Origin of the sequence: Acidovorax sp. NB1, from assembly GCF_005405905.1 — a bacterium.
In the GTDB taxonomy this organism is placed as follows: domain Bacteria; phylum Pseudomonadota; class Gammaproteobacteria; order Burkholderiales; family Burkholderiaceae_C; genus Acidovorax.
Window position 1 is genome coordinate 391,765 of record NZ_BJHU01000035.1, and the last position, 55,460, is coordinate 447,224.

Annotated in this window: 56 protein-coding genes (2 of these 56 only partly in view); 11 read left to right on the plus strand and 45 right to left on the minus strand. The window is 66.7% G+C overall.

The window, feature by feature from the left end:
- Positions 1–219 carry the beginning of a hypothetical protein gene (locus AvAM_RS19360; protein ID WP_137748561.1) on the minus strand. It extends 219 nt beyond the left edge of the window, so the window shows 219 of its 438 coding nt (coding positions 1–219); its start codon is at positions 217–219; its stop codon lies beyond the left edge, outside the window.
- Positions 220–309: 90 nt separating this feature from the next.
- Between AvAM_RS19360 and AvAM_RS19365 the strand changes: the two genes are divergently transcribed.
- From AvAM_RS19365 to AvAM_RS19375, 3 genes are read left to right on the plus strand one after another with little or no spacing between them, the layout of a single operon-like run.
- A complete protein-coding gene (locus tag AvAM_RS19365) occupies positions 310–978 on the plus strand; it encodes a response regulator (protein WP_121419592.1) in 669 nt (222 codons plus the stop codon).
- A 3-nt stretch (positions 979–981) separates the two neighbouring features.
- Positions 982–2,379 carry a sensor histidine kinase gene (locus AvAM_RS19370; RefSeq protein ID WP_137748562.1) on the plus strand — a complete coding sequence of 466 codons (1,398 nt, stop codon included), beginning with the start codon at positions 982–984 and terminating at the stop codon, positions 2,377–2,379.
- Between the two features lie 48 nt (positions 2,380–2,427).
- Positions 2,428–3,465, plus strand: coding sequence for a tripartite tricarboxylate transporter substrate-binding protein (locus AvAM_RS19375; RefSeq protein WP_137748563.1), 1,038 nt, complete (start codon positions 2,428–2,430; stop codon positions 3,463–3,465).
- 32 nt (positions 3,466–3,497) lie between these two features.
- Here AvAM_RS19375 and AvAM_RS19380 read toward each other — a convergent pair whose 3' ends face one another.
- The 12 genes from AvAM_RS19380 to AvAM_RS19440 all read right to left on the minus strand — a co-directional run bounded on the left by AvAM_RS19380 (position 3,498) and on the right by AvAM_RS19440 (position 13,139).
- Positions 3,498–4,016 (minus strand): nucleotidyltransferase family protein, encoded by a 519-nt coding sequence (locus AvAM_RS19380; protein WP_171012343.1) that lies wholly within the window; start codon positions 4,014–4,016, stop codon positions 3,498–3,500.
- Positions 4,017–4,146: 130 nt separating this feature from the next.
- On the minus strand, positions 4,147–4,359 hold the full coding sequence (locus tag AvAM_RS19385; protein WP_137748564.1) for a DUF2788 domain-containing protein: 213 nt from the start codon (positions 4,357–4,359) through the stop codon (positions 4,147–4,149).
- On the minus strand, positions 4,356–5,210 hold the full coding sequence (locus AvAM_RS19390; protein ID WP_137748565.1) for a DUF2189 domain-containing protein: 855 nt from the start codon (positions 5,208–5,210) through the stop codon (positions 4,356–4,358). The genes AvAM_RS19385 and AvAM_RS19390 overlap by 4 nt, the downstream gene beginning before the upstream one ends.
- 256 nt (positions 5,211–5,466) lie before the next feature.
- Complete coding sequence (locus tag AvAM_RS19400; RefSeq protein WP_137748567.1) at positions 5,467–6,174, minus strand: HAD-IA family hydrolase; 708 nt, start codon at positions 6,172–6,174, stop codon at positions 5,467–5,469.
- A gap of 100 nt (positions 6,175–6,274) precedes the next feature.
- Positions 6,275–7,351: a LacI family DNA-binding transcriptional regulator gene (locus tag AvAM_RS19405; protein ID WP_137748568.1), complete on the minus strand. Its 1,077-nt coding sequence runs from the start codon at positions 7,349–7,351 to the stop codon at positions 6,275–6,277.
- On the minus strand, positions 7,348–8,373 hold the full coding sequence (locus AvAM_RS19410) for a D-glycerate dehydrogenase (RefSeq protein WP_137748569.1): 1,026 nt from the start codon (positions 8,371–8,373) through the stop codon (positions 7,348–7,350). Before AvAM_RS19410 ends, AvAM_RS19405 begins: the two co-directional genes overlap by 4 nt.
- On the minus strand, positions 8,370–9,320 hold the full coding sequence (locus AvAM_RS19415) for a sugar kinase (protein ID WP_137748570.1): 951 nt from the start codon (positions 9,318–9,320) through the stop codon (positions 8,370–8,372). Before AvAM_RS19415 ends, AvAM_RS19410 begins: the two co-directional genes overlap by 4 nt.
- The gene (locus tag AvAM_RS19420; RefSeq protein WP_137748571.1) at positions 9,317–10,063 is read right to left on the minus strand and encodes a sugar phosphate isomerase/epimerase; all 747 of its coding nucleotides are present in this window, start codon (positions 10,061–10,063) and stop codon (positions 9,317–9,319) included. The genes AvAM_RS19415 and AvAM_RS19420 overlap by 4 nt, the downstream gene beginning before the upstream one ends.
- A gap of 62 nt (positions 10,064–10,125) precedes the next feature.
- A complete protein-coding gene (locus AvAM_RS19425) occupies positions 10,126–10,905 on the minus strand; it encodes an amino acid ABC transporter ATP-binding protein (RefSeq protein WP_060984970.1) in 780 nt (259 codons plus the stop codon).
- Positions 10,906–10,932: 27 nt separating this feature from the next.
- Positions 10,933–11,739 (minus strand): transporter substrate-binding domain-containing protein, encoded by an 807-nt coding sequence (locus AvAM_RS19430; RefSeq protein WP_015014908.1) that lies wholly within the window; start codon positions 11,737–11,739, stop codon positions 10,933–10,935.
- A gap of 63 nt (positions 11,740–11,802) precedes the next feature.
- Positions 11,803–12,456, minus strand: a complete 654-nt coding sequence (locus AvAM_RS19435; protein ID WP_015014909.1) for an amino acid ABC transporter permease — start codon at positions 12,454–12,456, stop codon at positions 11,803–11,805.
- Positions 12,457–12,467: 11 nt separating this feature from the next.
- The gene (locus AvAM_RS19440) at positions 12,468–13,139 is read right to left on the minus strand and encodes an amino acid ABC transporter permease (RefSeq protein WP_015014910.1); all 672 of its coding nucleotides are present in this window, start codon (positions 13,137–13,139) and stop codon (positions 12,468–12,470) included.
- Between the two features lie 202 nt (positions 13,140–13,341).
- On the opposite strand from AvAM_RS19440, the gene hemH reads away from it, so the two are divergent.
- Both hemH and AvAM_RS19450 read left to right on the plus strand, forming a co-directional pair.
- Positions 13,342–14,454 carry a ferrochelatase gene (hemH, locus tag AvAM_RS19445; RefSeq protein ID WP_137748572.1) on the plus strand — a complete coding sequence of 371 codons (1,113 nt, stop codon included), beginning with the start codon at positions 13,342–13,344 and terminating at the stop codon, positions 14,452–14,454.
- A gap of 134 nt (positions 14,455–14,588) precedes the next feature.
- Complete coding sequence (locus tag AvAM_RS19450; RefSeq protein ID WP_137748573.1) at positions 14,589–17,081, plus strand: Lon protease family protein; 2,493 nt, start codon at positions 14,589–14,591, stop codon at positions 17,079–17,081.
- Between the two features lie 85 nt (positions 17,082–17,166).
- On the opposite strand, the gene AvAM_RS19455 is transcribed toward AvAM_RS19450, so the two are convergent.
- The 8 genes from AvAM_RS19455 to AvAM_RS19490 all read right to left on the minus strand — a co-directional run bounded on the left by AvAM_RS19455 (position 17,167) and on the right by AvAM_RS19490 (position 24,553).
- A complete protein-coding gene (locus tag AvAM_RS19455) occupies positions 17,167–18,384 on the minus strand; it encodes a PIN domain-containing protein (protein WP_137748574.1) in 1,218 nt (405 codons plus the stop codon).
- A gap of 113 nt (positions 18,385–18,497) precedes the next feature.
- Entirely contained in the window at positions 18,498–19,385 is an 888-nt protein-coding gene (locus AvAM_RS19460; RefSeq protein WP_137748575.1) for an alpha/beta fold hydrolase, read from the minus strand.
- 248 nt (positions 19,386–19,633) lie between these two features.
- Positions 19,634–20,509: an alpha/beta fold hydrolase gene (locus tag AvAM_RS19465; RefSeq protein WP_137748576.1), complete on the minus strand. Its 876-nt coding sequence runs from the start codon at positions 20,507–20,509 to the stop codon at positions 19,634–19,636.
- 94 nt (positions 20,510–20,603) lie between these two features.
- Positions 20,604–22,148 (minus strand): carotenoid oxygenase family protein, encoded by a 1,545-nt coding sequence (locus AvAM_RS19470; protein WP_137748577.1) that lies wholly within the window; start codon positions 22,146–22,148, stop codon positions 20,604–20,606.
- Positions 22,149–22,167: 19 nt separating this feature from the next.
- Entirely contained in the window at positions 22,168–22,587 is a 420-nt protein-coding gene (locus AvAM_RS19475; protein ID WP_137748578.1) for a DUF2141 domain-containing protein, read from the minus strand.
- 52 nt (positions 22,588–22,639) lie between these two features.
- Positions 22,640–23,077 carry a hypothetical protein gene (locus tag AvAM_RS19480; RefSeq protein WP_137748579.1) on the minus strand — a complete coding sequence of 146 codons (438 nt, stop codon included), beginning with the start codon at positions 23,075–23,077 and terminating at the stop codon, positions 22,640–22,642.
- Positions 23,078–23,100: 23 nt separating this feature from the next.
- Complete coding sequence (locus AvAM_RS19485) at positions 23,101–23,688, minus strand: hypothetical protein (protein WP_137748580.1); 588 nt, start codon at positions 23,686–23,688, stop codon at positions 23,101–23,103.
- Positions 23,689–23,851: 163 nt separating this feature from the next.
- Positions 23,852–24,553: a class I SAM-dependent methyltransferase gene (locus AvAM_RS19490; protein WP_137748581.1), complete on the minus strand. Its 702-nt coding sequence runs from the start codon at positions 24,551–24,553 to the stop codon at positions 23,852–23,854.
- A 99-nt stretch (positions 24,554–24,652) separates the two neighbouring features.
- On the opposite strand from AvAM_RS19490, the gene AvAM_RS19495 reads away from it, so the two are divergent.
- Complete coding sequence (locus AvAM_RS19495; protein WP_137748582.1) at positions 24,653–25,534, plus strand: LysR family transcriptional regulator; 882 nt, start codon at positions 24,653–24,655, stop codon at positions 25,532–25,534.
- 34 nt (positions 25,535–25,568) lie between these two features.
- Here the strand turns inward: AvAM_RS19495 and AvAM_RS19500 are convergent, their stop codons facing one another.
- The 3 genes from AvAM_RS19500 to AvAM_RS19510 all read right to left on the minus strand — a co-directional run bounded on the left by AvAM_RS19500 (position 25,569) and on the right by AvAM_RS19510 (position 28,820).
- Positions 25,569–26,486 (minus strand): alpha/beta hydrolase, encoded by a 918-nt coding sequence (locus AvAM_RS19500; RefSeq protein ID WP_137748583.1) that lies wholly within the window; start codon positions 26,484–26,486, stop codon positions 25,569–25,571.
- A gap of 14 nt (positions 26,487–26,500) precedes the next feature.
- Positions 26,501–27,268, minus strand: a complete 768-nt coding sequence (locus AvAM_RS19505) for a coniferyl-alcohol dehydrogenase (protein WP_137748584.1) — start codon at positions 27,266–27,268, stop codon at positions 26,501–26,503.
- A gap of 76 nt (positions 27,269–27,344) precedes the next feature.
- Positions 27,345–28,820 (minus strand): benzaldehyde dehydrogenase, encoded by a 1,476-nt coding sequence (locus tag AvAM_RS19510; protein WP_137748585.1) that lies wholly within the window; start codon positions 28,818–28,820, stop codon positions 27,345–27,347.
- Between the two features lie 317 nt (positions 28,821–29,137).
- Here AvAM_RS19510 and AvAM_RS19515 point away from each other — a divergent pair, with 317 nt between their 5' ends.
- The 3 genes from AvAM_RS19515 to map all read left to right on the plus strand — a co-directional run bounded on the left by AvAM_RS19515 (position 29,138) and on the right by map (position 32,273).
- Positions 29,138–31,069: a sigma-54-dependent Fis family transcriptional regulator gene (locus AvAM_RS19515; RefSeq protein ID WP_137748586.1), complete on the plus strand. Its 1,932-nt coding sequence runs from the start codon at positions 29,138–29,140 to the stop codon at positions 31,067–31,069.
- A 125-nt stretch (positions 31,070–31,194) separates the two neighbouring features.
- Positions 31,195–31,473 (plus strand): ParD-like family protein, encoded by a 279-nt coding sequence (locus AvAM_RS19520; RefSeq protein WP_137748587.1) that lies wholly within the window; start codon positions 31,195–31,197, stop codon positions 31,471–31,473.
- On the plus strand, positions 31,473–32,273 hold the full coding sequence (gene map / locus AvAM_RS19525; protein WP_137748588.1) for a type I methionyl aminopeptidase: 801 nt from the start codon (positions 31,473–31,475) through the stop codon (positions 32,271–32,273). Before AvAM_RS19520 ends, map begins: the two co-directional genes overlap by 1 nt.
- Positions 32,274–32,306: 33 nt before the next feature.
- On the opposite strand, the gene AvAM_RS19530 is transcribed toward map, so the two are convergent.
- The 7 genes from AvAM_RS19530 to AvAM_RS19560 all read right to left on the minus strand — a co-directional run bounded on the left by AvAM_RS19530 (position 32,307) and on the right by AvAM_RS19560 (position 39,073).
- Positions 32,307–33,335 (minus strand): phosphotransferase enzyme family protein, encoded by a 1,029-nt coding sequence (locus AvAM_RS19530; protein ID WP_137748589.1) that lies wholly within the window; start codon positions 33,333–33,335, stop codon positions 32,307–32,309.
- Between the two features lie 197 nt (positions 33,336–33,532).
- The gene (locus AvAM_RS19535; RefSeq protein WP_137748590.1) at positions 33,533–34,246 is read right to left on the minus strand and encodes an SDR family NAD(P)-dependent oxidoreductase; all 714 of its coding nucleotides are present in this window, start codon (positions 34,244–34,246) and stop codon (positions 33,533–33,535) included.
- Between the two features lie 177 nt (positions 34,247–34,423).
- Entirely contained in the window at positions 34,424–35,986 is a 1,563-nt protein-coding gene (locus tag AvAM_RS19540; RefSeq protein WP_137748591.1) for a cryptochrome/photolyase family protein, read from the minus strand.
- Positions 35,983–37,299 (minus strand): DASH family cryptochrome, encoded by a 1,317-nt coding sequence (locus tag AvAM_RS19545; protein ID WP_137748592.1) that lies wholly within the window; start codon positions 37,297–37,299, stop codon positions 35,983–35,985. Before AvAM_RS19545 ends, AvAM_RS19540 begins: the two co-directional genes overlap by 4 nt.
- Positions 37,296–37,469 (minus strand): DUF2256 domain-containing protein, encoded by a 174-nt coding sequence (locus AvAM_RS26175; RefSeq protein WP_137748593.1) that lies wholly within the window; start codon positions 37,467–37,469, stop codon positions 37,296–37,298. Before AvAM_RS26175 ends, AvAM_RS19545 begins: the two co-directional genes overlap by 4 nt.
- Positions 37,470–37,487: 18 nt before the next feature.
- A complete protein-coding gene (locus AvAM_RS19555) occupies positions 37,488–38,504 on the minus strand; it encodes an NAD(P)/FAD-dependent oxidoreductase (RefSeq protein WP_137748594.1) in 1,017 nt (338 codons plus the stop codon).
- Positions 38,501–39,073, minus strand: a complete 573-nt coding sequence (locus AvAM_RS19560; RefSeq protein ID WP_137748595.1) for a lipocalin family protein — start codon at positions 39,071–39,073, stop codon at positions 38,501–38,503. Before AvAM_RS19560 ends, AvAM_RS19555 begins: the two co-directional genes overlap by 4 nt.
- Positions 39,074–39,184: 111 nt before the next feature.
- Between AvAM_RS19560 and AvAM_RS19565 the strand changes: the two genes are divergently transcribed.
- Entirely contained in the window at positions 39,185–39,427 is a 243-nt protein-coding gene (locus tag AvAM_RS19565) for a glutaredoxin domain-containing protein (protein ID WP_137748596.1), read from the plus strand.
- Positions 39,428–39,451: 24 nt separating this feature from the next.
- On the opposite strand, the gene AvAM_RS19570 is transcribed toward AvAM_RS19565, so the two are convergent.
- From AvAM_RS19570 to AvAM_RS19615, 10 genes are all read right to left on the minus strand, one after another.
- Complete coding sequence (locus tag AvAM_RS19570; RefSeq protein WP_137748597.1) at positions 39,452–39,919, minus strand: DM13 domain-containing protein; 468 nt, start codon at positions 39,917–39,919, stop codon at positions 39,452–39,454.
- Between the two features lie 80 nt (positions 39,920–39,999).
- Positions 40,000–40,866 carry an alpha/beta fold hydrolase gene (locus AvAM_RS19575; protein WP_137748598.1) on the minus strand — a complete coding sequence of 289 codons (867 nt, stop codon included), beginning with the start codon at positions 40,864–40,866 and terminating at the stop codon, positions 40,000–40,002.
- A 175-nt stretch (positions 40,867–41,041) separates the two neighbouring features.
- Complete coding sequence (locus tag AvAM_RS19580) at positions 41,042–42,190, minus strand: ABC transporter substrate-binding protein (protein ID WP_137748599.1); 1,149 nt, start codon at positions 42,188–42,190, stop codon at positions 41,042–41,044.
- Between the two features lie 123 nt (positions 42,191–42,313).
- Complete coding sequence (locus tag AvAM_RS19585; protein ID WP_137748600.1) at positions 42,314–44,470, minus strand: D-(-)-3-hydroxybutyrate oligomer hydrolase; 2,157 nt, start codon at positions 44,468–44,470, stop codon at positions 42,314–42,316.
- Between the two features lie 93 nt (positions 44,471–44,563).
- On the minus strand, positions 44,564–45,637 hold the full coding sequence (locus AvAM_RS19590; protein ID WP_137748601.1) for a branched-chain amino acid ABC transporter permease: 1,074 nt from the start codon (positions 45,635–45,637) through the stop codon (positions 44,564–44,566).
- Positions 45,638–45,653: 16 nt separating this feature from the next.
- The gene (locus tag AvAM_RS19595; protein WP_108618353.1) at positions 45,654–46,640 is read right to left on the minus strand and encodes a branched-chain amino acid ABC transporter permease; all 987 of its coding nucleotides are present in this window, start codon (positions 46,638–46,640) and stop codon (positions 45,654–45,656) included.
- A 115-nt stretch (positions 46,641–46,755) separates the two neighbouring features.
- Complete coding sequence (locus tag AvAM_RS19600) at positions 46,756–47,499, minus strand: ABC transporter ATP-binding protein (RefSeq protein ID WP_137748602.1); 744 nt, start codon at positions 47,497–47,499, stop codon at positions 46,756–46,758.
- Positions 47,496–48,266 (minus strand): ABC transporter ATP-binding protein, encoded by a 771-nt coding sequence (locus tag AvAM_RS19605; RefSeq protein ID WP_137748603.1) that lies wholly within the window; start codon positions 48,264–48,266, stop codon positions 47,496–47,498. The genes AvAM_RS19600 and AvAM_RS19605 overlap by 4 nt, the downstream gene beginning before the upstream one ends.
- 83 nt (positions 48,267–48,349) lie before the next feature.
- Positions 48,350–49,831: a PHB depolymerase family esterase gene (locus AvAM_RS19610; RefSeq protein WP_137748604.1), complete on the minus strand. Its 1,482-nt coding sequence runs from the start codon at positions 49,829–49,831 to the stop codon at positions 48,350–48,352.
- A 162-nt stretch (positions 49,832–49,993) separates the two neighbouring features.
- Positions 49,994–51,187 (minus strand): substrate-binding domain-containing protein, encoded by a 1,194-nt coding sequence (locus AvAM_RS19615; RefSeq protein WP_137748605.1) that lies wholly within the window; start codon positions 51,185–51,187, stop codon positions 49,994–49,996.
- Between AvAM_RS19615 and AvAM_RS25750 the strand changes: the two genes are divergently transcribed.
- Positions 51,186–51,335: a hypothetical protein gene (locus AvAM_RS25750; RefSeq protein ID WP_171012336.1), complete on the plus strand. Its 150-nt coding sequence runs from the start codon at positions 51,186–51,188 to the stop codon at positions 51,333–51,335. The genes AvAM_RS19615 and AvAM_RS25750 overlap by 2 nt on opposite strands.
- Positions 51,336–51,338: 3 nt before the next feature.
- On the opposite strand, the gene AvAM_RS19620 is transcribed toward AvAM_RS25750, so the two are convergent.
- From AvAM_RS19620 to AvAM_RS19635, 4 genes are all read right to left on the minus strand, one after another.
- Positions 51,339–52,853 carry a sigma-54-dependent Fis family transcriptional regulator gene (locus AvAM_RS19620; protein WP_137748606.1) on the minus strand — a complete coding sequence of 505 codons (1,515 nt, stop codon included), beginning with the start codon at positions 52,851–52,853 and terminating at the stop codon, positions 51,339–51,341.
- Between the two features lie 134 nt (positions 52,854–52,987).
- Positions 52,988–53,719, minus strand: a complete 732-nt coding sequence (locus AvAM_RS19625) for a DUF2325 domain-containing protein (protein ID WP_137748607.1) — start codon at positions 53,717–53,719, stop codon at positions 52,988–52,990.
- Between the two features lie 215 nt (positions 53,720–53,934).
- Positions 53,935–55,440, minus strand: coding sequence for a tripartite tricarboxylate transporter permease (locus tag AvAM_RS19630; RefSeq protein ID WP_137748608.1), 1,506 nt, complete (start codon positions 55,438–55,440; stop codon positions 53,935–53,937).
- A 12-nt stretch (positions 55,441–55,452) separates the two neighbouring features.
- On the minus strand, positions 55,453–55,460 hold the final stretch of the coding sequence (locus AvAM_RS19635; RefSeq protein ID WP_137748609.1) for a tripartite tricarboxylate transporter TctB family protein. The gene runs 511 nt beyond the window's last position; 8 of the gene's 519 nt are visible here — the last part of the coding sequence; the start codon falls outside the window, past its right edge; the stop codon is at positions 55,453–55,455.

The following is a 55,460-nucleotide window of genomic DNA, read 5'->3' on the forward strand; positions in this document are numbered from 1 at the left end:
AGCCAGCAAGGTCCCCATCGCGTCAGAGGATCCACCCAACGCAGCCCCCGCCAAGCCCAGCAACAGCGCCAGCAGGCTCCCTGCGGCTACGCCCAGCAACGCACAGGCGATCCTGAAAACCAGGCTGGACGACCACCAGCTGTCTGCGTCTTGCTCCCTCACTTCAACACGCCATCTGTGGGATAGGCCTCGCCAAGGCCGCTTGTCACGATTGTTCATGCCTCCCCCTCTTTTGTTCTGCGCATCGTAGTCGCACGCCACAAGCGAGCGCAGCAAAAACCGAAACAAGTACCGCAGTAGCATCCCACCATGCGCATCCTCCTGGCCGAAGACGACCACAACCTGGGCACCTGGCTCAGCCGTGCGCTGGAGCACGCGGGCATCCAGGTGGAATGGGTGAACGATGGCCGCCTGGCTGACCGCGCCTTGCAGCAACATGACAACTACGACGCGCTGGTGCTGGACCTGGGGCTGCCCGGGCTGGACGGCCAGGCTGTGCTGCAGCGCCTGCGCGACCGCGACCAGCGCCTGCCTGCGCTAATCCTGACGGCCCGCGATTCGCTGGACGAGCGCGTGCGCTCGCTCAACGCCGGGGCCGACGACTTTCTGGCCAAGCCGTTCGAGCTGGCCGAGCTGGAGGCCCGCCTGCATGCCCTGGTGCGCCGTGCGCGTGGCAACGAACACCCGCGCCTGGCCTGCGGCGCGCTGGTGTACGACAACCCGCGCAAGCAGTTCACGCTGCACGGCGAGCCCCTGGCCCTGTCGCCGCGCGAGCACGCCGTACTGCGTGTGCTGGTGCAGCGCAGCGGCGAGCCGTTTTCCAAGCAGCAGATTCTGGACCGCGTGTTCTCTGACGACGAGGACGTGCATCCCGAAGCCGTGGAGGTATTTGTGCACCGCCTGCGCAAGCGGCTGGATGGCAGCGGTGTGCGCATCACCACGCTGCGTGGCCTGGGCTATGCGCTGGAAGCTGACTGAACCATGGGCCTGACCGCACGCCTGCGCCGTGCCAGCCTGTGGCGGCTGCTGGCTTTGTTGCTGCTGCCGCTGCTCGCCGTGGTGACCGGCGTGGAGCTGTGGATGACACGGCACGACGCGCTGGAGGCCGCCAACGCGGCCTACGACCGCTCGCTGCTCGGGGCGCTCAAATCCATCGACGCCAACATCTCCACCGCCTCGGGCGGCCTGTCGGCCGAGCTGCCCTACAGCATGCTCGAATTTTTTGAACTCACGGCCAGCGGCAATGTGTACTTCCGCGTCGCATCGTCCGATGGGCTGGTGGAGCTGGGCAACGCCGACCTGCCCCTGCCACCCGGCACGCTCACGCCCGGCGTGCCCCGCTTCTACGATGCCACCTACTTCGGTGAATCCGTGCGGCTGGCAGCCTACCGCCGCACGGTAGAGGGCGCCGCACCCGGGGCCGATGCCAGCAGCGTGCTGGTGCAGGTGGCCGAAAGCACCCGCTCGCGGCAGGAGTTCACCAGCCGCTTTGTGCGCCGGGCCGCGCTGCGCGACACGCTGGTGCTGGCGCTCATGGTGCTGGGCACCGCCGCCACGCTGGCCGTGGCGCTGCGCCCGCTGGCGCGCCTGGCGCGCGAGGTGCAGGCGCGCAGCCCCGATGACATGACCCCCATGGCCGACACCGACCTGCCCGCCGACATCCGCCCCCTGGTGGCTGCCGCCAACCAGCAGATGGCCCGCACGCAGGACCTGGTGGCGCAGCAGCGGCAGTTTCTGGACGATGCCTCGCACCAGCTGCGCACCCACCTCACCACGCTGCAGATGCAGATCGACTACGCCCGGCGCGAGGCCGACGCCACCCAGGTGCAGCACACGCTCGACGCGATTGGCGGCGAGATTGCGCGCGCCACGCGCAGCACCCAGCAGCTGCTGGCCCTGGGCCGCAGCGACACGGCGGCGGTGGAGCTGGCCCCGTTCGACCTGGCCGCGCTGCTGCGCGCCGTGGCGCTGGAACTGCTGCCCCGCGCCCGCACTCGACAGATCGACTTTGGCATCCACACGCCCACGCCCGAGTTCATGGCCGTGGGCGACAGCGGCCTGCTGCGCGAGGCACTCACCAACCTCGCCGCCAACGCCATTGCCTACACACCCGAGCACGGCACCGTGACTGTGTCGGCGGCGGGGGACGGCCTGGGCTGGAGCCTCAGCGTGGAAGACAACGGCCCTGGCCTGCCCGCCAACGAACGCGATGCACTGGGCCAGCGCTACCGGCGTGGCTCGCAGGCCGCAGCGGGTGGCTCGGGCCTGGGGCTGGCGATTGCGCGCTCCATCGCTGAGCGGCACCGGGGCGGCCTGCGGCTGGAGGAAGGCTCCGGCGGCCGGGGCCTGCTGGCCATCCTGTGGTGGCCCCGGGGCTGAAAACCCCCATCCCGCAGCGCCCCAGATTCCGCCAGAATTCGCCCCGCTATGCCGTCCGCACCGACCTCAATCCCCACCCTGCCCCGCCGCCGCACCCTGCAGTGGCTGGCAGCACTGGCGGGCGCATCGGCCGCTGCGCGCGGGCCTGCGGCCTGGGCGGCCGACGCAACGCAGGAACCCGCCGAATGCATCGCCCCCTCCCGCCCCGGCGGCGGGTTCGACCTGACCTGCGGCCTGGCCACACAGGCCGTGCAGGCCGTGCGCCCCGCACGCCCACCGCTGCACACACGCTACCTGCCCGGCGGCATTGGCGCCATGGCGTTTGACCAGATCGCCACCGGACGGCTGGGCGGGCCAGGCACGCTGGTGGCGTTCTCCAGCGGCTCGCTGCTCAACATCGCGCAAGGTCGCTTTGGCCCCCACCCGGTGAGCGCCGTGCGCTGGATCGCCACCCTGGGCACCGACTACGGCGTGGTGGCCGTGCACCGTGATTCACCCCACCAACGCCTGCAAGACGTCGTTGACGCGCTGCGCAAAGACCCGGCCCGCGTGGTCTTTGGCGCGGGCGGCACCCTGGGCAGCCAGGACTGGATGAAAGCCGCGCTGCTCACCCGCGCCGCCGGGCAGGACCCCAAGCGCATGCGGTTTGTCTCATTTGAAGGCGGCGGCGAGGCGCTCAAAGCGCTGCGCGGCGGCCATATCGGCGTCTTCACCGGCGACGCGGCCGAGGCCCGGCAGGCCCTGGACAAAGGCGCGCCCCTGCGCTTTCTGGCCGTGCTGGCCCAGGCCCGCCTGCCCGGCGCCCTGGCCGACCTGCCCACGGCGCGCGAGCAAGGCGTGGACCTGGTCTGGCCCACGGTGCGCGGCCTGTACATGGCAGCCAGCGCCCCCGACGCCGCCGTGCGCGCCTGGGTGGCAGCGTTTGCCGAAGCACTGGCCGCGCCCGGCTATGCCGCGCTGTGCAGCCAGTACGGCCTGTACCCGTTTGCACGCACCGGGGCGGCGCTGGAGGAGTTTGTGCAACGCAGCCTGGCCGACTACCGCCAGCTGGCGCAGGAGCTGGGCCTGCGGTCCTGGCCGCGCTGAGGCGGCAATCGGCTGCGGCCCGTAAACCGGCCTCAGGCGGGGCAGATGGACAGCAGCGGCCAGCGCTCGGCAAATCGTTTGGACGCCACGCGCTCGCGGTAGGAGCGGGCATCGGCGCGCACCGGGTTGTGGCGAACGATCAGGTGGAACAAGTCATCCAGCCCGTGGGGAGCCACAACGCCGATGGAGTCGTCAGCGCGCAGGAAAACACCCACACAGGTGGCAATCTCCGGCCAGGTGCTCACGCCATCCTCCAGCGACACCAAGGGCGCTACCTGCTGCCCCAGATGGCGCGCAAACCAGTGGTGCACAGTGGCCTGGTTGGTGACTTCCCATGCGACAGACGGCATCTCGCAGCGCAACCGATGTTCCAGCGCCGCGTCGTGTTCTGCACTTTCCACTGTGGGGTCAAAGTAGACAACATCCACGTCATCCAGCGGTGTGGGTTCTGCAAACCCGTGCAAGGCATCCCACACCAGCGAGCGCACCGCGCCAGCCCCTATGCACCACGAGTTCAGTTCCAGCTTTCGCACGGCGCGCAGCGCGCCCATCAGCACAGGCGAAGCACGCACCAGCGTGACAAGCTGATGGTGGTGACTCACAGGGCGGGCCGCGCGACCCGTTGGTCGGGCGCCGAGGGAGAGATCAGGGCGACCCCGCCCGCCTCACAAGCCAGCCGCTTCACTTCTCCAGCCACCACTGAATCACCACCTTGGCCAGGAACCCCAGAAACCCCACGCCCAGGCCCAGGAAGAGCACAAAGGTGCCAAAGCGCCCCGCCTTGGACTCCCACGCCAGCTGCCCGATGATGAACAGCATGTAGACGATGAACGCCCCCACGCCGTAGGTGAGGAAGAAACCCGAGATCTGCGCCTCGGTAAAGCCAAAAATCACGATGCCCCTCCAGGCGTGCGCACCGGTGCAGCGGATGCGGCCAGGTCGCGCTCGGGCAGGCTGGAGGCGTCCACCAGGTCGCGGTAGGCGTGCCAGCTCGCGTGGCCCAGCATGGGCATCACGGCGATCAGGCCCAGCAGCAGCGAGCCCAGGCCCAGCAAGGTAAAGCCCAGGATGATCGCCGCCCAGAACGCCATGGGCAGCGGGTTGACCACCACGGCCTGCCAGCTGGTCAGCACCGCTTGCAGCAGCGTGGCGCGGCGGTCCAGCAGCAGGGGCATGGCCACCACGCTGGACGCAAAAATCGGCGCGGCCATCAGGCTGCCCAGCGCCAGCCAGATTTCAAACAGCCAGCCCTCGCGCGCCATGACCACATGGCGCAGAAAGTCGAGCGGCGTCTCGATGGGCACGGGCGCCAGCAGGGTGATGAGCGCCGCCGATGTCATGACCCAGCCCGAGGCCGCCAGCGCCAGCAAGGCACCAAACTGCACCATGCACCAGTAGTCGTTGCCCCATTTGTTCACATGGCTGTTCTGCCAGTTGAACCAGGTCTTGAGCACCACGCCCAGGTTGGCGCTTTCGCGGCGCTCCAGCGCGCGGCTCAGCGCATACAGGCTGGTGGCCAGCACGGGCGCCACCACCAGAAAACCCGACAACGCCCCCGCCAGCAGCCAAAACCGGTGGTGCGCCACCGCAAAGATGGCGGCCCCGAACAGCGTGAGTGCCAGGCCATGGGCAAAACTGATCCAGCCCGCCCGCGCCATGTCGCGCCAGGCCAGCACCAGCCAGGTCATGGGCTGCATCAGGCCGATGGTGCGGATGGCGGGCAACGGGGGGGGATTACGGGGCATGGTGGGAGGGGTCGCTGAGCGACGCTGGAGTGTGACGTTATCGGGCCGCAGCATCAACCGCCGCGCGCCCAAACCTTGACCTGGGGCAAGAAGCAATTCGGGAGCCCGTCATTGCGCCACCCAGTGGTTTATGGCTGCACAAGCCCGTGCAACTGGCGCTGCCCAAGCCAGGGACGCCGAGCAAGGGCCGCCCCGCAGCAAGGGCGTCGTCCCCTCGGGGGGAAGGCGCCGAAGGCGACACAGGGGGGCGCCCATTTCAAGCCAACAGTCGGCACAGCGCAGTGAGGCTGTCCACCGTGGCATGCGGCTGCACGTCGTCGTGCGGCCAGGGGTGGTTGGCGCTGTTGATCCACACCGCCTGCATGCCTGCATTGAGCGCGCCCTGCGCATCCAGCGTGGCGTCGTCGCCCACGTGCAGCACCTCGTGGGGCAGCACATCGACGGCCGTGGCGGCGGCGTGGAAGATGCGCGCATCGGGCTTGGCCACGCCAAACTCCGACGCGCTGATGCTGTGGCGGAAATAGTGGCCGATGCCGATGCGGTGCACATCGGCATTGCCGTTGGACACCGCCACCACCGGGTAACGCGCCGACAAAAAAGCCAGCGTGTCGTGTGCATCGTCAAACAGCTCCACGCGCATGCGCTCGGCAAAGAACAGGTCAAACGCCGGTTCGGCCAGCGCGGGCTCGTCACCGGCCTGCGTCAGCGCCAGGCGGATGGACTCGCGCCGCAGCCCGCTCAGGTCGTGCAGCAGGTCGGGCCGCAGCGCCACCATCTGGTTGCGGATGGCGCGCAGCGATTCGGTACTGGAGAACAGGGCCGCCGTGGCCGGGGCATGGTGCGTGAGCCAGTCCAGCAGCACGTTTTCAGCCCGCGTGATGGTGGGCCAGATGGGCCAGAGCGTGTCGTCCAGGTCGATGGAGATGGCGCGGATGCGGGAGGTGTCCAGAGAAGGATTTGGCACAGGGCACACCTGAAGGATGAAGGCAAAAAAAGAGGCCCCGGCGACACGCCGAGGCGAGGGCCGCAAAGCATACCGCAGGCCTTTGCGGAATGCAGTGCGTTCAACCCGGGTCCGGCGCGCCCGCAGGCCCCAACGAAGATCCGCGCACCACCAGCAGGCCGGGCAGCAGGCTCTCGCGCGCGGGGCCTTCCAAGCCATTGATGCGCTCCAGCAGGCACTGCGCCGCACGTTGCCCGATGGCATCGGTGGGCTGGGCCACGGCGCTCAGGCCAGGCCGGATCAACGAAGCCCATTCAGGGTCGTCAAAGCCCACAAAGCCCAGCTGTTGCCCAAACGTCCACCCCATGCGCGAGACGGCCGCAGCGACCCGCAGCGTGACCACCGAATTGCCCGCCACCACCGCGCAGCGCTCACCGGGCCGGGCCTGCCGCAGCAGATCGGTGAGTGCCTGATCCAGCACCTCATCGCCCTGCTCCGCCGCCAGCTCCAGCACTGTGCCGCGCACTGCCGATCCCTTGGACGACACCAGCGCACGGAAGGCCTCCGTGCGCTCGATGCGGGAACTCACGCCCAGCAAGGGTTGGGTGATGTAGAGCAGGCGCTGCCAGCCTTGCTGCTGCAGGTGGGCACAGGCTTCACGCATGGCGCCCAGGTTGTCCAGCGAGACGAAGTCTGCCGCGAGCCCGGCGTGGCGCCGGTCCACCAGCACGGCGGGTTTGCCGTGCAGGGTGTTCACATCCGCCTGTCCTTCACCTTGCCCCAGCGTGTTGAGGATGAAACCATCCACCTGGTAGCTGGCCAACGCGTCTATGGCCGCGCGCTCGCGTTCGCGGTCGTTGCCCAGGTTGAACAGCATGACCAGGTAGCCCGCGTCCTGACAGGCCTTCTCGGCGCCGCGCAACACGGCCACCGAATAGGGGTTGGTGATGTCGGCCACCACCAGGCCAATGAGCCGCGAGCGGCCGTGGCTCAGCGCCTGGGCCATGGGGCTGGGCACATAGGCCAGCTTGGCGATGGCCGCCTCGACCCGCGCGGCAATGTCGGGGCTGAGCAGGCGTTCGCGGTGGTTGAAGTAACGCGACACCGTGGCCTTGGACACACCGGCCTCGGCCGCCACATCGGCGATGGTGGGACGGACGCGCGGCGCGGTGGAGGGCGCGGGTGTCGGCGGGCTCATGCGGGCACGGCGTTGTACACAGCAGCGGGCCGTTCGCCCGCCAGGGCCTGCAGCAGGTTGGTGGTGGCCAACGCGGCCATGGCATGGCGCGTGTCGTGCGTGGCCGATCCAATGTGCGGCAGCGGGGTCACGCGCGGGTGGGTGCGCAGGGGCGACGCCAGCGGCAGCGGCTCGGTGGCAAATACATCGAGCCCCGCTGCGCGCAGCGGGCCATGGTCCAGCGCGTGCAGCAGGTGTTGCTCCACCACGGTGGCGCCCCGGCCGCCATTGATGAAGATGGCGCCGGGCTTCATGGCCGCAAACAGTTCGGCGTTGACCATGCCCCGTGTGCTGTCCGACAAGGGCAGCATGGCCACCACAAAGTCCGACTGCGCCAGCAGCGCAGGCAGCGGCGTGTGGATGGCCTTGCCCTGTAACTCAGGGGCCTGGGTCGCCAGGTCCACCGGGCGGCGGGCGTGGTACATCACCGGCATGCCGAACCCCAGTGCGGCGCGGCGCGCCACGGCCTGGCCAATGCGGCCAAATCCGAGCAGGCCCAGCGTCTTGCCATGCACATCGCTGCCAAACAGGTCTTCTCCAATATTCTTGGTCCACCGGCCCTCGCGCACCAGCTGCGACAGCTCCACCAGCCTGCGGCTGGTGGCCATGAGGAGGGCAAACACCGAGTCTGCCACCGTTTCGTCGAGCACTCCGGGGGTGTGGCACAGCATGATGCCGCGCGCCTGCAGCACGTCCAGCGCGTAGTTGTCCACGCCCACCGAAATGCTGGACACCGCCTGCAGCCGGGGCGCACGTGCCAGCACGGCGGCATCGATGGGAAAGCTGGAGCCGATGAGCCCATGCGCCTGCGCCAGCGCTGCGTCAAACCGCGCGCGCTCGTCGGGCTTGCGCGGGTCGGCCACTGTCACGTCGTGCACGGCAGTCAACCGCGCGAGCTGGTCGGGCGGCAGCTCGCGAAACACCAGCACTTGCTTGCGCGCTGGGCTTGTGCTGCCGTCTGTTGAAGGTAGCGGCAGGCTCACAGGCCCGCCTCCTGCAGCTGGGCGCGGGTGGGCAGCCCCTCGGTGTCGCCCAGCACCTGCACGGCGCGGGCACCAATCCAGGCGCCACGGCGCACGGCGGCGGGCACAGTCAGGCCTTCCAGCAAAGCGCTGATCACGCCCACCGCAAAGCCATCACCCGCGCCCACGGTGTCCACCACCTGGGCCACGGGCACGCCGGGCACGCGGCCGGTGCCGGCCACGTCGCTGTCGTAGTACGCGCCCTCGGGCCCGAGCTTGACCACCACCAGCTTGGCGCCGCGCTCACGGTAAAAGCGTGCCACGCCCTCTGGAGTGGTTTCGCCGGTCAAAAACACGCCCTCTTCCATGCCCGGCAGCACCCAGTCGGCATAGGTGGCCAGGGTGTTGATCCAGTGGCGCATGGTCTCGGGCGACGACCACAAAGTGGGGCGCAGGTTGGGGTCGAAGGAGATGGTGCGGCCTGCAGCACGCATCACCTCCAGCGTGCGGATGGCGGCCTGCAGGCTGGTGTCGGAGATGGCGGCAAACACGCCTGTGGCATGCAGGTGGCGTGCAGACCGAAGCCAGGGCTCGTCCACATCGGCGGGCCCCATCTGGCTGGCGGCGGAGCCCTTGCGGTGGTATTCCACCTGCGGGTCGCGGCCATCCATCACGCGCTCTTTGAACTGGAAGCCCGTGCGCTGCGTGGCATCGCACACCACGTGCGAGCAATCTATGCCTTCGCCCTGCATGGCGGCCAGCAGCGCGCGGCCCATGGAGTCGGTGCCCAGGCGGCTAGCCCAGCCTACCTTCAGGCCCAGGCGCGCCAGGCCAATGGCCACATTGGTCTCGGCCCCGGCCGTGCGCTTGTGAAAGCCGGTGGCGTTCTCCAGCGGGCCCGGCTCGTTGGCTACCAGCAGCAGCATGGCCTCGCCAAACAGTGCAACGTCAGAAGCCGGGGCGGTCATGCAGCCTCCCGTGCCGCGCGGATGAAGGCCACCTGCTCGCGCGTGATGGCCACCAGGTCATCCCCCACCAGCGGGTATTCAATGGCATGCGGCACATTGGCAGGCAAGGCACGCAACACGGCGCGCCAGGGCGCCAGCGAATCGGCCAGCGGCACCGCCACCCACTTGGCGGGCAGGCGCTGCACGCCCTTGCAATGCACATAGCGCACATAGGGCGCCAGGGCCTGCGCGGCCTGCAGCGGGCATTCGCCCTGCCAGTGCCAGTTGCCCATGTCAAAGGTCATACCCAAATCAAGCCCGGCCTGCGCCTGGGCCGCAAAAAACGCCTGCATGGCGGCGAGCGTGCCTGCGGTGGCGGTCTGGTCGTTCTCGATCACCAGCTCCACCTGCGGGGCGGCCTGCAGCAGGGCCTTGAGGCGTTGCAGCGAGGCATGCGACGAAGGGCTAAAGCCACCAACCGACATCTTCAGGCGCGGCGCGCGCAACACCTGCGCAGCCTGCGCGCCGCGCGCCAGGGCTGCTTCGTCCAATTCGCCCTGCTGGGTCCACAAGCCTTCGGGGCTGGAGTACACCGCTGCCCGGCCCGCCAGCGCGGGCAGCTCAGCAGCCGCGTCACGCAGCAGTTCGCCACGCACCTCCACACCGTCCGCGCCCGCTTGCTGGGCCAGGTCGGTGCACCACAGCTGGCCGTGGCGACCGGTTTCGGCCGCGCCGAAGGAGGACAGGGAAATCAATACCTTCATGTGTTTCTTTCAGGCTCCGCCCCACCGGGGCAGAGGCCATCAACCGCACGACCTGCCAGGTCTCAATGTGCGTGGTGGGAAGTCAGGATCTGGCCCAGGAACTGCCGCGTCTTGTCGTGCTGCGGCTGGCCAAAGAACTGCTGCGGCGGCGCCTGCTCCAGGATCTTGCCGTCGGCCATGAAGATCACCCGGTCGGCCACGCTGCGGGCAAAGCCCATTTCGTGCGTCACGCACAGCATGGTCATGCCGTCTTCGGCCAGGCTAATCATGGTGTCCAGCACTTCCTTGACCATCTCGGGGTCGAGCGCCGAGGTGGGTTCGTCAAACAGCATCACCTTGGGCGCCATGCACAGCGCACGCGCAATGGCCACGCGCTGCTGCTGCCCGCCCGACAGCTGGCTGGGGTGCTTGTGCGCCTGCTCGGGGATGCGCACGCGGGTCAGGTACTTCATGGCCACTTCTTCGGCCTGGGCCTTGCTCATGCCCCGTGACCGCATGGGGGCCAGCGTGCAATTTTCCAGAATGGTCAGGTGCGGGAACAGGTTGAACTGCTGAAACACCATGCCCACTTCAGCGCGCACAGCGTCCACGTTCTTGCCGCCGGCGGTCAGGTCAATGCCATCGACCTCAATGCGGCCCTTTTGCACCGTCTCCAGCCGGTTGATGCAGCGGATCAGCGTGGACTTGCCCGAGCCCGATGGCCCGCAGATCACGATGCGCTCGCCGGGCCGCACCGACAGGTTGATGTCGGTGAGCACCTGGAAGCTGTCGTACCACTTGTTGACCCCTTCCATGCGGATGATCGGCGGCGTGCCGGGGGCGGTCGTGACTGCGTCGCTCATCAATGGCTCCTTATCGTTCAGGCAGGCTTACTGCAGCTTGGGCAAGTCAGCGCCCAGCCACTTTTGGTACAGCTTGTTCAGCTCGCCATTGGCGGTGTTGCGGGCCACAAAGTCGTTCACGGCCTTGGTCAGCTCGTCCTGGCCGGGGCGCAGGGCAATGCCCATGGCTTGCTGCAGCAGGTTGAACTTGTTCTCGAAGGTGTTGGCGGGCACGCGCTTGGCGATCTGCGCTGCCACGGTGACCGAGCAGCCAATCGCATCGACCTGGCCCGAGATCAGCGCCTGCATGGCCGATGCGTCGTCGTCAAAGCGGCGGATCTCGGTGCCCTCAGGGGCGGCCTTGGTCACGGCCACGTCTTGGGTGCTGGCACGGGCCACGCCCACGCGCACGGTCTTCAGGTCGGCAGCGCTCTTGATGTTGGCGCCGGTCTTGCCGTACAGCACGATGGTCGCGGCCGCATAGGGCTGCGAGAACTGCACCTGCTTGGCACGCTCAGGCGTGATAGCGAGCGAGGCCACCAGCACATCAACCTTGTTGGTCAGCAAAAACGGGATGCGATTGGGGCCGGTGACGGGCACGATGTTGGCCTTCACGCCCAGGTCCTTGGCCAGCAGCTTGGCCACGTCGGCGTCGTAGCCGTCGGGCTGGTTTTGTGCGTTGGTGGTGCCGTAGGGCGGAAAGTCCACCAGCATGCCGATGGTGATCTCACCCTTCTTCTTGATGTCCGCCACGGACTGTGCCGAGGCCAGCGGCGCAAACGCCGTGAGGGCGGCGCCCAGGCCCAAGGCTGCCAAAGCGGCGGTAGCGGTGCGGCGTTGCAAAGAAAAAGTCATCGCATGTCTCCTGGTGGTTGGTGTGAACGAGAACAGAAAGAAAAGAAGGTTGCGGCGCGTGGGTCAGCGCGCCAGAGCACGGGCGCGCTTGCGCTCCATGCGTGCAGCCAGCAGCGACAGCGGCCAGCAGATCACGAAGTACAGCGCGGCCACGGTGGTGAACACATGCAGCGGCTGAAAGGTAGCGTTGTTGATGATCTGCCCGGCCCGCGTGATCTCAGTAAAGCCGATGATGGCGGCCAGCGACGTGCCCTTGATGATCTGCACCATGTAGCCCACCGTGGGCGGCAGCGCAATCTTGAAAGCCTGGGGCAGCACCACAAACCGCATGCGGGCCACGTACTTGAGGTTTAGGGCCTGCGCGGCCTCCCACTGGCCACGTGGCACTGCCTCGATACAGCCGCGCCAGATCTCGGCCAGAAAGGCCGCGCTGTTGAGCACCAGCGCCACGCCCGCCGCCACCCAGGGGTTGATGTCAAACCCCAACACGGGTGCGCCAAAGAAGATGAGGAACAGCTGCAGCAGCAGCGGCGTGCCCTGAAACACCTGGATGAACACGCGCGCCGCATTGCGTGCCGCAGCGTTCTCTGAGGTGCGCGACAGCGCCACCACCAGCCCCAGCAGCGCACCGCCCACAAAGGCAATGGCCGACAGCGCCAGCGTCCACTGCGCGGCCTGCACGATGAAAAGAAACTCGGAGAGTCCGAAGGTACGCATGGTCGGTCTCCTTATCGGCGGTCGGGGTAGTTAAGGACGCGCTGATAAATCAGCTTGAACAGCGCCGAGAAACTCAGCGCCAGCGCCAGGTAGATGGCCGTCACCACGATGTAGATCTCGAAGCTGCGGAAGGTCTGCGACTGCAGGTTGGCCGCCACCGAGGTCAGGTCGTCCGCCGAGATCACCGACACCACGGCCGAACTGAGCATCAGCAGGATGAACTGGCTGGTGAGCGCCGGGTAGATGGCCTTGAGCGCGGGCTTGAGGATCACAAACCGAAAGATCTCCCACGGCTTGAGGTTGAGCGCCTTGCCCGCCTCGATCTGCCCCTTGGGGATGGACTCGATGCCCGCCCGCACGATCTCGGCCGCATACGCACCCAGGTTCACCACCATGGCGGTGAGCGCTGCGGTGTAAGGCGACCAGCGCAGGCCGATGGACGGCAGCGCAAAGAAGAAGAAAAACAGCTGCACCAGAAACGGCGTGTTGCGGATGACCTCGATGTACGCGTTGATCAAAAACCGCAGCCAGCCCGGCCCGCCGGTCTTGCCCCAGGCGCAAAAGATGGCCACCACCAGCCCCAGCAAAGTGGCGGTGAGCGACAGCTGCACGGTGATCCAGGTGCCCTTGAGCAGCAAGGGCCACGCGGCAAACACGGCATCGAACTGGAACTGGTAATTCACGGTGGACAGTCGTTATTCCGAAGTGGCGCCAGTTTATGAAACCGGTTTCATAACCACATCAGGGAATACCCGATGCGCCCAAAAACGGGGCTGCAAACACCTCAAGTCGCCATGCTTTTCCCTGCTCTCGGAGGCGGTGGTGCGCCAGGCCGCAAATAGGCGCCCGGCCCGCACTGGCCTGGCGCGTGGGTGAAAATGCCGCATGCCTTCCTTCCACCCCGAACCCCCTTACACCCACGGCCAGGCCGACCGCACCGCCGTGCTGCTGTGCAACCTGGGCACCCCCGACGAAGCCACGGCCCCGGCGGTGCGCCGGTATCTGGCGCAATTCCTGGGCGACCACCGCGTGGTGGAGATCCCCAAGCTGCTGTGGTGGCCCATCCTGCACGGCATCATCCTGCGCACCCGCCCGGCCAAGTCGGCCGCCAAATACGCCAGCATCTGGAGGCCCGAGGGCTCGCCCCTGGCGCACTGGACGGCCAAGCAGGCCACGCTGCTGCGCGGCTGGCTGGGCGAGGCGGGCCACAACGTGCTGGTGCGGCATGCCATGCGCTACGGCAACCCGTCCATCGCCAGCCAGCTCGACGCCCTCAAGGCCGAAGGCGCCACGCGCATCCTCATCCTGCCCCTGTACCCGCAGTACTCCGCCACCACCACGGCCAGCGTGTTCGATGCCGTGTATGCCTGGGCCGCGCGCACCCGCAATGTGCCCGAGCTGCGCTTCGTCAACCGCTACCACGATGCCCCCGGCTACATCGACGCCCTCGCCCGCACCATCGAAACGCACTGGAAGCACCACGGCCAGCCCGACCAGCTGGTGATGAGCTTTCATGGTGTGCCCGAACGCACCTTGCACCTGGGCGACCCCTACCACTGCGAGGCCCGCAAAACCGGCCGCCTGCTGGCCGAACGCCTGGGCCTGCGCGAGGATCGCTATCGCATCACCTTCCAGTCGCGTTTTGGCAAGGCCAAGTGGCTGGAGCCCTACACCCAGCCCACCATCGAGGCGCTGGGCAAGGCGGGCACGCGGCGGGTGGACGTGGTGTGCCCCGGCTTCACCAGCGACTGCCTGGAGACGCTGGAAGAGATCAACATGGAAGTGCGCGAGGCGTTTTTGCACGCGGGCGGGCAAGAGTTTCACTACATCCCCTGCCTGAACGACAACAACCACTGGATCACCGCTCTGAGCCGCGTCGCCCAGCAGCACCTGGCGGGCTGGCCCACCGAGGCCCCCACCGCCGCCGCGCTGGCCGACGCGCGCAGCCACGCGCTGGCGGGTGGCGCGCCTGCCGGGGCCTGCCCCGTGGCCCATTGATCGTTTACTATCATTTTGATAGCCTAAAAGGCATATCCATCGCGCGCAGACGGCCTTTTTTATTCATATTTTGAAGGCTGCAGCGCCGCTGGCACCGCCCAGCGCTGCGGCCTGCCCCACCCACATTCCGCCCCATGCCCGCCCTTGCCCTCGCCCCCCACCAGCTGCGGCTGACCGTTGACCCCACCACGCTGGGCTTTGCCAGCACGGCCGAACTGCAAGACCTGCCCCTGCCCTGGATCGGCCAGGAGCGCGCGCAGGCCGCCGCCCAGTTTGGCCTGGGCCTGCACCAGCCCGACTACCACCTGTTTGTGCTGGGCGAAGTGGGCAGCGGCCGCACCTCGCTGCTGCGCCAGGCCATGCAGGCGGCGGCCAGCCAGCGCGCCGTGCCGCCCGACCTGTGCTACCTGCACCACTTCGACCAGCCCGACCGCCCCCGCGCGCTGCGCCTGCCTGCGGGCCAGGGCCGCCAGCTGCGCCAAGGCATGGCCGACATGGCCAAGAACCTGCAGGCCGACATCCCCAAGCGCCTTGCCGCCGCCGACTTCAAGGCCGAGGCCGAGCGCATCGAGAAAACCTGGCAGGCGCAAGAAGGCGAGGCCTTTGCGCAGCTCGACGCGTTTGCCGAGGCGCGCCAATTCCGCCTGTCGCGCGAAGGCGGGCAGATGGTCTTCACCCTCACCGGCCCCAAGGGCCAGCCGCTGACCGAAGCCGAAGCCCGCGCCCTGCCCCGCGAGCGCCGCGCCGAGATCGACGCCGCTGAGCAGGAGCTGCGGGCCGAGATTGCCAAGTTTCTCGAAGCCGCCCGCCCGCTGGAGCGCGCCCGCGACGACGCCCTGGCCGCCCTGCGCCGCCAGATGGTCAAGCCCCTGGTGGAACACGCCCTGCACGACATCCGCCAGGGCCTGCGCAAGCAGATCAAGGACACCGTCAAGCTCACGCACTGGCTCGACCAGGTGGAGCAAGCGGTGCTGGACAACATCGACCTGTTCGAGCCCGTGGATGCCGAACGAGGTGGAGACCACGGCACCGACGCCGAAGACGACCGCAAGGACGCGCTCGATGACCTGCTGGCCCGCTGCCAGGTGAACCTGGTGGTGGACAACCATGGCCGCAACGCCGCCCCCGTGGTGGTGGAAGACAACCCCACCGTGCGCACGCTGTTTGGCAGCATCGAACACGGCTCGGAGGCCGACACCGTGCAGGCCGACCACACCGGCATCCACGCGGGCAGCCTGCTCAAGGCGCACGGCGGCTTCATCCAGCTGCACCTGCACGACCTGGCCGCCGAAGAAGGCCTGTGGCAGCGGCTGCGCCGCTTCTTGCGCTGCGGCCGCCTGCAGATTGAAGAAGGCGGCGGCGGCCCGGGCCATGGCCCCGCAGGCACCGTGGCACTACAGCCCGAGCCGGTGGACGTGGACGTGAAGATCGTGCTGATCGGATCGGTGGACGAGTACTACGCCCTGCAGGACGCCGACCCCGACGCCGCGCGCCGCTTCCGCGTGAAGGTGGATTTTTCAGACCACTTTGCCGCCACGCCCGCCACCCACCACGCCACCGCCATCCTGGCGGCGCAAGTCTGCAAAAAACGCGGCCTGCCCCACTTCGGCCCCGACGCCGTGGCCCTGCTGCTGGAGCAAACCCACCGCGAGGCCGACGACCAGCGCCGCCAGAGCGCACGCTTTGCGCACACCGAAGCGCTGGCCATCGAAAGCGCCGCGCTGTGCAAGGCGCGCGGCGGCACGCTGGTGCAGGCAGACGACGTGTTGGCCGCCCTGGCCGCCCGCACCCAGCGCCACAACCAGCCCGAAGAAGAACTGCACGACTCCATCACCGAAGGCGAGCGCCTGATCTCGCTGGCGGGCTCCATCACCGGCCAGATCAACGCCATGACGCAGATCGACCTGGGCGACTACCGCTTCGGCTTTCCGGTGCGCATCACCGCGCGCACCTTTGCCGGGCAAGAGGGCCTGCTCAACATCGAGCGCGAGGTCGATATGTCCGGCCCCATCCACGACAAGGGCGTGCTCATCCTGCACAGCTACCTCACCGCCCTATTCAGCCACGTCGCGCCGCTGGCACTCAACGCGTCCATCGTGTTCGAGCAGGAATACAGCGGCGTGGAAGGCGACTCGGCCTCGTGCGCCGAGCTGTACGCGCTGCTGTCCAGCCTGTCAGGCCTGCCCCTGCGCCAGGGCATCGCCGTGACCGGCGCATTGAACCAGCACGGCGAGGTGCTGCCCGTGGGCGGCATCAACGAAAAGATCGAAGGCTGGTTCCGCGCCTGCGCAACAGCAGGGCTGGACGGCACCCACGGCGTGCTGATCCCCGCCCGCAACCAGCGCCACCTGATGTTGGACCGCAGCGTGCTGGACGCGGTGGAGCGCGGGCTGTTCCATGTCTACACCATGGGGCACGTGAGCGAGGGGATTGCGCTGCTGACGGGCGAGGCATCGGGCATGAGCCCGGCGGAGTTGTTGCAGGCGCAGGCCGATGAGCTGGCCGGGGGGGCGGCTACGGTGGAGGACACGGTGATGCAGCGGGCGGAGGTGACGCTGCGGGCGTATCGGAGGGCTTGTCAGGTGGCTGGGGGTGCGCGGAGGGGGCGTGGGGGTCGAAGGCAGTAGGTAGGCCAATGTGCCGCGAGATTGAATGCTCGGGGTTCGAGCTGCTTGGCAGCGGTTGCGCTCACCTTCACGGTCCAGCATGGGATCACTCGTCTTCTTCTTCCTCTTCCTCTTCAATGTCCCACTGGGGACTGACTTCGCCGAAATCCACTGTGATGTAACGGCTTTTACCCTTTACCCAGACCTCTGCCTCTATCAGTTGAGCGTCGGCAGCGAGGTCGCCCTCGAAGGTTAATAGGACGTTGAACGTCCGGTTCGTCGTGGCTTTTGACCGAGCGGATCCGATTGGAACCTGATCCTTATCCACTGAGTCTCTTACTGAGAAAGTGATGTCAGCAACCACCTCAATTTCAACTTTGACTTCCGCTTCCACCACGATCTCAGTTTCGCTAGGCTTGTCAACAACTCTGAATGGTCCAGCGAGATATGCAATGGTGTCGAGCTCTACGGCCTTGACCACTGCCTCAAATACGTCAACTTCAAAGTCATAAGCCGATCCCATCTCCGGGATGAAGACCGAGCGATCAATCTCGCTTTCGATGACTCCACGAATAGCATCTATTAAGTCAAGTTGGCCGCTCGCAACTCGCTCCACCAACCTAGCGCAAGCGACGTTCGCGTTCTGGTGGAAGTAGCCAAGTGCTTGGGCTAAATCGTCAATTGCTACGAGATGCTCTGAGGTACTCGCAAACCTCTTCCAGTCCGCATCCCTTGAGACAGCAAGGAGCACTGTACCTTTTTCGCTCGCCCAGTTCTCTAGAGCTTGCAGCGCGATGGCATCGGGGAACTCGTTCTTTTTGAGAGCGGACTTGCCAAACGGTGGCTTCGATGAAAAGTAGTCTTCGAGCATGCGGGCAACGTCAACACGCGGACTGGAACTAATAATCACTGCTCCTACGGCTTCAACGAACGCGTTAAAGCGGCGATACGCCAATGCGTCGGGTTTTTCTTTGCCGAAAAGTAGCTCCAACGCATCGTCCCGTTGAGCATTGCTCACCTGCCAACTCTTGCCGACCTCCTTGAGTGCGGCCGTCACCTTAGACCGCGCCTCCGCAGCCTCTTGTGCGACGTGTCTGCGCACCTCCCCCGCAACCACATCAGATAAGACAAAAAGTACTTCGGTTGTATTGAACTGCGCGATTCGAGGAAGCAGACCGTGTTCGAACCGATTTCCATTTCCATCAAACACGGATGTATCCAGTGTTATCGCGTTGATTTCGTTGTTTGCTATTGCACGCCTAATCTCTTCAGCGGACCACTCCATATCGCCCCTCTTCTCTTCATTTTCGGTAAGCAGACACATCGCCTCTCGTGGGCGCAGACTCTCCGCCCGATTGGATACCTGTCAGTAGAAAGCGACCGTACCGACGGAAAGCAGGCGTCGGCCAGATCGAAACCAAGGCGTGGAGCAACCCCCTACGCAGCCCCCACACGCGCCCGCAGCCACACCACAACATCCCCTGTCACCTCATCCCGATTCGTCTCATTCAAGATCTCATGCCGCGCCGCCGGGTACAGCTTGACCGTCACATCGGCCACACCGGCATCCCGATACCGCTGCCCCAGTTGCTCCAATAAGACCCCGCCTGCGGCCAGCGGGTCTGCGTCGCCGGATGCGATGAGGATGGGCAAATCGCTGCGGATGCGCGCGAGCAGCGCGGGGTCGGCCAGCCGCGGTGCGGGGGCGAAGAGTGAGGGGATCACGTCGGGCGGCACGTCCCAGCCGCACCACGGGTCGGCCACGTAGGCATCGACCTCGGCGGCGTCGCGCGACAGCCATTCGTAGCCGGTGCGGTGTTCAAAGCCTGCGTTGAAGGCTGCGAGCCCGGCGGGCGCGTCGGCGGGGGCGTTGGCCATGGCGGCAGCAAACAGGTCGAGGGCGGTGGAGCCTGACAGGATGACGCCGGACCAGGTGGATGAATGGTCCAGGATGGCCGCCTGCGCTGCGAACGAGCCCATGGAGTGGCCGAACAAAAAAAGTGGAAGCTGCTGCGGCCCATGCTGCGCACGCAACAGTGCGCCGAACTGCGCCACGTCGGCAATGAGGCCGCCGAAGCCAGCGCTGCCAAAGTCACCCAGCTTGCCACCGGCTGTGCGCCCGTGGCCGCGATGGTCCACGGCGTGGACGATGAAGCCTGCGGCGTTCAGCGCCCGCGCAAAGCGGTCGTAGCGCTCGCCATGCTCGGCCAAGCCGTGGGAGATTTGCACGACGCCCACTGGTTGGCCCAGGGTTTCAGCCCAGGTGTAGGTGGTGACCTGGGTGCCGTCTGCATTGGACTGGAAGGAGGAGGTGGTGGTGCTCATCGTTTCATTCTGGCACGGGGTCTGGCGAGCACGCCACGATGAAATTGCCATGGGTGCGACCTTCACCGCGTGCAGCAGCCCCGCTCAGCAACACGCGTTGCGGGACCAGCGGCAACCCATGGCCTGCATCCGCCCTTGTGCGCCTTGCCTACCGGCTGGAGCAACGCACATGGCTTTTTTCTTGGATCAAAATGGCGCCCTCCGCGCATCTGCATTCATTGTTAGCTATCCAATTTATAGCAAACAGACTATCCACCAGATTGCACGCCCTGTGTGCACGCCCCCGGCAACCCGCCAGCCGCAGGCGCACACCCCGGCGCCGCAGCGCGCGCCGCGCGGGCAGCCTGCAACGCATCGCGAATTGCCTGCACCACGGCTTCGGGCTTCTCCAAGGGGATGCCGTGCCCGCTGTCCACCCACACCTGGGTGGAGCCGGGGTAGAGATGGGCGAAATCGGCGCGCTTTCGTTGCACATCGTCGGCCAGCGCTGGTGAAGCCCCCGGGGTGCGCAGTGCGCTGAGCACAAACACGGGCACAGTGGGGTCCACCGGCAGGCTGGCAACGAGTTGCCCGGTGGCATCCAGCGCTGCCAGCTCTTGTTTGACCACGTCAGAGGTGCTGAGGCGGAAGGCCAGTTTCAGCCAGGTCGGCCACAGGTCGGGGTTGCCCGCACCGCGCATCTGGTCGGGGTGGGTGGAGTCCACCAGCACCAGCGCCGCCACCTCGCCCGGGTATTTGCGCGCAAACAGCTGCATGTACAGCCCGCCCAGCGAATGGCCCACCAGCACGTAGGGCGGGGGCAGCTTGCGGGCTTTCAGCAGTGTCCGCAGTTCTTCGACCACATGGGCTCCGTCGCGGGGGGCGGGCGATGCCTCGCTGTGGCCATAGCCTGCGCGGTTGTAGGCCAGCGCGGTGGTCTGCTGCACGGTGTCGGGCCAGACCTTGGCCCACCAATCGAGGCGAGCCCCCAGCCCGTTTTCGAACACCACCACGGGTGCGCCCTGCCCCGCCAGGGCGTGTTCCACCTCGCGCCCGCCCGCTGCGTCGGTCACCACGCCAGGCACGGTGGCGCAGCCTGCCAGACACACGGACAACCACAAGCCCACCAATCGCCATCTTTTCATTTCGCCTTGACCATTTTGTTGAGTGAAGTCGCCCCGCCTGCCGGTGCAAACCAGGGCGTTTGAAAACCAGCCGGGGGCACGCCAAGGACGCGCATCACGCCGCCACAAACACGCCGTGCAGCCCCAGCGGCAGCGCATACGGCAGCGTGGCCTGCGCCACGGGGCCGTCGGCCAATGCATCGGCTGCAAAACACGACAGCAGGGTTTGCTTGCGGGCGTAGTCCAGCGCGGTGCCCAGCACCCAGCCGGGGCCGCGCGCGTCGGGCACCCAGACATGTTCTTCCACGATGGTGTGGGGGCCGTAGCGGTAGCGCTGCGAGGCGCCGGTTTCCACATTGGTGGTGGCAATGGCGCCCCACAGCGGCAGGCCGCCCTGCGTGCTGGTGACATGCACAACCTGGCGGTGCCGCAGCCCCACCCGCCGGGGGTCGATGCGCGGAAACTCCGCCTCCACCCCCAGGCTGGCCTGGGTGGCCTGGCCGGTGCGCAGGTCCAGGCGGGCCACGGTCAACACGGGGCCTGCAGAACCGGCAAGCCGGGCCCGCATCACCTCGCGCGTGTCGGTGAGGACGCCGGACGCATCGGCGGCGCGGGCGTAGTCGAGGTGGATGACTGTGCCGGTGCTGTCGGTGCCACCATCGCCGCTGCTGGTGTGCTCCTCCCAGGCATTGCCCAGGTGGAACAGGAAACCTGCGGGCAGGTGGAACATCTGCTGCCGCTTCCAGTCCTGCTTGTTCACCACCAGGGCGCGCATGCCCAGCTCGGGCCGCCACTGGTGCGCGTCGAGCACACTGGCCCCTGCCAAGCGGCGCTGGGCGTCGTACACCAGCGGCGGCAGCAGGAAGACGAGGTGCCCGGCCGTAACCGCAAAGTCGTGGACCATGGGCATGTCGCTGAGCGGGAACGCATCAGCGCGCCGCAGCACCCCGTCCGGGCCGATCTCATACAGCAGCAACAGGCCGTGGTGGGCGTCCACGCCAAAGTTCCAGATCGTTCCGTCAGCCTCCACGCGGGGGTGGGCTGAAAACGGCACGCCCGCCAGGTCTGCGCGCCAGGTCTTGAGGCCCCGGGTCTCCAGCGTGCGCGGGTCGAGGCGGGTGGCCGAGCCGCCCTCCCACAGCGCCAGCACCTCGTCGCCCACGGGCAGCATGCTGATGTTGGCGGGGTTCATGCTGTCGGGCGCGCTGGGCGGTTCGCGGCCCGGGAACACGGTGCCAAAGCCTTCGGTCAACCGGCGGCCCGCGCGGACCTCGGCCAGCCGCTTGGCCGTGGCCACATAACGGCCCTGGTGGTGCACCCGGTTGCCTTCGATCACAAACCGGTGCGCCATCCCGTCGCCATCAAACCAGTGCTGGTAACGCTCCCCACCCAGGTCGTGGCCCGCCGGGCCCACGCGGTACAGCGTGCCCGCCACGGCATCTGGAAAGCGCCCGCGCACCGACGCTGCCGCCAGCGGAAAGTCTGCCGCAGCAGTCGCAAACGCGGGCTTCCAGTGCGCCCGGGAGGACTCGAACTGGGTGTGCCAGCTGGCGGATGCGTCTTGTTTTGGGGCTTGCGCATGCGCCGCCCAAGGCGCGAGCCACGGGCCAGCGCCAGCGGCCACAAGCCGCAGCATCAGGTCACGGCGATGTGGGGACATGGATGCGTCTCCAGAGGGGTCAGCGCAGGCGGATGGTGATGCCGTGGTCCGCATCGAGCACCACCGCTGCAGCGTCAAAGCTGGGCGGGCCCATGCGGCCCCGTGCGTCGTTGGAGAAGCCGTACCGCTCCGTGGGCAGGCCCAGCAGGTTGGTGTCGAGCTTGGCGTTGCCGTTCTCGTCGGCAAACGACTTGACCACGTAGCGCCCGGCGGGCAAGCCGCTGAACACGAGCTGCGCAGCGCCCTCGCGCAACTCGGCCTTTTGCGAGACCACCGCCTGGTTGCTGGCAAACGCATCGGCCGAGTCAAACACGGCCAGGTAGAGCGTTGCTGGTGCGGCGGGGCCGTCGGTCACGCTGACCCGCAGGTCGGCAGCGCTGGCGGCCAGGGGCAGGCATGCCGCAGCGATGCACAGGGCGGTGGTGTGTAGCCGCTTCATGGGGATCTTGGTGTGGGGTTGCGCGGATGGCGGGCAGGTGGGCAGGTGGGCTTCAGCACCGCCCCGCTGCCTTCAGCAAGGCGTTGCATTCCGGGGCTGCGCTGCGGCCACGGGCGGCAGGTGCGGCAGGTGTCGCAGGTGCTGTGGTCCCCTGGTTGGTGCTGCTGTTTTTGCCCGCCACCATGGCCGTGCACACGGCATCGGAATGGGGCGTCTGCCCAAAACTCATGGCCTTTTGGAAGCCCGTGGCGCCATACAGGTAGCAGCGGTAGGCCATGCCGTCGAGGGTGTTGACGGTGTAGTTGATGCGGCCACCGGTTTCCTCCTCGCGGTCGGTGATGGTGAACTGGCCGACAGACCGCCCGATGGCCTGGCCTGTGCGCTGCTCCAGGCCCTTCTGGTCGAGGGTGGAGGCGCAGCCCGAGAGCAGGGCCAGGGCGGCAACGGCGGGTGCCATCAGCGAAAGTAAAGGGTGCGTGGAAGTCTTCATGGGGTTCCTTGGTTTCATCGGTTTCATCGGGTGAAGCAGTTGTCTGCAGACAGGGTTGCCACGCTCGCGGCCACCGCTGACAGCGTGGGTTGGGTGCTGGGAATCTCGTCGCCCAGCAGGCACAGCCGGTTGGCGGCGGGCAGTGCCCAGATGGCGCCGGACCGCGTGCCCGTGACCGTGTGCAGCTCGCCCCAACGGGCCGCCATTGCCGGGTTGGCGTCAGACCGCGCGAAGCTCACCACCCCGAGCTTGCTCGGGCCCACCTGTTGTGATGCGCCCGCACAGCCGTTGCCCGCAAAGATCAAGACGCCTTCGTAGTAGTCAACCGTGGCCCGCCCGGTGGTGCGCGCCCGCAGCGTCTTCTTGAACGACTGCGCCCCCACCTGGATGCAGCCCTTCTGCACCCAGTCTCCTTCCAGCGCGCTGATGCTTGCCACTGGTGCCATGCCCGCCGCGCCGCCGCCCCATCCCCCATCGGACAGGGCCACATCGCCATCACCACCGCTGCGCCCGCTGCAAGCCCCCAGAGGCAAAGTGAGCCCCAGGGCCAAGGTGACCAGGGCAGCAGGCACCATGGCCGCACGGGGCAACGGCGAAAAAGAAGGAGGCATTGGGCACAACGCTGTCATACAAAGCTCCTTGGTGAATTGGGGGAAGAAGAAGGAAAAGAAAAAGGAGAAGAAGGAGAAGCAGGCGCGCAGCAGCCCGCCACCGGCCCAGCCCTGCGGGCGCGGCCGTGGTCACGGTGTGTTCAGAAAGGGGAAGAGTGGGCGGTCAGCCCGGCTTGCGGGCCACGATGAAGACCCGGATGTCCTTGCCCCGGGTGCCATGGCGTTCGACGGACACGACCTCCAGCCCCTGGCGCACAAAGGCTGCCTGCAGTTGCTGGGCGTCGAAGCACAGCACCTTTGGCGCCTTGCCAATGGCCTGCATCAGCGGCAGCGCCAGGCGGGGGATGAGCGGGTTCATCTCGGTGATGCACGGCGTCTTGGAGATCAGCAGGCCGCCCGGCCGCAAGGCCCGCACCAGCAGCTTGAGCACATGGTCCAGGTCTTCCACCAGGTGCAGCATGCTGAAGGCCAGCACCACGTCGTACGCGCCCTGCCCTTGCCCCGGCGCGTCGGCATCGGCCACCGCAAACCCCAGTTGCGGCACGGGCTGGGCGGCCAGCCGCTCCTGGGCAATGGTGATCATCCCGGGCGAGACATCGGTGGCCAGCATGCGCCCTGTGAAGGGCGCCAGCCGCATGGCGGTGCTGCCCGTGCCACAACCAACTTCCAGCACATCCGCTGCGGGAGGCAGCAGCGCTTGCACGCGCTGCAACGTGGCCTCGTAGCCCGCCATGTCGGCAATGGGCTCGGCGGCGTATTTGGGAGCGATGCGGTCCCAGAAGCGGGCCTTGCGGGCAAAGAGGGAGGCACTCGCCTCCGCATGTGGCGTGGCACGGAGGGCCGGAGCGATGGAGGGCGTTGGCATGGGCTGGCGGGGCATCGGGCGTTGATCGATACCGGAATGCTATCCATGCAAAACCCCGCAGGGAACGCCTTAAATTGCAGTGAACATATACATTTACGCATGAACAACCTCGACTGGAACCAGCTCAAGGCGTTTCTGGAAACCGCAGAAACCGGATCGCTCTCGGCCGCCGCCCGCAAGCTGGGGCTGACCCAGCCCACCCTGAGCCGCCAGGTGGCCGCCATCGAACAGCACATGGGCGTGACCCTGTTCGAGCGTGTGGGCAAGGCCATGGTGCTCACCCCCACCGGGCTCGACCTGCTGGAACACGCCCGTGCCATGGGCACAGCCGCAGAGGCGCTGGGCCTGGCGGCGACGGGCCGGTCTGAGGCGGTGGGCGGTGTGGTGTCGGTGTCGGCCACCGACGCCGTGGCAGCCTACCTGCTGCCGCCCATCATGCAGCGGCTGCGCGACCAGGAGCCCGGCATCGCTGTCGAAGTGGTCTCATCCAACGCGCTCAGCGACTTGCTGCGCCGAGAGGCCGACATTGCCATCCGCCACGTCAAGCCCGAGCAACCCGAGCTGATCGCCCGCCTGGTGCGGGAGGCCCAAGCCAACTTCTATGCATCGGAAAACTGGGTGGCCACCTACGGCCACCCACGCAGCGCCGAAGAAGCCGCCCACCTTCCCTTTGTGGGCTCCGACCGCAACGGCCGGTACCTGGAGTACCTGCGCCAGTACGGGCTGAATCTGAGCGAGGACAACTTCAGCTGCTACTCCGACCACACCGTGGCCCACTGGGCGCTGGTGCGGCAGGGCATGGGTATTGGCGCCATGATGAAAGAGATCGCGCGCAAGACCCCGGGCATGGTCCGCGTGCTGGACGATTTGCCGCCCGTGCGGTTTCCCATCTGGCTGGTGTCACACCGCGAGCTGCGTACCTCACGGCGGATACGGGTGGTGTTTGAGGCATTGGCCGAGGGCTTGCTGGACGAGGACTGAGTACGGGTTGGCGCAGCGCTGCCACCGACAAATTTCACCCGCCCTGCGCACTGCGCTGGCGCGCAGCGATGAACCGGCCCGCCTGCTCCAGCGAGGCCAGTGCCTCATCCAGCACCGGCGCAAACAACTGCCAGCAGTGCACCATGCCGTCCCACACGGTGCAGTCCGCCTCCACATCTGCAGCCTGCAAGCGCGCGGCCATGGTCACGGCATCGTCGCGCAAGCGCTCTCGGCTGCCCACCTGCAGTTGCACGGGTGGCAGCCCCCGCAGGTCGGCGCTGTAGAACGGCGTAACCGTGGGCGAACGCACGTCCCCGCCGGGCACATACATGGCGTTGAAAAAGCCCATCAGCTCGCGGGTGATGAAGGGGTCGTCCACTGTGTGATGGGACGCACCCTCGGACGCCAGGTCCAGCGCGGGCGACAGGGCTACAACGGCTGCAGGCAGAGGCAGGCCCAGGTCGCGGGCACGCAAGGCGGTAGACAGCGCCAGATTGCCACCCGCCGAGTCGCCCATCAGCGCGATGGCCGACGCGGCATAGCCCTGCGCCAGCGCCCATTGGTAGGCGGCCAGTGCATCGTCGTGCGCGGCGGGGGCCGGGTGCTCGGGGGCCAGGCGGTAGTCCACGTTGAGCACGCGCGCACCACAGAACTGCGCCAGGTACGAGCACAGCGCCCGGTGCGAGGTGAGCGAGCCAAAAACGAACCCGCCCGCGTGGTAGTAGATGACCAGCTTGCGCGGGTCGGCCTGCGGCGTGCTGTGCAGCTCGGCTGCCATCGTGCGGCCTGCACCGTTGGGAATGCGCAGCGCCTGGATGGGCAGCCCCTGCGCCAGGGGCATTTGCGAGTTGCTGGCATCAAACCACGCGCGCAATTGCGCAGGGGTGGCCTGCGCGGGTGGCGGGTTTTGTGCGGCCATCTGCAGGATGGCTTCAAGCTGTTGTGCGGACATGGTTGGCCTGTGGTTCAGATGTACGTGGAAGCCAGCCCGCCATCCACCGGCAGGTTGATGCCGCTCACCCAGCGCGATGCATCGCTGCACAGGAAGGCAATCACCGGAGCCACTTCGTCGCTGAAGGCGGGGCGCTTCATGCGGTGCGCGTCTTTCTCCACGCGGTCCTGCCCCAGCATCTGCACAAAGTCGCCCAGGATGGGCGTGAACACCGGGCCGGGGGCCACGCAGTTCATGCGCACGCCGCGCTCCATGAAGATCTTTTGCGACTGGGTGTACGTCCACACGATCAGCGCTTCTTTGAAGTGCTGGTAGCAGGTCTCTTGCGGCACGGGGTTTGCAGCCAGCCACTTCGCGCCTTCTTCAAAGCTGCTGGTGGCACCCAGGGCGCGGTGCAGCTCCAGCCGCGCTGGCCACTCGGCCCCCAGGATGGATGAGATATTGACGATGGAGCCGCCCTCGCCCATGCGCTCCAGCACGCGGTGGGTGAAGTGGCGCAGGCCCAGGTAGTTGACGCGGCCCACCAGGTCGGCGGGCGATGTACCGGGCACGCCCGCAATGTTGGCCAGCGCATCAATGCGGGCGGGCAGCTGCGCCACAGCCGCATCGATGGCGGCGGGGTCGCCCAGGTCCACCTGCACAAAACCGTCAAGCGTGAGGGTGGGCGCATTGCGGTCTACGCCGATCACACGGGCGCCCTGCTGGCGGGCGAGCTTGGCAAAGTCTGCGCCGATGCCGGAACAGCAGCCGGTGACGACAATGGTTTTGTTGTTGAGGGTCATGAAAGTTGTCTCCTGATTTTTTGTGTTGGGGACACAAGCCCCCGGAACAGCCAAGCCGCACCGGGGGCTTGGGATGTCAGAACGGGAACACGGGCACCGTGTCCTTCACCGTGATCCACTGCCACTGCGTGTATTCATCAATGTCGGCAGGCCCGCCCACACTGCCCCCGTTGCCGCCCACACCAGGGCCGCCAAAGGGGTTGGTGCATTCGTCGTTCACCGTCTGGTCGTTGATGTGCACCATGCCCGCGCGCAGCCGCTGGCCGATGGCCATGGCGCGGCCCACGCTGGGGCTGATGACGGCGGCCGCCAGCCCGCCCTGGCTGGTGTTGGCCAGTTGCACGGCCTCGTCATCAGTGCGGAAGGTGACGAGGTTGGCCACCGGGCCAAACGGCTCTTCATCAAACGAACGGATGCCGGGCTTGACGCCCGAGAGCACCGTGGGCTTGTAGCCCAGGCCCTCGTAGGTACCGCCCGCTTCGAGCTTCGCGCCCTGGGCCACGCTGTCCTTGATCACGCTGTCAAAGCGCTGCAGTTGCTTGGCGTCGATCATCGGCCCCAGGGCCACCTGGCCGCTGGCGCCATCGCCCACGGGCAGGTGCGTGGCCTTGCCCACCATGCGCTGCAGAATGCCTTCGGCAATCGACTCGTGCACCAGGATGCGGTTGGATGCCATGCAAATCTGCCCCTGGTGGAACCACGCGCCAAACGCTGCAGCACTGGCCGCAGCGTCCAGGTCGGCATCTTCCAGAATGATGAGGTTGTTGGCCCCGCCCAGCTCCAGCGACACCTTCTTGAGGTGCTGCCCGGCCAGCGCGCCAATGCGGCGGCCCACGGCAGGCGAACCGGTGAAGGCGATCATGGGCACGCGCTCGTCCACCACCAGCGCCTCGCCCGCCTCGGCGTCGCCCGGCACCACCTGCAGCAAGCCCTTGGGCAGGCCTGCCTCTTCAAACACCCGGGCCATGATGAAGCCGCCGCTCACCGGGGTGCGCGTGTCGGGCTTGAGCACCACCGCATTGCCCAGCGCCAGCGCAGGCGCCACCGACCGCAAGCCCAGGATGAGCGGGAAGTTGAACGGCGAGATCACGCCCACCACACCATGCGGCACGCGCCGCGCGATGGACAGGCGGCCCGGCGTGCTGGGCAGCACCTGGCCTTGTGCCTGCATGGGCAGGGCCGCAGCCAGGTGGCACAGCGTGATGGCCTCACGCACCTCGTGCTGGCCCTTGGGCACGATGCCGCCGGTTTCGCGGGCAATGGCCATGGCCAGCTCGTCGAAGTGGTGCTCAAAAATGCTGGCCGCACGGTGGAACACCGCTGCGCGCTCGCGCGGGCCCTGCGCAGCCCACGCGGCCTGTGCTTGTGTAGCCCGGCCAATGGCGGCCTGCATGTCGGCCGCGCTGGCAATACCCACCGTGCCGAGCACCTGGCCGGTGGCGGGCTCGGTCACGTTGCGCTCGCCACTCAATGTGGTGTTCCATGCGCCATCAAAGGCCTTGCCCGCCCACAGGCGGTTGTCCAGCAGGCCCGGTTTTTCTGACATTCCCATTGCTTTGCTCCTTGGTGCGTTGTTGGTTGCTTGCTTGCTCGCTCGCCAGATTGGCGTTGCAGCCACCCCGCTCACAGCGCGGCGGTGTGGCCTGTTTTTGCAACGTGCGTACCAGCCAGCCGTGCGCCAGCCCGCGCAAGGGGCCCAAAGCGGGTGTTTTTCAGAGGGAGCGCTACGGACTTTCCCTAGTCAACCAGCGCGCTGGCATGGGCGACTTTCGGGCGCCAAATAGTTACCATCAATCACCAAATTCAGCACATGCAATAGATCAAATGATCACTTTTTGATCAATTTCTGATCAACCTCCAGAGGACCCCATGCCCCGACGCCGCGTCTCACTGGCCGACCTGCACCGCACCGCCGTGGGCCAAGGCCAAGCCCTGCTGGGCACCGTGCCCGCGCCAGCGCCCCGCGCGCTGGGCGGCTTTGACACCCATGGCATCAGCCAGCACACCCACCCCACGGTGGCCGACATCAGCGAGTGCCTGTTCTTCTCGCCCGGCGACGGGCGCATCTGGCTGCAAGACCAGCGCATGATCCTGCTGCACTCCGAAGCCCTGGGCTCGCTGCGGCGTGAGCTGATCGACAGCATTGGCCTGGACAAGGCACGCGGCCTGCTGACCCGCGCAGGGTATGTGAGCGGCGCCCGCGACGCCCGCCTGGTGCGCCAGCAATGGCCCGACGCCGAACCCACCGCCGCCGCCATGGCTGGCACCCGCCTTCACGCGCTGGAGGGTGTGGTGCAGGTCGAGGTGGTGCACGCCCGATACAACGCCGAGCTGGGCGACTACGACGGCGAATTCATCTGGCACAACTCCAGCGAAGACGACGAGCACATCGCCGCCTACGGCGTGGGCGGCTCGCCCGCCTGCTGGATGCAGGTGGGCTACGCCACCGGCTACGTCAGCACCCTGTTTGGCCGCATGATCGTCTTCCGCGAGGTGGAGTGCCGATCCTCCGGCGCGGCGCACTGCCGCGTGATTGGCAAATCCGCCGAGCGCTGGGACGACCCCGAGCAAGACCTGTTCTACCTGAACGCCCAAGACTTTGTGGGCACCCCGCCCGCCGCGCTGGCCGACAAGCTGCTGGGCAAAGCAGGCCGTACCACCTACCTGGGCGTACCACCGGGCAAGGCCCCCGCAAGCGCTGCCACTCACAACACTCAAGAGCCCGCCGCCCACACCACCATGGTGGGCGCGTCATCGGCCTTTAACGCCGCCTGCCACATGCTGCAGCGCGTGGCCCCCACCGCCGCCACCGTGCTGTTCACTGGCGAATCGGGCGTGGGCAAGGAGATGTTTGCCAGCATGCTCCACCGCATCAGCCCGCGCAGCAGCCAGCCCTTTGTGGCCATCAACTGCGCAGCCATTCCCGAGACGCTGGTGGAGAGCGAACTCTTTGGCGTGGAGCGCGGCGCCTACACCGGCGCAGGCACATCGCGCCCCGGCCGGTTTGAGCGCGCCCACGGCGGCACTCTCTTCCTCGACGAAATCGGCACTCTGAGTTTGGTAGCCCAAGGCAAGCTGCTGCGCGCCCTGCAAGAAGGCGAGGTAGAGCGCGTGGGCGGCACCCGCACCGTGCGCGTGGACGTGCGCCTGGTGGCCGCCACCAACGTGGACCTGCGCCAGGCCGTGCGCGAAGGCACCTTCCGCGAGGATTTGTTCTACCGCTTGAACGTCTTCCCCATCCACCTGCCCCCGCTGCGCGAGCGGCGCGACGACATCCCGCTGCTGATGAGCCACTTCCTGGCCCACTACCAGCGCAAGCACCAGAGGCAAGTGCCCGGATTTAGCCAGGCGGCCGTGAAGGCGATGTTTCACTACCCCTTCCCCGGCAACATCCGCGAGCTGCAGAACCTGATTGAGCGGGCGGTGATCTTGGCGACGGATGGCGAGCCGATAGAGCCGCACCATTTGTTTGCGGGCGGTGAGCAAAGCTGCGGTGGGGTGATGTCGCTGCACCTGCAGGGCAACAGCGGGGGGACGTTGCATGTGCAGGGGGTGGCAGGTGTTGGGGCTGCGGTGCAGGCTCCGCCAGCGGCTGTAGCAGCGAGTGTGCGGAGTAGTGCGGGGCTAACGCCAGCCGCTTCGCCAGTAGTGGCACCGCTGCACCAGGCGGAAGAGCAGATGCTGCGGCAGGCGCTGCAGAGTGCGGGGGGGAACGTGGCGCTGGCGGGGCGGTTGCTGGGGATCAGCCGGGCGACGATGGCTTATCGGGTGAGGAAGTTTGGGATTGAAGTGGAACGCTGAGAAATGAAAGCGCGGCGAAGAAATCCCGTTACGAAGTGCCGCTGAAGACCCAGAGCCACATGGGTAAACTCAAAATACGCGAAACATATACAATTCGAATACGTTTCGCATAAAGGCAGTACCCCATGGGCATAGTCAAAATTTCCGACCAGATGCACGAAAACCTGCGTCTGGCCAGCACGGCGCTGAGCCGTTCCATCAACGCCCAGGCCGAGCACTGGATGCGTGTCGGCATGCTGGCCGAGTTGTATCCCGACCTGGACCACCGCGAAATTTGCCAGATGCTGGTGCGGGCCGAGCTGGCGGGTGGGCTGGATGTGGCGCTGGCGGCGCGGGGTGAGCTGGACAGCAAGCCTGCGGCAGACGTCACCCCCACCGCCCGCAGCAGAAAGCAGCCGCACTGATGGCCCGCGCTGACCGTGGGGTGCCGGTCCGCTCGGCCGAAGAACTGGTGATGGCGCGGCGGGCCGCACAACTGGCGGCCGAAGTGCTGGCGATGATCGAGCCGCATGTGGTTCCGGGCGTGACCACCGACGCGCTGGACCGCCTGTGCCATGACCACATCGTGAACGTGCAGGGCGCGCGGCCTGCCAATGTGGGCTATCTGGGCTACCCCAAGACGGTGCTGACCTCGGTGAACCATGTGGTGTGCCACGGCATCCCCTCGCCCCAGCAGACGCTGAAGAAGGGCGACATCGTGAACATTGATGTGGCGGTGGAAAAAGACGGCTGGTATGGCGACACCAGCCGCATGTATTGCGTGGGCGCGCCCAGCGTGCTCGCCCAGCGACTGGTGCACACGACCTACGAGGCGCTGTGCGCAGGCATCCGCACCGTGAAACCCGGAGCCACGCTGGGTGATGTGGGCCACGCCATTGCCACCGTGGCGCAGCGTGAGAACTTCAGCGTGGTGCGCGAGTACTGCGGCCACGGCATTGGCACCGTGTACCACGACGAGCCCCAGGTGCTGCACTACGGGCGGCGCGGCCAGGGGCTGCGGCTGGAGGCAGGGATGGTCTTCACCATCGAACCCATGCTGAACGCAGGCCAGCGCGAAACCAAGGAGCTGGCCGATGGCTGGACGGTGGTGACCAAGGACCGCTCGCTCTCGGCCCAGTGGGAACACATGGTGGCGGTGACAGACAGCGGGTTTGAGGTGCTGACGGCGTGGCCCGGGGGCACGGGCAGCTACCCGGCGATTTAGCAGCGATGGGGGCTGCGCGATGGGGTCGCCCCATCAGCCGCGCCGAAGCTCCAGACGGGCCCAGGCGGCCATCACATCGGGCTGCTTCTTGAGCCAGTCGGCAGACATCATGTTGGCGCCCCAGTGGTGGACGCGCGCCACGCCCTCCCCCATGTTCCACAGGTGCCGCAACTGCAAGAACAGGGGCAAGGCGGCGAGGTCGGCATCAGTGACAAGGCCGCCCCCTGCACGGTAGCCAGCCAGGTACTGCTGCCAGCGCTTGAGCAAAGCTTCATCGGGCTCCATGGGGGCCTTGCGCGGCAGGTTCGACCACAGCCACACACACAAGTCATAGGCCAGGAACCCTGGCCCGGCGTCGTCAAAGTCAAAGAAGGCTGCACGCTGCCCCCCCCCGGCATCGGTGTACACATGGTTGTTGAATCCATGTGTGTCGCCGTGGCACATCACGCGGGTCAAGGTGCCCTCCACCTCCGCCAGCTCGCTCAGAAGGCGCTCAATCAATTGCCGGTAGGCATCCAGCACGGCAGGGTCCAGCTCGGGATGGGCGGCAAGGTAGCCTAGCGTGCGGCCTGCCAGGTGGTGGCCGTCCAGCACATAGCGGCTGGCGGGGCCTGTGTAGCTTCGCGCAGCGCTGTGAATCTGGGCCAGCGTGGCGCCGGTCAGGTGCAGTTCCTCGGGCGTATCGGGCACGGCACCGTCGCAGTGGCGAAATAGCACCAGCGCACGCGGCCCCTCAGGGAACGGCAGGGTGATGCTAGTTGCTCCGTTAGCAGCCAACATCGGCATGGTCACACCCACACCCTGTGCGTGCAGGTGTGCCAGCAGCGCGACCTCGAAATCAACATTGAACGCGCCGCGCGGCCGAATGGCACAAAGCCGCGCCACGTAGCGGCTGCCATCCGTGGCCCGCACGGCGTAGTTGTCGTTCAGGTTGCGGCGGATCAGGTAGCACTGCTGCACTGGCAGGCCATAGTGCCGCGCCACCCAGTCGCTCACGGCAGAGGCTGCGGCTGTGGTGTGGGAGGAAATCAGGTTGAGGTCATCAGAGGTGGGTGAAAACATGCGGCATTCTCCATGGATGCAGCATGAAACACCCCTGCGGCGTGGTTTGATGTGGTTACGCCCAGACTTTTTTGCAGAACCACCGCAGCTGATGCAAGCGGGAAAACAGCCACATCACAAAAAAATGCCTAAAAGGGCTGCTCCCGCCTACTGGTATTGCACCATCGGTATCAAAATCATAGCAATCTGCCTCACCATCACCATGGCAGCTTGTCGCCGCTGTAGGTGTAGAGACCTCCCGTTTCCTCCACCGGCAACCCATCCAGCACCCGCAGCATGTCCGCCGCTGCGTCCACAGCCGGGCGACCAATTTCCGCGCCGTTGAACGGTGCCGACAGGGCCGAGTTGACGGTGCCCGGGTGCAGCGCCACCAGCACGGCCAGCGGGTGGGTGCGGGCCACTTCGATGGACGCCGTTTTGACCAGCATGTTGAGCGCAGCCTTGGAGGCGCGGTAGCTGTACCAGCCGCCCAGGCGGTTGTCGCCAATGCTGCCCACCTTGGCCGAGAGCACGGCCAGAAGGCCCCGCTCCTGCTTTGGCAGCAGTGGCGCAAAGTGCGCCAGCACGAGAGCGGGGCCGAAGGTGTTGGTGCGGAAGGTGGCTTCCATCTGCGCGTAGTTCAACTGGCCCAGGCGCTTTTCGGGCATGCCGTGGGGGCCGTGCAGCAGGCCTGCGGCGTGGATGATGCAGTGCCACGGCCCTTCGGCCTTGAGTTGCTGGGCGGCGGAGGCGATGGTGGCTTCGTCATCCAGATCGACCAGCGGGCTGGTGTGGCGGCCCAGGCCCATGGCCAGTGCGCAGCGAGGGTCGGACTGCAGGTGGGCGAGAAAGGCGCTGCCGATGGCGCCAGAGGCGCCGATGACGAGGGCGCGGTAGCCCTCGGGCAGGGACTGCAGGGATGGGATGGACATGGTCAAAACCTCTGGGTCAGTGTCTGCCTGCAAACAACCACCGTTCGGGCTGAGCCCGTCGAAGCCGGGGTGCGGGGGTGGCCCTCGACAGGCTCAGGCCGAACGGGTGGAGGGTTGCGGTGCGGCCCTTCGACAAGCTCAGGGCGAACGGGGAATGACAAACGGCGAGCATGGCGGCTACAAAGCATCCAGCCGCGTGCGCAGGCTGGCAGCATGCTCGCGCAGTGCATCCAGCTGCGGGCCCTGCATCTTTTGCAACTGGCGGTACACCATGCCGAGGCGAAAGTTGTTGCCCAGCGTGCCTTCGTTGCGCGCAAAAAAGTCCCAGTACAGGGCGTTGTACGGGCAGGCCCGTTCACCCACTTTTTGCTTTTTGTCGTAGTGGCAGCCGCTGCAGTAGTCGCTCATGCGGTCGATGTAGGCGGCGCTGCTCACGTACGGTTTGGTGGCCAGCAAGCCGCCGTCGGCAAACTGGCTCATGCCCACGGTGTTGGGCACTTCCACCCATTCAAAGGCGTCGATGTACACGCCCAGATACCAGCGGTGCACGGCGGCTGGATGAAGCCCCGCCAGCAGCGCAAAGTTGCCTATGACCATAAGGCGCTGGATGTGGTGGGCATACGCATGCTCCAGCGACTGGCCCACGGCGTGCTGCATGCAGCGCATGCGGGTCTGGCCCGTCCAGAACCACTCCGGCAGCGGCGTGTGGTGGCCCAGGGCGTTGCACTCGTCGTAGCCGGGCATGTGGGCCCAGTAGATGCCGCGCACGTATTCGCGCCAACCCAATATCTGGCGGATGAAGCCCTCCACGGCAGGTAGCGGCGCAGCGCCTGCGTGGTAGGCGGCTTGGGCGCGCTGCACCACCTCGTGCGGGCGCAGCATTTTGGTGTTAAGTGCGAAGGACAGCAGCGAATGAAACAGCCGCGTGCTCTTTGTGCTCATGGCATCTTCATAAGCGCCAAAGTGCGGCAGCGTGGCGGTGACGAAGTGATCCAGCCACGCCAGTGCCTCGGCCCGGTTCAGCGGCCATTGCAGCGCCTCCGCCTGCGGGTTGCCAAAGCTCCGCACGCCTGCGGCCTGGATGGTGGCCCACAGGGCGCTGTGGTCGTGTGTGGGGCGGGCGTCGGGCGGCAATGCGGGGGTGCCGGGCCAGGGTTTGCGGTTGTCGTGGTCGTAGTTCCACTGCCCGCCTTCGGGCTCGCCCGCTGCGTCGATGAGCACGCTGTGGCGCTGGCGCATGCGGCGGTAGAAGTGTTCCATGAGCCACTGCTTGCGGCCTTGGAACACCTCGGCCATTTCGGTGCGCGTGGTGTAGAAGTGCTCGCTGCTGACAGCCTGCACCGTAAAGGTTTGCTCTGCACCCCAGGCGCGCAGTTGCTCGTCCAGCCGCCACTCGTCGGGGTGCTGGTATTGCAGCGTCTGCGCACCGTAATGGGACATGAGGGCGGCCAGGTTGTCGGGCATCGACTGGCGGTTGCTGGCGTCGTCAATCGCCACATAGCGCACGCGGTGCCCGGCCTCGCGCAGGTGGCGGGCCAGGTCGCGCATGGCGGCAAAGATGGCGAGGATCTTTTGCGCGTGGTGCAGCACGTAGTCGGTCTCTTGCCGCACCTCCATCAGCACGTAGACCACGCCGTTGTCCTGCGTGGCAAACCACGAATGCTCGGGGTTGAGCTGGTCGCCCAGCAGCAGTCGCAGGGTGTGGGCACGCTGTGGGGTGGAAGGTTGCTGCGTGCTCATGCCGTGCCCCACATGCGGCGGTAGCTGCCGTCGGCGTCGTGGTCTTGCGCCTGCTTGATGGGGTTGAAGCGGCGGCCCCCGCGCGGGTCGGTGCCGCGCCCGGCAATGTAGAGCCAGTTGGCCTGGTTGCTGTACACGTCGTAGTCCACCAGTTGCGATTCAAACCACGCGGCGCCCGCGCGCCAGTCGCTGTGCAGGTCGTAGATGAGGTAACTGGCCACCACTTGGCGCAGGCGGTTGCTCAAGTAGCCGGTGGCAACCAGCTCGCGCATGGCGGCGTCCACCAAGGGCTCGCCCGTCTCGCCCCGGCACCAGCGATCAAAGCCGCGCGGGTTGTGTGGGGCGGGTGGTAGTTCTGACAGGCCGCGCGCCCGGTACAGCGCTGCGCAGTACTGCAGATGCAATAGCCGACAGTAGTCGCGCCACAGCAGTTCAAACCACAGCCAGTAGGTGCCATCGTTGGCACCGTGGTCGAGCTCAAAGGCTTTCAAGTCGGCATAGACCTGCCGGGGCGAGAGCGCCCCCGTCGCCAGCCAGGGCGAGAACTTGCTGGAGTAGTCCAGCCCCGTGAGTCCGTTGCGCGTGGCCTTGTAGCTGTGAGGCAGCTTGCGGGCCAGGTACTGCGCCAGGTGGGCCAGCGCGGCGGCTTCGCTGCCATCGCACGCTGGGGTGCCGTAGAGGAAGGACGAGCGTGCATCGCTGCCCTGCGGCGACGCGGGCTGCAGGATTGCTGCAGCGCCCTGCTCTGCGCCCACTGCTTGCAGCACGAGGGCTGGCACATCGGGCGGCGGCAGCAGCCGGGCGGGTGCAGGCAATGGTGCGGCGGGGGTGATGCCTGCACGCTCTACCTTCTGGCGAAAGCTGGTGAACACACCCGGCAGCTCAGAGGCAGGCCAGGGCATGTCAGTCGGGGGCAGCAGGCTGCTGTGCCACGCGGTACGCACCTGCAGGCCTGCGGCGCGGAGTGCAGCCACCTCGGCCTGCTCGTAGGGGGCGGCAATGTCTTCGCACACCACGGTGGTGGCCCCCACCGCCTGGGCCAGTTGCGGCAAGGCCGTGGCAGGCGGTGCCTGGCAGATCAGCAGCGGGTTGCCCAGTGCACGCATCTTCCCTTGCAGCCCGCGAATCGCCGCAGCGGTGAAGGCGCGGCGGTGTGGGCTGACACGGGCAAAGCCCCAGGGCGTGGATTCATCGGGCGTTGGCAGGCACACCACGGGCAGCAGGTGTGTGGCACCGCTAGTGAGGGCGGCGCGCAGCGCGGGTTGGTCGTGCAGGCGCAGGTCGCTGCGGAACCAGAACAGCACGGTGTTCATGCAGCGCCCTCATCCGTCGCCTTGCCCGCGCGCTTGCGCTCATTGCGGCAGCGGTCGGAGCAGTACTTCACCTCATCCCACACCTTCTCCCACTTCTTGCGCCAGGTGAAGAGCAGGCCGCAGTGTTGGCAGGTCTTTTGCGGCAGGTCAGATTTCTTGCGCATGCGCATGGCGGGCCTGTGGGTGTCTTATGCAGGCCGCAGCACCTGCTGCGCCAGCGCACGCCCGCTGAGCCACGCGCCTTCGACCTTGCCGCCGTGCAGCCAGTCACCACACAGGCCCACACGCAGCGGCGCGTCCCACCAGCAGCCCTGGGTCAGCGGGGCTTCGGTGTCGGCATAGCGCCAGCGGTGCGCGGTGGCGGTCTGGGGTGCGGGGCCGCCCAGGGCGGCAAAGGCGGCGAGCAAGGTGGCGGTAACAGCGCTCGCGTCGTCTTCGATGTGGACGTCGCTCCACGCGGCGGTGGCGTGCAGCAGCCAGGTCTCTGGCCCGGTGCGGCCAGGCTTGCTGCTGTCGCGCGCCACCCAGCGCAACGGGCCTGCATTGATGAAGGCGCCATCCCACGGCAGGGCCAGGGGCGCGGCGTAGCGCAGCATGAGTGCCCAGCTGCCGCGCATGCGCACGCTGGCGGCCGTAGCGGCGCCTGCGGGGGCCACAGGCGCGAGCAGGGAAACGGCCTGGGGCGCGGGCACGGCCAGCACCACGGCCCTGTAGCGCTGCGCGTGGGTGCCATGCTCGGCCGAGGTGATGGCCCAGCCATCGGCATGGTGCTGCAGGTGTTGCACCGTGGTCTGCCACTGTGTGGTGGCCTGCGGGCCCAGTTGCTGCACGAGCCAGGCGGCGGGCGCCGTCATGCGCGGCGCGCCCACAAAGCGCTCCAGCGGCGTGGCGGGGGTGGTCCAGGCGCTGCCATCAAAACTGGTCAGGCGGGCATCCCACAGCGCAGCCACACCGGCCTGCTGCCAGCGGGTAACCTCGGCGCGGAACTGCGGGTCGCGGGCGGTGAAATATTGCGCGCCGTGGTCGCACTGCCAGGGGCCGTTGTCGTCTTCAGCGCGGCGGGTGCTCATGCGGCCAGACGGGCCCCGGCTTTTGTCGAACAGGTGCACCGTATGCCCCGCCTGCAGCAATGCCTGGGCGCACGACAGGCCCGCCAGGCCTGCGCCGACGACGGCAATGGGCAAAGCGTTGGTGGCGCTGCTCATGGCTGCGGGTCCGTGCGCTCATGCGTCACCCAGATGAGGGCCTGGGTGTCGATGCCCAGCGCCTGCGCGCGGGCGATGAGCTGTTCGCGCAGCGTGGGAGGCAGCTGCTTGGTGCGCGACAAGATCCAGCAATAGCTGCGGTCCGGCCCCACCACCAGGGCCCATTGGTAGTTGGCGTCCAGCGCGGCCACGTGGTAGCCGCCGTAGAACGGGCCGAAGAACGACACCTTGAGCGAGGCGGTATTAGCATCGCCCGTGAACAGGGCCTTGCCCTCGGCCTGGCGCCAGTCGTTCTTGCCGGTGTCAAAACCCCGGTTGAGCACACGCACGCTGCCATCCGCCTGGCGCTGGTAGGTGGCGCTCACGTCGGTCATGCCGCGCTCGAACGAGTGGTCCAGTCGCGCTACCTCGTACCAGCGACCCTCGTAACGGGCCAGGTCGAACGGGGTGACAGGCGTGATGCCCTCGGGCGGGCGGGTGGACGAGCAGCCGCTGAGGGCGAGCGCCACCACCGCGAGCCCAAGCCAGGCACAACGGCGGAGACTGGATAGGAAGAGGAAGAAGGGCATAAATTACCAATTAGTCACAAAACAAACCAATTGGTATTCTGCCACCACAAACGCTGTTGTGGAGAAAGCCCGGCAGCAGCGGGTGCCATGGCCCGCCCGTAAACTCTGCCCATGACTTTTCAAATCACCGTTTACTCCAAATCCGCCTGCCCCCAGTGCGATTCGGCCAAGAAGCTGCTGCAGTCGCGTTCGCTGCCTTTTGAGGAAATCAAGATCGACGACGAGGCCGAGCGCCTGGCGTTTTATGCCAAGTGCGGGCCATCGGTGCGGCAGATGCCGCAGATCTTCATCAACAACCAGCGCGTGGGCGGGCTGGCAGGGCTGCAGGCTGCACTGGCCCAGATCAGCCAGTAACACCCGCGGTCGCCCCTCCCCTGGTTATTGGTACTTTGCGGCTGTGATGAACTCGCTGAAGGTTTCGCACCAGACGATCACGGTGTTGAACTTCGCGGGGTCCGCTCCCTGCGGCAGCGGGACGATGAAGTTATTGAACGTCTTTACATCGCCCACGCGCAGCATCTGGGGCTTGAGGCGCTTGAAGTCGGCCTCGGTCTCCACAAACTCGGGCGACAGGTAGAGCTTGTAGTCCGGCCCCGGGGCCAGCTTGCCCACCAGGCTGACCGCCTGTGGGCTGATGGACACGGCGCCCTCGCCCCAGTGCAGGGCGTCGCTGTCTTTCAGGTCACGGCGGAAGGTGGCGGTCCATTGCGCGGCGGGCAGGCCCGACCGGATTTGCTGCAGCGTCGGCGCATCCGGCGCGATCAGGATCGGCAACACATACACCCCCAGCGCAAAGCCCAAGGCCAGGGTGAGCAGGTGCGAGGCGATGAGCAGCAGGGGTTTCATGGCAATGGGTTGAGCGGCGTCGGCCCAATGTACCGCGCGCAGCCCTCGCCTTCAACGCTGCACAGCTCCCCGCTGTCCGTTCAGGACGCGCGGGCCAGAAACCCGTCCACCAGCGCGTAGTGCTCCGGCACATTGAGCGCGGGTGCATGGCCGCAGCCGGGCACCTCCACGACTTGCGCCTGGCCGCGCGCGCCGGGGCCGCGCGCCAGCATCTCGGCCGTGGTGTCGCGCAGCACCAGGTCTGACTCCGCGCCGCGCAGGCACAGCACGGGGATATCGAGCGCGTCGTAGTGGTCCCAGATCAGGTAGTCGTTGGCGTGGTGGGTGAACTGCTGCACCATGGCCGGGTCGTAGTGCGGCGTCACACGGCCGTCGGGCAGGCGGCGGGTGCTGCTCTCGGTCAGCAGGCGCCACTGCGCATCGCTGAGCCAGCCATAGGGCGTGTAGACCTGCCGGAAAAACGCCTCCAGCTCCCGCACGGTATCGAATGCGGGCGGGTGGCCCGCATAGGCCTTGATGCGTTCCAGCGCGGCGTCGGCCAGGCGCGGGGCATTGTCGTTGAGCAGCAGGCTCTGGATGCGGCCCTTGAGCTGCGGCTCGAACAAACCCGACGCGCACACGGTGCCGATGGCGCCGCCCATCGATGTACCCACCCAGTGCGCTTTCTCGATGCCCAACTGGTCGAACAGGTCGGCCGCAATGCGCGCGTAGAACGACAGGCGGTATTCATGATGCGGCGCGCGCGCCCACTGGCTCAGGCCCCGGCCCAGCGTGTCGGGGCAAATCACGCGGTAGCGCGATGCCAGGTGGGCGGCCAGCGGGTCCATGTCGCGCCCGGTGCGCGCGAGGCCGTGCCAGGCAATCACCACCGGGGCATCGGCCGCACCCCATTCCGTGTAATGGATTTCATAGCCAGCGCAGGTGGCGTAGCGTGATAACGGAGTCATGGTGGGCAACCTTGAGAGTCAGTGGAAGAGTGCAGGCTGCGGACAAAACAACCTGTGGATCGATAGCGGCTCACAAAACTCAGCGAAGCGGTCCTGGCTAGGCGTCGCGTCGCAGACAGTACTGGAAGTACGGCAAGACGCGACAACGACGCCAGGAGAGTTTTTTGAGCCGCGTTCATTTCATGAGGCGGCCATTGCTGCCGATTACGGTGACCTCGACGTAGCGCGAGCCGATGCGGTTGGTGGGCGAGTAGCCCAGAGTGATGCCGCCGAGGTCGTAGCTCTGCAGCGATTCGAGCGCCTTGACGACCTTGGCGCGCGTGGGCGCAGGCCCTGCACGGCGCAGAGCCTCTACCAGCACCTTGGCGCCCAGAAACTGCTCGAAGCTGGTGTAGTTGACCTCTGCCTCGGGGGCGTACTTCTTGAGCAGCGACTGGTATTCGCGCACCACGGGCAGCTGCGGCCGGTAGGGGTACGGAACCACCTGGCTGATGCCCAGGCCATGTGCGTTCTTGAGGCCCGCGAGCTTGACCAGCTCCGTCGGGTCCACCACCGAGATGTTGTAGAGCTGCGCACCACCGCCCTGCTCGCGGTAGCGCTGGATGAACGCTGCTGCAGGCTTGTTCACCGCAATCATGATGACCGCATGCACATCGACGGACTTGATGGCCTTGACGGCGTCGTCCACCTTGTCGGTATTGCGTTCGTAGCCCGCAGACACCACGAGCTTGAGGCCGCGCTTGGCCAGCGCCGCCTCCACCCCCGCCAGGCCCGCCTTGCCAAAACCATCGTCCTGGTACATCACAGCCACGCGGTTCATGCCCAGGGTGGTGAGCTGCTGCACCATGTGCTCGGCCTCGTCGGCATAGCCCGCACGCACATGAAAGATCCAGGGGTTGAACGGGTTGCGCAGCGACTCGCCCCCCGTGTAGGGCGCCACCAGCGCGGCGCCGCCCTGCTCCAGCACGCCATCGGACAGCAACTGGGTGATGTTGGCCGTGCCTGCAAAGCCGTACAGCGCCACCACCTCGGGCTTGGCCAGCAGCTCGCGGGTTGCCTTGACGGTGTCGGCGACCTTGTAGGCGTCGTCCACCACCGACTGGCGGATGCTGGCGCCGTGCACGCCGCCCTGGGCATTCACCCAGTCAAAATAGATCTTGCCGCCCAGCACCATCTGCGCGCCGGTGCTGGCCAGCACGCCGGTGAGCGGCGCCACCTGCCCCACCACAATCTCGGCAGCGTGCAGCGAGGGTGCTGTGGCGCCCCCCCACATCAGCGCCAATGCTGCCGCCGCGCTGCGGCCCCATGTCTTGACTTTGTCCATCTCGGTTCATCCCCTGGTTGAGTGGCTTGCAGCCGCGCCCACGGGCGGCGCTGGGGCATACAACCCCGGCGCGTGCCCGGCAGGCGACGGTGACGGTGTGTCGTCTGGCAAAGCTCCTTGGGGTCAGTCGGGGATGGCGATGGTGCCCGCCGTGATGGCGATGGCATTGGCGGCAGCAGGCGTGGTGGCCAGCGGCGGCACGTTGGCGGCCATGATGGCCGGGGCGCTGCCCGGTGTGCCGCCACGCGGCACCGTGCGCACCACCTGGCTGGCAGGCAAAGCCTTGCCGCTGGCGAGGTGGTCGTACACGGCGTCGAGCGCGTGGTTCAGGTACACGTGCAGCGGCACGTAGCGGCTGTCGTAGCCCGGCAGCACCGTGGGCAGGCCGATGAAGCTGTCGAAGTGCTGGGCGTTGGCCACCTCCACGTAGCTGAGCTTGCTGGCGGCGCCCTCGACCTTCTTGTTCAGCGCGGCATAGGGGCGCGAGGTATGGCTCACGGGCAGCAGCGCATCGGCGCGGCCATGTACGATCACGGCGGGCTTGCCACGCAGGTTACCGCTGCGGCGGGTTTCGTCCACACCGGCCTGCAGCTTCTTGGCAGCGGCGTCGGTGCCGGTGACCAGGTTGCGCAGGCACAGCGCGCCGCTCAGGTTCCAGTCGGCCACACCGGCGTCCGACACCGACAGGAAGTCGCGCGCCGGGCCCAGCTTGCCCAGGTTGTTGACCAGATTGATGCCGCCCGAGGGAGGCACGCCGTTGCCCGTAGCAAACAGCACGGGCAGCGCGGCTGCGGCCAGCGGCGTGACCCCGCCGGTGGCTGCCGTGGCGGCGTAGCTGAAGCCGCAGAGGTTGTCCCGGACGCTGGCGCGCGAGAGGCTGTTGGCAAAGGTCACGGCCACGGCCGGGGCCACTTCAAATGCAGCCAGCGAGGCATGCAGGTCGTTCGACTCGGGCTCCCAGCCATAGGCGCGCAGTTTCTCCAGCGCCTCTTCGGCCTGCGTGGCCGTGGTGCTGGCCGTGAGCAGACCCGCCGCCTTGAGCGACGCGCAGCGGTTGGGAGCGATGGGCAGCGCAGTGCTGGCAAACCCGGCCGCAAACGCTGCGGCAAAAGGGCTGGTGCTGACCGAGGGCGCGAGCGAAGCACAGGCCTGGTAGAGGTTGGCGTGGGTGGTGAAGTCCACCAGCGTCTTGCCGGTGACGGCCACATCGGCGCTGCCACGGCGCACCGTGACGCCGGGGTTGGCGGGCAGCTCCAGCGCGGGCTCAGACACGGCCACGCCGCTGATGAGGCCTTGCGTGTCCAGCTCGGCGGCGGCGATGGCAGCGCCACCGCCGTTGGAGATGCTGGATGCGATCACGATGGTGTTGGCCGGGGTCAGCGTCTTGAGGCGCTGGCCCGCTGCATCGGTGGCGCCGTAGCGCTGGTTGAGCACGTAGTAGCCAAACTCCACCGCCTGCAGGGTGGTCGTACCCCAGTCCTTCTCGGCGTTCTGGCCCGAGTGCGCGTGCTTGAAGGCGAAGCGGTTGGGCGTGGCGGTGTTGAAGGCAGCCAGTTCGGCAGCCGTGAGGCTCGCATTAAAGGCCGCGGCCTTGCCAGCTGCAGTGGCCGTGGTGCGTGTGCCGTCGATCAGCGGCACGGTGTCATTCATGAGGTCGTGCGGTGCGCCGCCCGTGCCCTTGTCAGAGTACGCCACGGCGCAGCCCTTCTTGAGGCCCCATTCGCCAGTGGAGATGCCGCCATACACACCGCGCGAGCCCGAGGCCGTGGCGGTGATCATGCAGGGCTTCTTGGGGTCGAAGCTGGCAGGCACCTGCACCATGAGGGTGACGTTCTTGCGGCCTGTGCCATCGTCGGCAAACGCGATGTATTCGGTGCCCGCCACCTTGCCCTCGCCGGTGGTGACCTTGCCCTGCGCATCCACGTTGGGGCCGTAGAGCGTGCCGTAGCCACCGGCCGCCGTCATGTCGAGCATGGCGCGGTAGTTGGTGTGGATGGCGGTACGGCGCAGCTCGGCCGCCGTGGGCTGGAGCGGGTCGGCAAATGCGGGGGGCGCAGCGGCGGCCAGGCCAGAGGCACCCAGGCCCGCCGTGAGCAGGTCGTTGCTGCCGCCGTCGTAGCTGGCCTCGCTGATTGCGCCCAGGTAGGCAGGCTTGGTGTTGAGTGCGGCGCTGTCGCCATCACTGCCACCGCAGGCAGCCAACACCGCAGCGGCCAGCACTGCGGGAACGAACGGACGAGAAAAGGGACGAAAACGCGGGTTCTTGATGCTCATCTTCATGTGCTTGTCTCCTGGAGTTTTTTCTTTGCGTCTTGTTGCACAGCTCACCCACACACCCAGGCCACGCCGGTCACCCGGCGCGGCCGGGGCCACTCACCCCGCCTTGCGCGCAGCTGCCGCGCGCAGGCGCCCCACCACACCGGTGGGGAAGTAATAGACAGACAGAACAAACAGCACGCCCAGCCACAGCAACCAGCGGTCGGGCGACAGCAGGGCCGACAGCCAGGGCAGACCCGAGGTGGCCTCGTGGCCCAGGCGCAGCAGATCCTGCAGGTAGCTTTGCGCCACCAGAAACAGCACGGCGCCAATGGCCGAGCCGTAGATCGTGCCCATGCCGCCGATCACCACGATGAGCAGGCAGTCCATCATGATTTCGAAGCTGAGCGAGGTGTCCGGCCCGTTGTAGCGCAGCCAGAGCGCGAGCATCGCGCCCGCCATAGTGGCAAACAGCGCCGACAGCACGCTCGATGTGGTGCGGTACACCACCACGCGGTAGCCAATGGCTTCGGCGCGGAACTCGTTTTCGCGGATGGCCTGCAGCACGCGGCCGAAGGGCGAGTTGACGATGCGCAGCAGCGCCAGCACCAGCGCCACGGCCGTGACGAAGAGCAGGTAGTAGCAGATCAGACGCCCGTCGATGGTCACGCCCAGGAAGGGATCGTCAAACGGCTCGAAGCTGGGCGACAGGATCTCGGGCACCTTGAAGGTGAGGCCGTCTTCGCCGCCGGTGATATCCGACAGCTGCGAGGCCAGCGTCTGGAAGGCGGCAGCCACGGCCAGCGTGATCATGGCGAAGAAGATGGCCCGCACGCGCAGCGAGAACAGGCCCACGGCCAGCGACAGCAGCAGCGACAGCAGCAGTGCGCCGCCAACACCCACACCCAGCGCGGTCCAGGTGGGCCCCAGGCGGGTAGTGGCCACGGCAATGCCATAGGCGCCAATGCCAAAGAACATGGTGTGCGCAAAGCTCACGATGCCGGTGTAGCCCAGCAGCAGGTCGAAGCTGGCGACCAGCACCACAAAGATCAGCACCTTGGCCGCCACAGACAGCGCCTTGACGCCGGGGAAAAGAAAGGGCGCAAACGCCAGCCCCAGCAGGAGGGTCACGAGGATGACCGCCAGCACCTTGCTGCGCGGGTAGTCGCCAGATAGAAGTCGATTCAGCATGTTGTGGGGCTCCTCATCAGCGGTTGGCAACCGGATAGACGCCTTGCGGGCGCCACAGCAGGATCGCGACCATGAGGGCAATGTTGGAGAACAGCGCCACCTTGGGCACCAGGAAGCCGGTGTAGTTGGCCATCAGCCCTACCAGCAGCGCACCGATGAGCGCCCCGCCCGTGCTGCCCAGGCCGCCGATGATGATCACGATGAAGATCAGCACGTTGACCTGCGCGCCCATCTGGGGCACCACGTTCTGCTGGTACAGGCCCCACATCACGCCGCCCAGGCCCGCCAGGGCCGAGCCCACCACGAACACGCCAATGAACAGGCGGCGTATGCGGTAGCCCAGGCTTTCGACCATCTCGCGGTCTTGCACACCAGCGCGGATCAGCAGGCCGACCTTGGTGCGCGACAGCGTCCAGGCCAGCACGCCGAACACCAGCAGGCCCACGGCCACGGCCACCAGGCGGTACTTTTCGATGGCCGCATCGCCCACCAGCAGCGAGCCGCGCATGCCTTCGGGCAGCGGCAGCGGAATCTGCTGCGGGCCCCAGATGACCTTGATGAGTTCTTCACCAATGATCATGCCGCCCATGGTAATGAGGATCTGCTTCAAGTGCTGGCCGTACACCGGCCGCACGATGAAGCGCTCGAACGCCAGGCCCACGGCCCCCGCCACCGCCATGGCCACCACCATGGCGGGCAGCACGGCCATCAGGTTGCGCCACAGCTCGGCGCTCTGGGTGTAGTCGCCCATGGCGCCCAGCACGCTGGTGGCCACAAAGGCACCGAGTGCAATGAACACGCCGTGACCGAAGTTCAGCACGTCCATGAGGCCAAACACCAGCGTGAGGCCCGAGGCGATGATGAAGATGATCATGCCCATGGCCAGCCCCGCCACCGTGAGCGTGAGCCAGGTGCTGGGCGAGCCCACAAAGGGCAGCACCAGCAGCGCCAGCGCAGGCACCAGGGCCAGGGGTTTCCAGTCGAAGTCGCGGGCCATGCTCATGCCAGGCCTCCTTGTTGGGGGGTGGGGGAATGTGCAATCACTATGCTTTTGATAGCTGCAATCGCATGATGGACGCGCGCAGACGGCCTGAAAAGCTTGAAACCAAGGGTGACACTCATAGCGCCAGCCCCAGCAGCGAGCGCTGCAGTTCTTCGTCTTGCGCCAGCGCGGCCATGCTGCCCGCATGCACCACCTGGCCGTTGTCCATCACGGCCACGGTGTCACCCAGTCGCTTGGCAAAGTTGATGTTTTGCTCGACGAGCAGGATGGTCACGCCACTCTTCTTGAGCTGGTCGAACGCATCGATCATGTTGTTGATGATGGCGGGCGCGAGGCCCTTGCTGGGCTCGTCCACGATGAGCAGATCGCGCGGCTCGACGATGGCGCGGCTCACAGCCACCATCTGCTTTTGGCCTCCGCTGAGCTTGCCTGCGGGGTGGTTCCAGAACTTCTCCACTGCTGGGAAGAGCTTGAAGATCCACTGCAGCCGCGCCTCGTCCATCTGCGCGGCATTGCGCGCGCTGCGGGCGGCCAGCAGCATGTTTTCCTTCACCGTGAGGTCGGCAAAGATGCCCATGTTCTCGGGCACATAGGCGATGTTCAGGCCGGCAATGGCGGGGGTGTTCATCGCGGTGATGTCTTTGCCGCCAAAGTGGATGGAGCCCTGCGACGCATGCCACAGGCCCATGATGGTGCGCAGCGTGGTCGTCTTGCCCGCGCCGTTGCGGCCCAGCAGCATGGTGAGCTGGCCCTTGGGCACGGCCAGGTCCACGCCGTGCAGGATGTGGTACGCGCCGATGTGCGTGTGCACGCCCTTGAGTTCGAGCAGGTTGGTGGTGCTTGCGTTGCTGGTGCTCATGCGGCCTCCTTGGTCACACCCAGGTAGGCCTCTTGCACCACGGGCGATGCGATCACCTCGGCCGGTGGGCCATCGGCCACCAGCGTGCCGTTGGTCAGCACGATGATGCGGTCGGCCAGCTCGCGCACCACGTCCATCTTGTGCTCCACCAGCAGGATGATCTTGGTCTTGTCCTTCTTCAGCTCGCGGATCAGGTTCAGGATCACGGGCGCCTCGTCATGGCTCATGCCGGCCGTGGGCTCGTCGAACATGTAGACCTGCGGCTCCAGCGCCATGAGCAATGCCACCTCCAGCTTGCGCTGGTCGCCGTGTGGCAGGCTGGCCACGGGGGTGTCGGCGCGGTCGGTCATGGCCACGGCCTGCAGGATCACGCGGGCGCGCTGGGTCAGCGCGGTGTGGTCGCTCCAGACGCTCCACAGGTTCAGGCCCCGGCGGTGCTTGCCCTCCTGTGTGGCCTGCACGGCCAGGCGCACGTTTTCGAGCACGCTGAGGTTGGGAAACAGGTTGGTGAGCTGGAACGCCCGGCCCAGGCCCGCGTGGGTGCGTGCCGAGACGGACTGGCCCGTAAGGTCCTGCCCGCCCAGCGTGACGCTGCCACTGGTGGCCTTGAGTTGCCCCGAGATCAGGTTGAAGTAGGTGGTCTTGCCCGCGCCGTTGGGGCCCACGATGGCGGTCAGCGTGCCGGGCTCGAACGAGCAGGTCACGCCGTTGACCGCCACGTGGCCGCCGAAGCGGATGGTCAAGTCCTTGGTGGCCAAGGTGCTCATGGGTGGGGGTTCACTTTCACGGTCTGAGTCAATCGATGGAAATGGGTGGGGCGCCCTGCCCTGCGGCAGCGCGCCCCGGCACTTTAAGGACAAGTGCCGATAACGTAGTAGTTGGTGCTGGTCTGCTTCAAGGTGTTGGTGACGAACACATTCCACAGGCCCATGTTCTGGTTGGAGCCCAGCGCATAGGTATAGCCCCCGGCGGCATAGGCGCGCCCGGCCAGCGTGTGTGCATAGTTGCTGGCCGTGGTGCAGGTGGCCGTGCCGCCCGAGCCCGCCAGCGTGGTGCCCGACGCAGCGGCCGATGTGGCGCCTTCGGCCCCATTGGCATCGGCGGCGCGCACTGTCCAGCTGTAGGTGGTGGATGCGGCCAGGCCGGTGTCGGTGTAGCTGGTAGCAGTGACGGGCAGCGCGTTGACCTTGTTGGCGTTGCGGTACACGTTGTAGCTGGCTGCGCCCGTGACAGCGGCCCAGCCGATGGCCATGCTGCTGGCGGTGGCGCCCGAGGTGCTCACGCCCGTGGGGGCAGGCAGGGCCACAGGGTCAGGGGGCGTGGTGCCGCCCGTGCCGCTGGAGACGCGGTCCACCATGGCTTTGATGGCCGCCATCTGCGGGCCGGACTTCTTGGAATAGTTGGCGCTGTCATAGCCCCACCAGTCCCAGCAGCTGTTGGTGGCTGCAGTGCTGGTCTGCGGGTACAGCATCACGATGTTGTTGGTGTCGGCCCAGCGGTTGTAGCCCGTGTTGCGCACGTACTGCTGCTGCACGTCACTGATGTTCTGCTTGCAGCCATGCAGCACCACATGCAGCTTGCAGGTGGCCGTGCCGCCCGCCTGGCAGGCCTGGGGCACATAAGCCCAGCCCGTGGTGGCCATGCCGTGGTTGCTGATGAATTCGCTCTGGTTGAACTCGATGTAGTTGCCGGTGGGCAAGGTGGCGTTGTTGCGAGCGTTCAGCGTGCCGTACAGGTGCTGCAGCATGGCACCGGCCAGGTCGAAGTTGCAGTCGCTGATGTAGGGCGCGCCCTTGGTGGAGCAGCCATTGCCGTAGTCGGCCGTCACCATCGCGTGTTCGGCCGCGATGTCTTTCTTGTAGACCACGTTGGCCGTGGGCACGAAGCTGTTGTAGTAGGTGCGCAGCGCGTCCATGGCACCGGTCTTGACCACGCTGTCGAGCGTGCCTGAGAACAGGTAGACCTTGGAGCTTTGCAGGTTGGCCACGGGGTCGATCACGCCCTGGCTGGCCCAGGTGTTGGTGGTGCTCACCAGCGTGCTGGTGGGGATGCCTGCGGGGCTGGCCATGCAGCGCCCGGTGGCATTGACGACCGATCCTTCAGCGCAATAGAACGGGCCGCCAGCGACCACGCCCGCGCCCTTGGCAAACGTGGCCGAATACGCCACGTGCAACTGCACCGCCATGAAGCCGCCCGAGGACAGGCCCGACACGGTGGTCTGCGTCTTGTCGATCTTGAGTGCTGGCAGGTTGACGGCGGCAAAGGCGCTGCCCGTGCCACACAGTGCCATTGCAGCCCCTGCTGCAGCCGCCCGGATGAAATTGAAAGCCATGTTGTCTTGTCTCCAAATAATTTTTGAGAAAAACCGACCCAGCCCCCGTGTAATCCGGGGGTTCATGCATCAATTCACTGGAAAAAAAGGGGCGGCCGCCCCCGCGAGGATGGATCCCCGCCGGACTGAACAATCGTCAGCCAGCGGGGCCACGCAAACCGTTTATCGCTTGTTGCGAATCGGAACTTGCATCTCTTCAGGCTTGATCTCGCGCACCAGCTCGGGCACGCCCCAGGCAAAGGCCGGGTCCACCTTGATCTTGAAGTGGTACATGCTCTGCATGGCCTGGTGGTCTTCCTTGCGGAAGGTCATCTTGCCCTTGGGCGTCTCGAAGCTCATGCCCTCCATGGTCTTGATGAGCTTGTTGGTGTTGGTGTCACCGTTCGTGGCCTTGAGGGCCGTGACCAGCGCCATGGCAGAGCTGAAACCACCGGCGGTGAAGAAGTCTGGCGGAGTCTTGAACTCCTTGTAGTGCGCGGCCACCAGGGCTTCGTTCACGGGGTTCTTGGGGATGCCGAAGTAGTAGTACGTGGCGCCTTCCATGCCCGGGAAGTTCTTGTACGCAGCCATGGCGGGCAGGATGTTGCCGCCCGTGGCGATCTCGATGCCGTAGCGCTTGAGGTCCAGATCAGCGATCTTGAACGGGTTGCCTGCACCGGCCCAGATGATGAAGATGACCTTGCGGCCGGGCACGTCCTTGAGCTTGTCGATCAGGCGCTGGGCACCGGCGGTGAAGTCGGTGGTGGTGGTGGGCAGGTATTCCTCGTGCACCAGCTTGGCGTTCTTGAGCGCGTCCTTGAAGGCCTTCACGCCGTCGCGGCCGAAGGCATAGTCCTGCGCCAGCGTGGCCACGGTCACGCCCGCCTTGTCGATGGCCACGGCGTTGGAGATGGCGTCCTGGCTGCTGTTGCGGCCGGTGCGGAAGATGTACTTGTTCCACTTGTCGCCGGTGATGGCATCGGCCACGGCGGGCTCGACCAGCAGGATCTTCTTGTATTCCTCGGCCACGGGCAGCAGGGCCAGGGCCACGCCGCTGGAGGTGGGGCCGACGGCGATGTCGGCCTTGTCGTCCGAGTAGGCCGAGGCCAGCAAGCTTTTGCCCAGATCGGGCTTGCCCTGGTCATCCTTCTCGATCACGACGAGCTTCTTGCCATTGACGGTCATGCTGCCGCCGGTGGCGTAGTTCAGGCCCATCATCAGGCCGGTCTGGGTCTGCTTGCCATAGGCTTCCAACGGGCCGGTCTTGCTGTAGACGTGGGCGATGCGGATTTCGCCGGTCTGGGCGAAAGCGGGGGCGGAAAGCGTGGCGGCGGTAACGGCTGCAGTGGCGAGGGTGACCAGAGTGCGACGGTGCATGGCGATGTCTCCTGTTGTGATGCCTGAACATTGCACAGTTTGTGCCAGCTCGCAAGCTATTGATTTGTATGAAACTTCTGCTAACACCTCAGAAGCAGTGTCTGAAATTAGTGCAGTTGATTTGCCTGAATTTCAGACATTTGCCTGAAATTTATTCAGGGTTTTCCAGACGTCCATACAGCGTGGCGCGCGAAATGCCCAGCTGCCGCGCGGTGGCCAGCTTGTTGCCGCCATGGGCTTTCAGCGTGGCGGCAATGGCTTTGCGCTCCAGCTCGGCCACCTGCTCGGCCAGGGGGCGCAGGTAGCGGCTTTCGTCCTCGGTGTCGGCCGCGTGGTGGACCGGGTCCTGCACGGGCGCCGGGGCGGCGGGCTCCACACCCGCCTCGCGCAGGATGCGTTCGAGCTGCGCGGCGTCGATGGACTGGCCTTCGCCGCGCATCACCGCCTGCTCCAGCACGTTGCGCAGCTCGCGGATGTTGCCGCGCCAGGGCTGGCCCGCCAGCAGGGCCATCGCATCCGGCAGCAGCTCGGGCGGCGGCGTGCCGTTGCGCAGGGCCAGGTCTTCGCCCAGGGCCTCGACCAGCGCCGGGATGTCGCCGCGCCGCACGCGCAGCGGCGGCACGCGCACGGGCAGCACATGCAGGCGGTAGAACAAGTCCTCGCGGAACTTGCCCTCGCGCACCAGGGTCGCCAAATCGCGCGAGGTGGCGGCCAGGATGCGCACGTTGAAAGGCACAAGCTTGTTGCTGCCCAATGGCTCGATCTCCCCCTCCTGCAGCGCGCGCAGCAGCTTGGCCTGCAGGCTTAGGGGCATATCGCCGATTTCGTCGAGGAACAGCGTGCCGCCGTCGGCCAGCTTGAACTTGCCGTCGCGGCCTTTGCGGTCAGCGCCGGTGTAGGCGCCTGGCGCCACGCCAAAGAACTCGGCTTCGAGCAGCGTGTCGGGCACGGCGGCGATGTTCACGCTGACGAACGGGCCGCTGGCGCGGCTCGATGCGGCGTGGATGGCGTGAGCCAGCAGCTCTTTGCCGGTGCCGGTTTCGCCCAGCAGCAGCACGGGGCTGGTGGACTGCGCCGCACGGCGCGCCTGGCGCTTGACCTCGGCCGCTGCGGGGCTCGACCCAATGAAACTCGCAAACGTGTATTTGGCGCGCCGCTCGCCATCACCCGCCGCTGCCAGGCTGCGGTTGCGCTGGCTGGCCAGCTCACGCCGGGCATCATCGAGGTCGCGCTGCAGCAGCGCAAACTTGCTGATGAGGGGCTGCAGCGTGGTCTCGGGGTGGTCGAACAACACGATGCCGATGGCGCCGATCACACGGTCGCCCTCGTCGCGCAGCGGGATACGGCTGACCACGAAGGTGCCCGCCTTGTTGGTGAGCAGGTCGATCAGCACGGGCTGGCCGGTTTCGAGCACGCGGCGCATCTGGGTGTTGGGGATCACCTCTTCCACCGTGCGGCCCACAAACTGGTCCACCGACGAAAATCCGAGGTCGGGCAGAAAGCGCTGGTAGCCCTCGTTCACCCACACGATTCGCCCGCTGCGGTCCACCAGGAACATGCCCTGGCTGACGCTGGAGAACAGCTGGAACATGGAGCGTGCCGCCAGTTCGAGGATGCCCTGGGCATCCAGCGGCAGTGCGGGGGCGTCGTCAACAAGCAAAGGCATCTGCGGATGGTATCGCGGCGCTGCTGTCCAGTACCCGCCCACACACACGGGCAAAGGAAGCGCCCAATGCTCGAATTGCTACAACTTCAATAGCTAAAAGGGCAATACCAATGCGCGGTAACGGCCATTTTTTATCAGATTTCAATATCTTCAGGCCGCCCGGACGCCGCAGGCAGGATGGCCGGGGCCATGCGCAGCACCACCATGGGCCGTAGGGCGGCCAGCGCCTGCGCCTCCCGCACGGCCAGGGGCTGGTCCACCAGGATGCAGGGCTTGCCCGTGCGGCGGCAGTGGTCCTGCACACGCCAGTAGTCGTCGTGGCTGATGCAGCCCGTCTGGCAGATCACCAGATCGGCGGCGGCCAGGCTGGCATCCAGGGCCGACGGGTTGCCTTCCCCATACTCCCCACCGCCCTGCCCGGCCTGGGCACGCCGCCCAAAGCCGTCGTCCATGCGCAGTTGTGGCAGCACCGGCTGCACCGGTGCAGTTGGCATGGAGACCCCAGTGGCCAACAGCGCTGGCTCCTGCACAGAGGGCAGCGCCACCGGTGTCTGCCCCTGCGCCACCTGGCGCCAGCGCAGGCATTCCCGCGACAAGCGGGTGATGCGCTCTGCCAGCAGACTGATATGCCGCGCCATGGCCTGGCGGCGCGGCAGGCTGGGGTTGGCGGCACGCAGTTGCTCCAGCTCGTCCCAGGCCAGCGCCAGGCGGGTGTCGCGCACGATGACCGCGCCGCGCAAGCGCACCACCTCGGCCGTCAGGGCCTCGATCTGCCGGGCCTGTGCCTGCATGGCGGCGCTGCAGCGCTGCTGTGCATCCCCCAGCTGGCGGCACAGCGCCAGAAACTCCTGCGGAAGTGAGACCATGCGCTATCCTTGCAAATAAGAACTATTCGCATTTTATGGTAGAATAGGCCCCCGTTGAGCAAGCCATCCTGGTGGGGAGGGCATCGAAGGGCGTCAGGGCCTTGGGTGTCTGGCTTGTGACGACATCGTTGCTGACACATAAAAAAACCGCGCTGGAAGGCGCGGTTTTTTTGTTGGAGGCAGGCTCCCAGAGCCTGTTTGCGATCTGGCGGAGGTCAGGCCTGCGCCAGTGCCATCTTGCGCGCGGCCCAGCGGCGCAGCAGGCGCGGCACGATCAGCACAGCCAGCACGATCACGATCAGGGTCACCGAGCCGGGACGCTCCAGGAAGATGGTCCACTTGCCTTCGCCAATCGCCACGGCATTGCGCATCTGCGCCTCGGCCAGGGGCCCCAGGATCATGCCCACGACCACTGGGGCGGCCGGGAAGTCGAAACGGCGCATCACCACACCCAGCAGGCCAATGGCGTACAGCAGCACCAGGTCGAACGCGCTTTGGCGCATGCCATACACACCCAGCGTGGAGAACACCAGAATGCCCGCGTACAGGTACGACTTGGGAATGTTCAGCAGCTTCACCCACAAGCCCACCAGCGGCAGGTTCAGGATCAGCAGCATCACGTTGCCGATGTACATCGACGCGATCAGCGCCCACACCAGTGCACCGTTGGTGTCAAAGAGTTGCGGGCCGGGCTGGATGCCGTAGTTCTGGAACGCGCCCAGCAGGATGGCAGTGGTGTTGGACGTGGGAATGCCCAGCGTGAGCAGCGGGATCAGCGTGGCCGTGATGGCGGCGTTGTTGGCAGCCTCGGGGCCCGCCACGCCTTCGATGGCGCCGGTGGTGCCGAACTCTTCGGGGTTCTTGCTCAGTTTCTTTTCAGCGGCGTAGCTCAGGAAGGTCGGGATCTCGCTGCCGCCCGCAGGCACGGTGCCAAAGGGGAAGCCGATGGCCGTGGCGCGCAGCCAGGCGGGCCAGGAGCGCTTCCACTCTTCCTTGGTCATGTGGGTGCTGGTCAGGCGGTTTTGGGTTTCGTCGGCCTTGCCTTCGTACATCACGTTGTACAGCGCCTCGCCCACGGCAAACAGGCCCACGGCAATCAGCACCACCTCGATGCCGTCCATCAGCTCGGGCACGCCACCGGTGTAGCGGGCCTGGCCCGTGATCTGGTCGATGCCGATGAGCCCCATGGCCAGGCCCACAAACAGGGCCACCATGCCGCGCAGCGTGCTCTTGCCCAGCACCGCGCTCACGGTGGTGAAGGCCAGCACCATCAGCATGAAGTATTCAGGGGGGCCCAGGCGGATGGCGTATTCGGCCACCAGGGGTGCGCAGAAGGTGACCAGGATGGTGGCGATGGTGCCCGCCACAAACGAGCCGATGGCGGCCGTGGCCAGCGCCGCACCGGCGCGGCCATGTTTGGCCATCTTGTTGCCCTCCATGGCCGTGACCATGGACCCCGCCTCACCCGGCGTGTTGAGCAGGATGGAGGTGGTGGAGCCGCCGTACATGGCGCCGTAGTAAATGCCGGCAAAGAAGATCATCGAAGCCGTGGCCTCGACCTTCACGGTGATGGGCAGCAGCATGGCCACGGCCACGGCCGGGCCGATGCCGGGCAGCACGCCCACGGCGGTGCCGATCATGCAGCCCACAAAGGCCCACATCAGGTTGATGGGTGTTGCCGCAGTGGCAAAACCCTGCATCAAAAGGTTTAAGGTTTCCATGGCGCGCAGGCTTTACAGCC

Coding starts and splice junctions, on each gene's coding strand:
- AvAM_RS19365 (WP_121419592.1), top strand. CDS start 310: ATGCGCATCCTCCTGGCCGAAGACGACCACAACCTGGGCACCTGGCTC.
- AvAM_RS19370 (WP_137748562.1), top strand. CDS start 982: ATGGGCCTGACCGCACGCCTGCGCCGTGCCAGCCTGTGGCGGCTGCTG.
- AvAM_RS19375 (WP_137748563.1), top strand. CDS start 2,428: ATGCCGTCCGCACCGACCTCAATCCCCACCCTGCCCCGCCGCCGCACC.
- AvAM_RS19380 (WP_171012343.1), bottom strand. CDS start 4,016: ATGGGCGCGCTGCGCGCCGTGCGAAAGCTGGAACTGAACTCGTGGTGC.
- AvAM_RS19390 (WP_137748565.1), bottom strand. CDS start 5,210: ATGCCCCGTAATCCCCCCCCGTTGCCCGCCATCCGCACCATCGGCCTG.
- AvAM_RS19405 (WP_137748568.1), bottom strand. CDS start 7,351: ATGAGCCCGCCGACACCCGCGCCCTCCACCGCGCCGCGCGTCCGTCCC.
- AvAM_RS19415 (WP_137748570.1), bottom strand. CDS start 9,320: ATGACCGCCCCGGCTTCTGACGTTGCACTGTTTGGCGAGGCCATGCTG.
- AvAM_RS19420 (WP_137748571.1), bottom strand. CDS start 10,063: ATGAAGGTATTGATTTCCCTGTCCTCCTTCGGCGCGGCCGAAACCGGT.
- AvAM_RS19425 (WP_060984970.1), bottom strand. CDS start 10,905: ATGAGCGACGCAGTCACGACCGCCCCCGGCACGCCGCCGATCATCCGC.
- AvAM_RS19430 (WP_015014908.1), bottom strand. CDS start 11,739: ATGACTTTTTCTTTGCAACGCCGCACCGCTACCGCCGCTTTGGCAGCC.
- AvAM_RS19435 (WP_015014909.1), bottom strand. CDS start 12,456: ATGCGTACCTTCGGACTCTCCGAGTTTCTTTTCATCGTGCAGGCCGCG.
- hemH (WP_137748572.1), top strand. CDS start 13,342: ATGCCTTCCTTCCACCCCGAACCCCCTTACACCCACGGCCAGGCCGAC.
- AvAM_RS19450 (WP_137748573.1), top strand. CDS start 14,589: ATGCCCGCCCTTGCCCTCGCCCCCCACCAGCTGCGGCTGACCGTTGAC.
- AvAM_RS19455 (WP_137748574.1), bottom strand. CDS start 18,384: ATGTGTCTGCTTACCGAAAATGAAGAGAAGAGGGGCGATATGGAGTGG.
- AvAM_RS19460 (WP_137748575.1), bottom strand. CDS start 19,385: ATGAGCACCACCACCTCCTCCTTCCAGTCCAATGCAGACGGCACCCAG.
- AvAM_RS19465 (WP_137748576.1), bottom strand. CDS start 20,509: ATGAAAAGATGGCGATTGGTGGGCTTGTGGTTGTCCGTGTGTCTGGCA.
- AvAM_RS19470 (WP_137748577.1), bottom strand. CDS start 22,148: ATGTCCCCACATCGCCGTGACCTGATGCTGCGGCTTGTGGCCGCTGGC.
- AvAM_RS19475 (WP_137748578.1), bottom strand. CDS start 22,587: ATGAAGCGGCTACACACCACCGCCCTGTGCATCGCTGCGGCATGCCTG.
- AvAM_RS19480 (WP_137748579.1), bottom strand. CDS start 23,077: ATGAAGACTTCCACGCACCCTTTACTTTCGCTGATGGCACCCGCCGTT.
- AvAM_RS19485 (WP_137748580.1), bottom strand. CDS start 23,688: ATGCCTCCTTCTTTTTCGCCGTTGCCCCGTGCGGCCATGGTGCCTGCT.
- AvAM_RS19490 (WP_137748581.1), bottom strand. CDS start 24,553: ATGCCAACGCCCTCCATCGCTCCGGCCCTCCGTGCCACGCCACATGCG.
- AvAM_RS19495 (WP_137748582.1), top strand. CDS start 24,653: ATGAACAACCTCGACTGGAACCAGCTCAAGGCGTTTCTGGAAACCGCA.
- AvAM_RS19500 (WP_137748583.1), bottom strand. CDS start 26,486: ATGTCCGCACAACAGCTTGAAGCCATCCTGCAGATGGCCGCACAAAAC.
- AvAM_RS19505 (WP_137748584.1), bottom strand. CDS start 27,268: ATGACCCTCAACAACAAAACCATTGTCGTCACCGGCTGCTGTTCCGGC.
- AvAM_RS19510 (WP_137748585.1), bottom strand. CDS start 28,820: ATGGGAATGTCAGAAAAACCGGGCCTGCTGGACAACCGCCTGTGGGCG.
- AvAM_RS19515 (WP_137748586.1), top strand. CDS start 29,138: ATGCCCCGACGCCGCGTCTCACTGGCCGACCTGCACCGCACCGCCGTG.
- AvAM_RS19520 (WP_137748587.1), top strand. CDS start 31,195: ATGGGCATAGTCAAAATTTCCGACCAGATGCACGAAAACCTGCGTCTG.
- map (WP_137748588.1), top strand. CDS start 31,473: ATGGCCCGCGCTGACCGTGGGGTGCCGGTCCGCTCGGCCGAAGAACTG.
- AvAM_RS19530 (WP_137748589.1), bottom strand. CDS start 33,335: ATGTTTTCACCCACCTCTGATGACCTCAACCTGATTTCCTCCCACACC.
- AvAM_RS19535 (WP_137748590.1), bottom strand. CDS start 34,246: ATGTCCATCCCATCCCTGCAGTCCCTGCCCGAGGGCTACCGCGCCCTC.
- AvAM_RS19540 (WP_137748591.1), bottom strand. CDS start 35,986: ATGAGCACGCAGCAACCTTCCACCCCACAGCGTGCCCACACCCTGCGA.
- AvAM_RS19545 (WP_137748592.1), bottom strand. CDS start 37,299: ATGAACACCGTGCTGTTCTGGTTCCGCAGCGACCTGCGCCTGCACGAC.
- AvAM_RS26175 (WP_137748593.1), bottom strand. CDS start 37,469: ATGCGCATGCGCAAGAAATCTGACCTGCCGCAAAAGACCTGCCAACAC.
- AvAM_RS19555 (WP_137748594.1), bottom strand. CDS start 38,504: ATGAGCAGCGCCACCAACGCTTTGCCCATTGCCGTCGTCGGCGCAGGC.
- AvAM_RS19560 (WP_137748595.1), bottom strand. CDS start 39,073: ATGCCCTTCTTCCTCTTCCTATCCAGTCTCCGCCGTTGTGCCTGGCTT.
- AvAM_RS19565 (WP_137748596.1), top strand. CDS start 39,185: ATGACTTTTCAAATCACCGTTTACTCCAAATCCGCCTGCCCCCAGTGC.
- AvAM_RS19570 (WP_137748597.1), bottom strand. CDS start 39,919: ATGAAACCCCTGCTGCTCATCGCCTCGCACCTGCTCACCCTGGCCTTG.
- AvAM_RS19575 (WP_137748598.1), bottom strand. CDS start 40,866: ATGACTCCGTTATCACGCTACGCCACCTGCGCTGGCTATGAAATCCAT.
- AvAM_RS19580 (WP_137748599.1), bottom strand. CDS start 42,190: ATGGACAAAGTCAAGACATGGGGCCGCAGCGCGGCGGCAGCATTGGCG.
- AvAM_RS19585 (WP_137748600.1), bottom strand. CDS start 44,470: ATGAAGATGAGCATCAAGAACCCGCGTTTTCGTCCCTTTTCTCGTCCG.
- AvAM_RS19590 (WP_137748601.1), bottom strand. CDS start 45,637: ATGCTGAATCGACTTCTATCTGGCGACTACCCGCGCAGCAAGGTGCTG.
- AvAM_RS19595 (WP_108618353.1), bottom strand. CDS start 46,640: ATGAGCATGGCCCGCGACTTCGACTGGAAACCCCTGGCCCTGGTGCCT.
- AvAM_RS19600 (WP_137748602.1), bottom strand. CDS start 47,499: ATGAGCACCAGCAACGCAAGCACCACCAACCTGCTCGAACTCAAGGGC.
- AvAM_RS19605 (WP_137748603.1), bottom strand. CDS start 48,266: ATGAGCACCTTGGCCACCAAGGACTTGACCATCCGCTTCGGCGGCCAC.
- AvAM_RS19610 (WP_137748604.1), bottom strand. CDS start 49,831: ATGGCTTTCAATTTCATCCGGGCGGCTGCAGCAGGGGCTGCAATGGCA.
- AvAM_RS25750 (WP_171012336.1), top strand. CDS start 51,186: ATGGCGATGTCTCCTGTTGTGATGCCTGAACATTGCACAGTTTGTGCC.
- AvAM_RS19615 (WP_137748605.1), bottom strand. CDS start 51,187: ATGCACCGTCGCACTCTGGTCACCCTCGCCACTGCAGCCGTTACCGCC.
- AvAM_RS19620 (WP_137748606.1), bottom strand. CDS start 52,853: ATGCCTTTGCTTGTTGACGACGCCCCCGCACTGCCGCTGGATGCCCAG.
- AvAM_RS19625 (WP_137748607.1), bottom strand. CDS start 53,719: ATGGTCTCACTTCCGCAGGAGTTTCTGGCGCTGTGCCGCCAGCTGGGG.
- AvAM_RS19630 (WP_137748608.1), bottom strand. CDS start 55,440: ATGGAAACCTTAAACCTTTTGATGCAGGGTTTTGCCACTGCGGCAACA.